Origin of the sequence: Rhodococcus aetherivorans, assembly GCF_025722975.1 — a bacterium.
Lineage (GTDB): Bacteria > Actinomycetota > Actinomycetes > Mycobacteriales > Mycobacteriaceae > Rhodococcus > Rhodococcus aetherivorans.
On sequence record NZ_CP106982.1, the window covers coordinates 1480292 to 1537962 of the forward strand.

General features: G+C 67.0%; 48 protein-coding genes and 1 pseudogene (2 of these 49 running past the window's edge). 31 read left to right on the forward strand and 18 right to left on the reverse strand.

The features are described from left to right. The 3 genes in view from OCS65_RS06960 to OCS65_RS06970 are tightly spaced (at most 55 nt apart) and all read right to left on the reverse strand, a layout consistent with a single transcriptional unit that may run on beyond the window. On the reverse strand, nt 1–231 hold the 5' portion of the coding sequence (locus OCS65_RS06960) for a 2Fe-2S iron-sulfur cluster-binding protein (RefSeq protein WP_006936691.1). 90 nt of this gene lie to the left of the window's left edge; only the first 231 of its 321 coding nucleotides appear in the window; it begins with the start codon at nt 229–231; the stop codon falls past the left edge of the window. Between the two features lie 55 nt (nt 232–286). Next, entirely contained in the window at nt 287–1525 is a 1239-nt protein-coding gene (locus OCS65_RS06965; RefSeq protein WP_029545771.1) for an NAD(P)/FAD-dependent oxidoreductase, read from the reverse strand. Next, nucleotides 1522–2853 (reverse strand): cytochrome P450, encoded by a 1332-nt coding sequence (locus OCS65_RS06970; RefSeq protein WP_006936686.1) that lies wholly within the window; start codon nt 2851–2853, stop codon nt 1522–1524. Before OCS65_RS06970 ends, OCS65_RS06965 begins: the two co-directional genes overlap by 4 nt. A gap of 458 nt (nt 2854–3311) precedes the next feature. Between OCS65_RS06970 and OCS65_RS06975 the strand changes: the two genes are divergently transcribed. Beyond that, complete coding sequence (locus OCS65_RS06975; protein WP_037201140.1) at nt 3312–4493, forward strand: LuxR C-terminal-related transcriptional regulator; 1182 nt, start codon at nt 3312–3314, stop codon at nt 4491–4493. Between the two features lie 522 nt (nt 4494–5015). Beyond that, the gene (locus tag OCS65_RS06980; protein ID WP_029545767.1) at nt 5016–8489 is read left to right on the forward strand and encodes a serine/threonine-protein kinase; all 3474 of its coding nucleotides are present in this window, start codon (nt 5016–5018) and stop codon (nt 8487–8489) included. A gap of 35 nt (nt 8490–8524) precedes the next feature. Here the strand turns inward: OCS65_RS06980 and OCS65_RS06985 are convergent, their stop codons facing one another. The 5 genes from OCS65_RS06985 to OCS65_RS07005 form a co-directional block, all read right to left on the reverse strand. Further along, nucleotides 8525–8776: a DUF3263 domain-containing protein gene (locus OCS65_RS06985; RefSeq protein WP_006934236.1), complete on the reverse strand. Its 252-nt coding sequence runs from the start codon at nt 8774–8776 to the stop codon at nt 8525–8527. 75 nt (nt 8777–8851) lie between these two features. Next, complete coding sequence (locus OCS65_RS06990) at nt 8852–10297, reverse strand: aldehyde dehydrogenase (RefSeq protein ID WP_029545765.1); 1446 nt, start codon at nt 10295–10297, stop codon at nt 8852–8854. 36 nt (nt 10298–10333) lie between these two features. After that, nucleotides 10334–11440: an NAD(P)-dependent alcohol dehydrogenase gene (locus OCS65_RS06995; RefSeq protein WP_029545763.1), complete on the reverse strand. Its 1107-nt coding sequence runs from the start codon at nt 11438–11440 to the stop codon at nt 10334–10336. Nucleotides 11441–11499: 59 nt separating this feature from the next. Next, entirely contained in the window at nt 11500–12729 is a 1230-nt protein-coding gene (locus OCS65_RS07000) for an NAD(P)/FAD-dependent oxidoreductase (protein WP_006934226.1), read from the reverse strand. A gap of 4 nt (nt 12730–12733) precedes the next feature. Next, on the reverse strand, nt 12734–14056 hold the full coding sequence (locus OCS65_RS07005) for a cytochrome P450 (protein ID WP_006934225.1): 1323 nt from the start codon (nt 14054–14056) through the stop codon (nt 12734–12736). A gap of 364 nt (nt 14057–14420) precedes the next feature. Between OCS65_RS07005 and OCS65_RS07010 the strand changes: the two genes are divergently transcribed. Beyond that, on the forward strand, nt 14421–14738 hold the full coding sequence (locus OCS65_RS07010; protein WP_006934224.1) for a 2Fe-2S iron-sulfur cluster-binding protein: 318 nt from the start codon (nt 14421–14423) through the stop codon (nt 14736–14738). A gap of 72 nt (nt 14739–14810) precedes the next feature. Here the strand turns inward: OCS65_RS07010 and OCS65_RS07015 are convergent, their stop codons facing one another. Beyond that, nucleotides 14811–15758: a helix-turn-helix transcriptional regulator gene (locus OCS65_RS07015; RefSeq protein ID WP_037201139.1), complete on the reverse strand. Its 948-nt coding sequence runs from the start codon at nt 15756–15758 to the stop codon at nt 14811–14813. 28 nt (nt 15759–15786) lie between these two features. Then, nucleotides 15787–16917, reverse strand: a complete 1131-nt coding sequence (locus OCS65_RS07020; protein ID WP_029545761.1) for a LuxR C-terminal-related transcriptional regulator — start codon at nt 16915–16917, stop codon at nt 15787–15789. A 249-nt stretch (nt 16918–17166) separates the two neighbouring features. Here OCS65_RS07020 and OCS65_RS07025 point away from each other — a divergent pair, with 249 nt between their 5' ends. Both OCS65_RS07025 and OCS65_RS07030 read left to right on the forward strand, forming a co-directional pair. Next, entirely contained in the window at nt 17167–17946 is a 780-nt protein-coding gene (locus tag OCS65_RS07025) for an enoyl-CoA hydratase/isomerase family protein (protein WP_006934220.1), read from the forward strand. A 231-nt stretch (nt 17947–18177) separates the two neighbouring features. Beyond that, nucleotides 18178–19863: an AMP-binding protein gene (locus OCS65_RS07030; RefSeq protein WP_029545758.1), complete on the forward strand. Its 1686-nt coding sequence runs from the start codon at nt 18178–18180 to the stop codon at nt 19861–19863. A gap of 225 nt (nt 19864–20088) precedes the next feature. Here OCS65_RS07030 and OCS65_RS07035 read toward each other — a convergent pair whose 3' ends face one another. After that, on the reverse strand, nt 20089–20508 hold the full coding sequence (locus OCS65_RS07035) for a MaoC family dehydratase (protein ID WP_263509249.1): 420 nt from the start codon (nt 20506–20508) through the stop codon (nt 20089–20091). Further along, nucleotides 20505–20957 carry a MaoC family dehydratase N-terminal domain-containing protein gene (locus OCS65_RS07040; protein WP_263509251.1) on the reverse strand — a complete coding sequence of 151 codons (453 nt, stop codon included), beginning with the start codon at nt 20955–20957 and terminating at the stop codon, nt 20505–20507. Before OCS65_RS07040 ends, OCS65_RS07035 begins: the two co-directional genes overlap by 4 nt. 65 nt (nt 20958–21022) lie before the next feature. On the opposite strand from OCS65_RS07040, the gene OCS65_RS07045 reads away from it, so the two are divergent. After that, nucleotides 21023–22198, forward strand: a complete 1176-nt coding sequence (locus OCS65_RS07045) for an acyl-CoA dehydrogenase family protein (RefSeq protein WP_263509253.1) — start codon at nt 21023–21025, stop codon at nt 22196–22198. A gap of 2 nt (nt 22199–22200) precedes the next feature. After that, nucleotides 22201–24159, forward strand: a complete 1959-nt coding sequence (locus tag OCS65_RS07050; protein WP_029545752.1) for an AMP-binding protein — start codon at nt 22201–22203, stop codon at nt 24157–24159. A gap of 91 nt (nt 24160–24250) precedes the next feature. On the opposite strand, the gene OCS65_RS07055 is transcribed toward OCS65_RS07050, so the two are convergent. Further along, nucleotides 24251–24970: a FadR/GntR family transcriptional regulator gene (locus tag OCS65_RS07055; protein WP_006934213.1), complete on the reverse strand. Its 720-nt coding sequence runs from the start codon at nt 24968–24970 to the stop codon at nt 24251–24253. Nucleotides 24971–25135: 165 nt separating this feature from the next. Here OCS65_RS07055 and OCS65_RS07060 point away from each other — a divergent pair, with 165 nt between their 5' ends. From OCS65_RS07060 to OCS65_RS07130, 15 genes are all read left to right on the forward strand, one after another. Further along, complete coding sequence (locus OCS65_RS07060; protein WP_263509257.1) at nt 25136–26212, forward strand: acyl-CoA dehydrogenase family protein; 1077 nt, start codon at nt 25136–25138, stop codon at nt 26210–26212. 72 nt (nt 26213–26284) lie between these two features. Next, nucleotides 26285–27451: an acyl-CoA dehydrogenase family protein gene (locus OCS65_RS07065; RefSeq protein ID WP_006934209.1), complete on the forward strand. Its 1167-nt coding sequence runs from the start codon at nt 26285–26287 to the stop codon at nt 27449–27451. Beyond that, a complete protein-coding gene (locus tag OCS65_RS07070) occupies nt 27451–28200 on the forward strand; it encodes an SDR family NAD(P)-dependent oxidoreductase (protein ID WP_006934208.1) in 750 nt (249 codons plus the stop codon). Before OCS65_RS07065 ends, OCS65_RS07070 begins: the two co-directional genes overlap by 1 nt. Next, nucleotides 28200–29393 (forward strand): thiolase family protein, encoded by a 1194-nt coding sequence (locus OCS65_RS07075; RefSeq protein WP_006934205.1) that lies wholly within the window; start codon nt 28200–28202, stop codon nt 29391–29393. The genes OCS65_RS07070 and OCS65_RS07075 overlap by 1 nt, the downstream gene beginning before the upstream one ends. Further along, entirely contained in the window at nt 29393–30631 is a 1239-nt protein-coding gene (locus tag OCS65_RS07080) for an acetyl-CoA hydrolase/transferase family protein (RefSeq protein ID WP_006934204.1), read from the forward strand. Before OCS65_RS07075 ends, OCS65_RS07080 begins: the two co-directional genes overlap by 1 nt. A 30-nt stretch (nt 30632–30661) precedes the next feature. Continuing rightward, a complete protein-coding gene (locus OCS65_RS07085) occupies nt 30662–31585 on the forward strand; it encodes a hydroxymethylglutaryl-CoA lyase (protein ID WP_006934203.1) in 924 nt (307 codons plus the stop codon). Between the two features lie 55 nt (nt 31586–31640). Then, on the forward strand, nt 31641–32399 hold the full coding sequence (locus tag OCS65_RS07090) for an SDR family NAD(P)-dependent oxidoreductase (RefSeq protein WP_006934189.1): 759 nt from the start codon (nt 31641–31643) through the stop codon (nt 32397–32399). A 95-nt stretch (nt 32400–32494) separates the two neighbouring features. Then, nucleotides 32495–34327 carry a PHA/PHB synthase family protein gene (locus OCS65_RS07095; RefSeq protein ID WP_263509260.1) on the forward strand — a complete coding sequence of 611 codons (1833 nt, stop codon included), beginning with the start codon at nt 32495–32497 and terminating at the stop codon, nt 34325–34327. A gap of 289 nt (nt 34328–34616) precedes the next feature. After that, nucleotides 34617–35474: a 1,4-dihydroxy-2-naphthoyl-CoA synthase gene (menB, locus tag OCS65_RS07100; protein ID WP_029545750.1), complete on the forward strand. Its 858-nt coding sequence runs from the start codon at nt 34617–34619 to the stop codon at nt 35472–35474. Between the two features lie 64 nt (nt 35475–35538). Continuing rightward, on the forward strand, nt 35539–36324 hold the full coding sequence (locus tag OCS65_RS07105) for an enoyl-CoA hydratase-related protein (protein ID WP_006934177.1): 786 nt from the start codon (nt 35539–35541) through the stop codon (nt 36322–36324). Between the two features lie 5 nt (nt 36325–36329). Next, nucleotides 36330–37280: an EamA family transporter gene (locus OCS65_RS07110; RefSeq protein ID WP_029545748.1), complete on the forward strand. Its 951-nt coding sequence runs from the start codon at nt 36330–36332 to the stop codon at nt 37278–37280. Between the two features lie 83 nt (nt 37281–37363). Further along, nucleotides 37364–38554, forward strand: coding sequence for a CaiB/BaiF CoA transferase family protein (locus tag OCS65_RS07115; RefSeq protein ID WP_006934175.1), 1191 nt, complete (start codon nt 37364–37366; stop codon nt 38552–38554). A gap of 60 nt (nt 38555–38614) precedes the next feature. Beyond that, complete coding sequence (locus OCS65_RS07120; protein ID WP_006934174.1) at nt 38615–39424, forward strand: enoyl-CoA hydratase/isomerase family protein; 810 nt, start codon at nt 38615–38617, stop codon at nt 39422–39424. A gap of 5 nt (nt 39425–39429) precedes the next feature. Beyond that, a complete protein-coding gene (locus OCS65_RS07125) occupies nt 39430–40281 on the forward strand; it encodes an enoyl-CoA hydratase/isomerase family protein (RefSeq protein ID WP_044475784.1) in 852 nt (283 codons plus the stop codon). A 76-nt stretch (nt 40282–40357) separates the two neighbouring features. Continuing rightward, on the forward strand, nt 40358–41392 hold the full coding sequence (locus OCS65_RS07130) for a phosphotransferase family protein (protein ID WP_006934172.1): 1035 nt from the start codon (nt 40358–40360) through the stop codon (nt 41390–41392). A 37-nt stretch (nt 41393–41429) separates the two neighbouring features. Here the strand turns inward: OCS65_RS07130 and OCS65_RS07135 are convergent, their stop codons facing one another. Together OCS65_RS07135 and OCS65_RS07140 are read right to left on the reverse strand one after the other, a co-directional pair. Then, the gene (locus OCS65_RS07135) at nt 41430–42275 is read right to left on the reverse strand and encodes a PaaX family transcriptional regulator (RefSeq protein ID WP_006934171.1); all 846 of its coding nucleotides are present in this window, start codon (nt 42273–42275) and stop codon (nt 41430–41432) included. Between the two features lie 81 nt (nt 42276–42356). Then, nucleotides 42357–43466 carry a CaiB/BaiF CoA transferase family protein gene (locus OCS65_RS07140; RefSeq protein WP_006934170.1) on the reverse strand — a complete coding sequence of 370 codons (1110 nt, stop codon included), beginning with the start codon at nt 43464–43466 and terminating at the stop codon, nt 42357–42359. Nucleotides 43467–43625: 159 nt separating this feature from the next. Between OCS65_RS07140 and OCS65_RS07145 the strand changes: the two genes are divergently transcribed. The 6 genes from OCS65_RS07145 (at nt 43626) to OCS65_RS07170 (ending at nt 51102) form a co-directional block, all read left to right on the forward strand. After that, nucleotides 43626–44774 carry a 2-hydroxyacyl-CoA dehydratase subunit D gene (locus OCS65_RS07145; RefSeq protein ID WP_180987086.1) on the forward strand — a complete coding sequence of 383 codons (1149 nt, stop codon included), beginning with the start codon at nt 43626–43628 and terminating at the stop codon, nt 44772–44774. A gap of 30 nt (nt 44775–44804) precedes the next feature. Beyond that, nucleotides 44805–46145 (forward strand): 2-hydroxyacyl-CoA dehydratase subunit D, encoded by a 1341-nt coding sequence (locus tag OCS65_RS07150; RefSeq protein ID WP_029545743.1) that lies wholly within the window; start codon nt 44805–44807, stop codon nt 46143–46145. Between the two features lie 31 nt (nt 46146–46176). Then, nucleotides 46177–47130, forward strand: coding sequence for an acyl-CoA dehydratase activase (locus OCS65_RS07155; RefSeq protein WP_006934162.1), 954 nt, complete (start codon nt 46177–46179; stop codon nt 47128–47130). Beyond that, entirely contained in the window at nt 47130–47930 is an 801-nt protein-coding gene (locus tag OCS65_RS07160) for an SDR family NAD(P)-dependent oxidoreductase (protein ID WP_006934160.1), read from the forward strand. Before OCS65_RS07155 ends, OCS65_RS07160 begins: the two co-directional genes overlap by 1 nt. Nucleotides 47931–48167: 237 nt before the next feature. Continuing rightward, entirely contained in the window at nt 48168–49826 is a 1659-nt protein-coding gene (locus OCS65_RS07165) for an AMP-binding protein (protein WP_006934159.1), read from the forward strand. Nucleotides 49827–49878: 52 nt separating this feature from the next. Next, nucleotides 49879–51102 (forward strand): acyl-CoA dehydrogenase family protein, encoded by a 1224-nt coding sequence (locus OCS65_RS07170; protein ID WP_006934158.1) that lies wholly within the window; start codon nt 49879–49881, stop codon nt 51100–51102. A 162-nt stretch (nt 51103–51264) separates the two neighbouring features. On the opposite strand, the gene OCS65_RS07175 is transcribed toward OCS65_RS07170, so the two are convergent. Continuing rightward, nucleotides 51265–52278: an Rv3169 family protein gene (locus tag OCS65_RS07175; RefSeq protein ID WP_029545736.1), complete on the reverse strand. Its 1014-nt coding sequence runs from the start codon at nt 52276–52278 to the stop codon at nt 51265–51267. A 115-nt stretch (nt 52279–52393) separates the two neighbouring features. Here OCS65_RS07175 and OCS65_RS07180 point away from each other — a divergent pair. After that, nucleotides 52394–53260, forward strand: a pseudogene (locus OCS65_RS07180) (RNA-guided endonuclease InsQ/TnpB family protein); the annotation flags it as partial. A gap of 67 nt (nt 53261–53327) precedes the next feature. Here OCS65_RS07180 and OCS65_RS07185 read toward each other — a convergent pair. Further along, entirely contained in the window at nt 53328–54629 is a 1302-nt protein-coding gene (locus tag OCS65_RS07185; RefSeq protein WP_029545732.1) for an MFS transporter, read from the reverse strand. 319 nt (nt 54630–54948) lie between these two features. Here OCS65_RS07185 and OCS65_RS07190 point away from each other — a divergent pair, with 319 nt between their 5' ends. Further along, a complete protein-coding gene (locus OCS65_RS07190; RefSeq protein ID WP_006941822.1) occupies nt 54949–56121 on the forward strand; it encodes a LuxR C-terminal-related transcriptional regulator in 1173 nt (390 codons plus the stop codon). Nucleotides 56122–56270: 149 nt separating this feature from the next. Continuing rightward, nucleotides 56271–57266: a LuxR family transcriptional regulator gene (locus OCS65_RS07195; RefSeq protein WP_231385945.1), complete on the forward strand. Its 996-nt coding sequence runs from the start codon at nt 56271–56273 to the stop codon at nt 57264–57266. Nucleotides 57267–57391: 125 nt separating this feature from the next. Here the strand turns inward: OCS65_RS07195 and OCS65_RS07200 are convergent, their stop codons facing one another. Further along, nucleotides 57392–57671, reverse strand: partial view of an AMP-binding protein gene (locus OCS65_RS07200; RefSeq protein WP_006941818.1) — the end only. 1388 nt of this gene lie beyond the right edge of the window; the window shows 280 of its 1668 coding nt (coding positions 1389–1668); its start codon lies off the right edge, out of view; the stop codon is at nt 57392–57394.

The window sequence follows — 57671 nt, forward strand, 5'->3', positions numbered from 1 at the left end:
ATCCTCGGCGTACTCGAGCAGGTCGCGTTCTTCGTCGGTGGCCGCGTCGAACAGCTCGGCGTACTCGGGGTCGACGTGTACGTGGCAGGTCGCGCAGGAGCAGCTGCCGCCGCACTCGGCGACGATGCCGGGCAGGTTGTTGCGAACCGACCCGTCCATGATGCTCTGTCCCACTGGGACATCGACGATGTGGGCGGTTCCGTCGGGGACGAGATAGGTGATCTTGGGCATGGTATTCCTCGGATCGTGCAGGTGGGGTGGTACGTCGCAGGCCGGCGCGATGGCGTCAGTGGACGGCGTCGCGCAGGGCGACACCGGGATCGGCCAGTCGGCCGGGATCGACAGGTGTGCCGGCGCCGATCCACTTCTTTCCGGCCATGAATTCCGGTGCGGCATTGGCGGACTCGACCGCGAGGGGGATTCCGTCGCGTAGGTGGAAGAGAGCGAAGCGCCCCGACTCGGGGTTCCCGCGGCAGACGATGTCGGCCCCAGGTCGCACGACGCCGGCGATCTTCAGCTTCAGGTCGAACTGGTCGGACCAGAACCACGGCGTCTCGGGCTGCGGCGACGGTGTGCCGAGGATCGCGGCTACCGCCTGCCGGGATTGTTCGGTCGCGCTCGGGATGCTCTCGAGTCGCCCGATGCTGTCGAGTCCGGGCACACGCCGGCAGGTCACGTCGCCGATGGCGAGGATCGCGGGATCGCTTGTGCGAGCGAACTCGTCGACGACGATGCCACCGGCCGGGCCGCGCTCCAGGTCGCAGGCTGCGGCCAACTCGTCGCACGGCAGGGCGCCGATCCCGATCAGCGCTGCGGTGCAGTCGATCGTCTCCCCGTCGTCGAGGACGACGCGTTGCACCTGCCCCTCGGTGCCCTCGAGCCCGACGACCCCGACACCGGTCCGCACGACCGTGCCCTGTGCGGTGTGCCGCGCGGTGAGGATCGTCGACAGTTCGGGGCTCGCGACCCGGGCCAGGACCCGGTCCTCGCGTTCGAGGATCACCGCGTCTGCGCCGGCGGAGCGAACGACTGCCGCCACTTCGAGGCCGATGTAGCCGCCGCCGATGATGGCGAGGGTGCGGCCTTCCGTGACCCACTTGCGCAGGGCTCGGGCGTCGCCGAGGGTGCGAAGCGCGCCGACCCCGGCCAGCTCCGCTCCCGCGACCGGCAGGGGGCGGGGGCGGGAGCCAGTGGCGAGGACCAGCACGTCGTACCCGATCCGCTCGCCGGAGGCCGTGACGACCCGGCCGGACCCGCGGTCGATTTCGGTGACCTGTTCACCGAGACGCACCGTGACCTCCTGCTCGCGGTAGAACTCCGGGGGGCGCAGCCACTGCTCGAGGTCACCCTCGGCGAACTTCTTCGACAGCGGCGGCCGGTGGTACGGGTAGTCGAGTTCCTCACCGAGCATCGTGATCTTGCCGGTGTGCCCCTCCTGCCGGAGCAGGCCCACGAGTGAGGCCGCGGCATGCCCGGCACCGACGACCACCACACCCCGGGCGGCGCCGGGGGGAGCGGTGGTCACGCGAGCTCCAACCGGACCGGCAGGCTCTTCAGCCCGCCGACAAAGTTGGTCTGGGTCACCTTGCGTTCCCCGGTGATCTCGATCGAGCGGATGCGCGGCAGCAACTCCTCGAACATGATCCGCAACTCCTGCTTGGCCAGGTGCTGACCGGTGCACATGTGCGGGCCGTATCCGAAGGCCATGTGCCGGTTGGGCTTGCGGGTGATGCGGAATTCGTCCGGGGCGTCGAAGACGTCGGTGTCGCGGTTGCCGGACTGGTAGAGCAGCATCAGCCGGTCACCGGCTTTGATGTGTCGACCGCGCAGCTCGTAGTCCTCGGTGGCCTGGCGCATGAAGTGCTTCACCGGGGAGCACCAGCGCAGGCCCTCGTTGATCAGGTCTCCGATGAGGGTGGGATCCTGCTGGACCGCGGCGAGCTGATCGGGGTGGTGGGCGAGTGCTTCGAGGGTGCCGGCCAGGGTGGAGGTGGTCGTGTCGTGCCCGGCGGTCGCGATCGTCACGAACCAGCTGTAGGCGAACTGCTTGGGCCAGTACTCGCCGTCGGCCTGTCGCGCGTTGGCGATGATCGAGGCGAGGTCCTCGCGCGGGTTGGCGCGGCGATCCTCCACCAGTACGTCGAAGTACGCGAAGAAGTCGGCAATGGCGGCGGCCCACTGCTTGGCCGCGGCCTCCGGGCTGAGGGGTTCGACGTCGGCGCGGACCTCGTCCGGATCGGCCGTGCCGAAGAACTCCTGGGTCAGAGCCATCATGCGCGGCTCGTCCTCTTCGGGAACGCCGAAGAGGGTCATGACGACGTGCAGCGGATAGAAGATCGCGAAATCCTTGACGAGATCGAGTTCGTTCCCCCCGGGGCGCAGCCTCCGTGCGATTGCCTCCGTGGCCAGCGCCCGGATGCGATCCTCCCAACGCTTGAGGTTGGCGGGCCGGAACCAGTCGCTAGCGACGTCCTTGACCGCGGTGTGCTCCGGCGGATCGAGATAGGGCAGGGCGTCGAGGATGCGCAGGCTCCCGCCGGTGAGGCTCTTGGTGAACGCGTCGCCGGCCTGGTTGGTCAGGATGGGGTTGTGGGTGCCGGGGTCGGACCCTCCGCCGTTGCAGAAGAGTTCCGGCTGGCGCTCGATCTCCAGGATGTCGGCGTGTTTGGTCACCAGCCACAGCGGGTCGTAGCCTTCGACGTGTACCTGGGCGAGCGGGTTGTTCTCCCGCAGCCACTTGTAGGCCGCGAACAGGGCCGTCTCGTCTCGGTGGCCCTCGGGGAGAACTATCCGGCGGGCGATTTCGTCCGGTACGGGTCGGGTGGGACCCGTAATGGCCTCGATGGTGGTCACAGTTTTCCTCCGATGGGTGGCAGCAATGTCGCGGAGACGTCGCGGTCCGGCCGTCCGTCGCGTGACGCCGATCACTCGAGTCCCGATAATCTTCGATCCCGGGCGGGGTGATGCACATCACTCCCTGGGCGCACGTTTCTCATCCCAACGGCTGACTCGGCCTCGGCGACCACCTGCGCCGAAAGAGGAAGAGCGCCTCGCCACGCCTATCGTTGGACGGACAGGAGGAAGATTCAGAATCATGCATCCATGTCTCGCCCCGTGGTCGAGCGCATCGGCGGACGGACTCCTGCGCGCGGTCGGCACGGGCGAGCGAGAAACGCCACCAGCCCGGGCCTGACCGAACTACGCCGATCGGATTCCTTCAGAAAATCCGGGGTATTGAGACATGCATGCATGAATTGCTAACATTTCCCTTATCTGCTCTGGCAATGAGGCCGGGAAGGAGCACCGAATACGTGGTACCGACGATGCCCTTTCGGTCGGCCGCGGCCGACCGCGCTTCTTCGCCTGCGCTACGCCCCGTCGGGAGTGTCGGTGAGGAGTTGGATCGGGCCCGGGGTGTGCTGGCACTTGCCCATGAGCTCCTGGGGCGGAACGCCCCGGCCGATTCGCGCACTCCGGCCGACCTCGACGAGGCAGATTTCGCCCTCGAGGTCGTCGAGGAGGCCCTCACGCGCAGGCTCGGTGAAACAGTGCCCGGCGCGGAGATCGCTCGTCTGCTCGGGTTGTCCCAGCAGGTCGGTCACGCGCGGGTGATGCTGCGCCAAGCCGAGTTGGCACAGCGATCGGAGGCGATCGCCGGAGTCGGGCGGGCGCTCGATGCGCTGCGGACCGTCGGGTCGGTAGCCGAGCTTGTCCGGCTCGCCCCGACCCATGTCGGCGAGTTGGGTTATCGGCGGTGCATGTTGTCCCGGGTCGAGGGCAACCGCTGGGTGGCGAAGTCGTGCTACGTGCGGAACGATTCGGCGCTCGCTGCCGAGATCCTGGCGGTCGGCAGTCGGAGCCGGACGCTGGGCCACCGGCTCATCGAAAGCGAGATCGTGCGGCGCCGTTCGCCGGTGCTGGTTCCCCGGGCGCAGGCAGACGACCGCGTGGACCCGGGCTTCAAGCAGGTCACGAGCACTTCCTCCTACGTCGCCGCTCCCATCATGGTCGGCTCCGGAGTGTTCGGCTTCGTCCACGCCGACAGCCCGAGCGACGGCCGGGAGGTCGGCGAGTTCGATCGGACGCTTGTCCGCACGTTCTCGGAATGTCTCGGCTATGCCCTGGAACGTCTCTACTATCAGGAACGCCTCCGGACGATCCGGCAGCAGGTCACCGCCGTCATGGATGCCTCGCCGGACATGCTGGACGAAATGATCGCTTCCAACGAAGAGTCGGCGAACGATTCGGTCGTTGCGCTTCCGGGATATCGCCACCCGATGCAGTCCGGCCACCCTGTGGGGAATGTGGACCTGCTGACCCGGCGGGAGCTCGAGGTCCTTGCGCACATGGCCGAGGGTGACTCGAATGCCCGCATCGCGAACCGGCTGTTCATCTCGGAGGCCACAGTCAAGGCCCATGTGAGGCACATTCTGCGCAAACTCGGTGCCGCCAACCGAGCCGAAGCGGTCTCCCGCTATCTTCGGGCGGGGTAACTCCTTCCGGCATCGAGGAATCCGACGCGAGTGCCAGGGCGGGGATGCCGCGCGGTCCCGGCTCCCGCTCCAGGAACAAGGGATTACCGATTTCGGTCTTCCGCTGCTCGGGGCCCTCGGTGACCGGACTCGTGCCGGGCGGCATGTATTCACCGATGGTTCTGCGGCACAACGAAATCGAGGTGCCCGTGCTGGAATCCGACAACCGCGCGATCGCCGCGCTCAGCGTCACAGGTCCCGTCAACCGATTCCGGCCCGAACTCCACCCCGCCTCGGTCCGGGCGGCAGTAGCCGGTGTGGCTATTGCCCTCGCGCGCCGGACGCACATGCTCGAAACACGTGAAATGTGGCGCCGTGAGTGCGGGACCGGCCTGCTCCGAAGCCCGCACTCATGGCGGTCTCGACTCCCGCCTGAGTCTGTGCCGGTAAGGCTAGAATGAGGAACCAAACCCAGGTAGAGCCATGTGCAACCATGATCCGACCGGAGACAGTCAGTGGCGTAACAGTCGGTGAGGACCAACCGTGTCGGACGAAGCCGTCGAGCATCCCTCGAACCAGTTCGAGAGAGAGATAGCCAACGAGCTGGCTGCTGTCGGTTTCGACGAGCCTCGGGTGCTGGGCCGGGGCGGTTTCGGCATCATCTACCGTTGCCGTCAACCTGTCCTGGACCGGGTAGTGGCGATCAAGGTCTTGAGCTCGAACCCCGATGAGGCCGATCGCATTCGCTTCCTGCGTGAGCAGCAGGCGATGGGCCGGCTGTCGGGGCATCCGAACATCGTGCACGTGCTCGAGGCCGGCGTCACTCATACCGGACGTCCCTACATCGTGATGCCGTTCCACCGCCGCGACTCGCTCGACGCGTGGATCACCCGGCGCGGGGCGCGCACGGTTCCCGAGGTGCTCGACATCGGGATCAAGATGGCCGGAGCTTTGGAGACGGCGCATCGGGCCGGGGTGCTGCACCGGGACATCAAACCGGCGAACATCTTGCTCTCCGAGTACGGCGAACCGCAACTCGCCGATTTCGGGATCGCCCGACTGGCGGACCGGCAGGACACCACCCGAGGCTTGGTGGTGGGTTCCCCCGCCTACACCGCGCCGGAGGTGTTGCACGGACGCTCACCCTCGGTCGCCTCGGACGTCTACGGACTCGGCGCCACCTTGTTCACCGCGCTGGCCGGCCGCCCCGCCTTCGCTCGGCGCCGCGGGGAGGAACTGGTGGAGCAGTTGTTGCGGATCAGCACCGAACCGATCCCCGATCTGCGCGCACACGAGGTCCCGGAGGGCGTCCGGGTGGTGATCGAGCAGGCGATGGCCCGCGACCCCGCCGACCGCTTCGGCACGGCGGCGGCGCTGGGGGAGGCGCTGCGCCGGGCCGGGACGGATCTGGGATACCACGTTGCCGACCTGCCGCTGCCGCTGGCGGGGGACGAGGAGAGCCCACCACAGCGGGAAAACCGTGACCCTGCGGGGACCGCGGCGTACCTGCGCCTCGAGCCGTCGGCCGGGGCGTCCGGGCCCGTCCCTCCGCCCGCCGTGACCACCAAGTACCGCCCCCCGGTCACGGCTCACGCGATGGTGCCGCGCACCCGGCTGCTCGGCAGGCTCGGGACCGCGACCCGACCCCGGTTGATCTTGATTCATGGTCCGGCCGGATACGGAAAGACCACCCTGGCCACCCAGTACGTGCAGATGCTCGAGCGCACCGGCGGCACGACCGCCTGGCTGACCATCGACGAGGACGACAACACCCCGGCGTGGTTTCTCGCGCATCTCGTCGATGCGATCACGGTGACCCTGCCCGGGTTGGGCACCGAGTTGACCCGGGCGCTGGAAGGACACGGGGGCGGCGCCGAGCGGTTCGTGCTGACCACCCTGATCAACCGGACGCATGCGGGTGGGCAGCACATCGCGGTGGTCCTCGACGACTGGCACCGGGTGACCAACCCGGCCAGCCGGTCCATCGCCCGGTTCCTGCTCGAACACGGCTGCCACCACCTGCAGCTGGTCGTCACCAGCCGGACCCGGCAGGGTCTGCCGTTGAGCGGCCTGCGCGTGCGCAACGAACTGATCGAAATCGACTCGGCCGCATTACGCTTCGACCTCGACGAGTCCCGGGAACTGCTCACCGGCGCCACGGATGTGCAGCTCGACGAGGAGGAGGTCGTCGATCTGGAGGAATCGACCGACGGGTGGGTGGCGGCGCTGCAATTGGCCTCCCTGACCCTGCGCGAACACCACGATCCGCGCACGGCGATCCGTCATCTGTCCGGCCGGCACCGGGTTCTCGGCGAGTACCTCGCCGAGAACGTCCTCGATACCCTGGAGCCGGATCTGCTCGACTTCCTGCTCGCCACGTCGATCACCGAGCGCACGTGCGCTGCTCTCGCCACCGCCCTGACCGGCCGTGGGCATACCCAGGCGGTGCTCGAAGACATCGAGGCGCGGAACCTGTTCCTCACGCGTCTCGACGAGGAGGGACAGTGGTTCCGCTACCACCACCTGTTCGCCGAGTTCCTGCGCCGCCGGCTCGAGCGTGACGATCCGGAACGCCTGATCGAGTTGCATCACACCGCCGCCGAGTGGTTTCTCGAACAGCACCTACTCAGCCCGGCTGTGGATCACTTCCTCGTCGCCGGCAGCGACGACGACGCGATCGATGCCGTCGAACACGAGGCGATACCACTGCTCGAGCACTCACAGATGAGCACCCTGCTCGGCCTGGCCGCGAAGCTCCCCGGCACGTCCAGCGCGCGCCGGCTGCGCCTACAGACCACGCTGGCCTGGGCGCATGCCATCCTGCATCATCGCGTTGCCGCCGCCGAGGCGCTCGGCAACATCGCGGCAGCTCTGCCGTCGGCAACCGCAGACGAAGCTGACATCCGAGCCGAAGCAGCGCTCATCCGGGCCACGGTCAACGCCTTCGACGACCGGCTCGACGGGATGGATGCGGCGGTCGAGGCCTGCACCGCCCGTGCCGACCGGCTCCGCCCCTGGGTCCTGTGCGGCACCGCTGACGTCGCGTCGTTTCGATCGATCCATCGGTTCGACTTTGCCGAGGCCCGGCGCTGGCAGCAATGGGTACGTCCATACCATCGGCGATCTTCCGGGCCCTTCAGCGTCATCTACGGGTACTGCCTCGACGGGCTGGCCGCACGAGAACAACTCGATCTCGGCGATGCCGAGGCCAGTTTCCGTCATGCCATGCAGCTGGCAACCGAGCGGGGAGTGGAACTGTCCTACGGCTCCCGGCTCACCGGGGCCCTGCTCGGAGACCTGCTGTACGAGCAGGGGAACCTTGCCGAGGCCGAGCGATTCCTCGACCAGAGCCACAGTCTCGGGGCCGAAGGCGGAACGGTCGATTTCATGCTGTCCACCTACGTCGTCGGTGCGCGCCTGAAGCACCGGCTCGGCCGGTACGACGCTGCTGCCGAGCGATTGAACGAAGGCGAACAGCTGGCACGTACATTGCAACTTCCGCGCCTGTCGGCGCACCTCGTGAACGAGCGCATTCGCCTGGGAATCGGATCCGGGCATTTCAGCCCGGACAGCTTTCCTCGGCAGCTCCCGCAAGAACCGCTGGACGGTATCAGTCGGGTTACCACTGAGATCACAGAGGAATCGGTCATCCGGCTCCTTGTTGCCGGCTCGGCCAGCGCCCGGACGCAGGCCTGTGACAGAGCTCGAGTGCTTGCAGAGTCGATCGACGCCACCTGGCGGCCGAGAGCATCCCTCTATGCGCGCGTGTTGCTGACCGAGTGCCTCGCCACTGCCGGGTCGGACCGTGAGGCGGAGCGCGTGGTTCTTCCGGTGCTCGAGCAATGCGCCGGGGTCAGTATCGTCCAGCCCTTACTGGATGCGGGGTCCGCTGTAAGCGTCCTTCTGCACCGCATCGCGCAGGAGCGCAGCGCCCACGGTCTCAGTCCCGCAACGGCTCTCTACCTGGACCGATTGCTGGAGAGCCCGAACCCGTCCACGACTCCGGACGATGCGTGAACCCGGGAACGCGGCATCCGCCACGACCGCGTATTTCACCGTCCTCGGTTGGGCGACGTCGACTTCTGCTGGACGACCGTGGGATAGCCGAGTTTGCGTGTGCAAAGGCTCTTCAGACGGCGCCGCGTCCCGGCGTCGATCTTCGGTTGCGCGTCGAGGAGACACCGCAATCGGTGGTAGAAGTCGGTGGGGACGAGTCCGAACTCGGGAAGGATGTGCTCGTCGCCGCCGTCGTAGGGTGCCCACTGTACCGCGAAGTCGAGCAGCGCGACTTCATCTTTCGTCATTGTGTCTCCTTTCCTGGCACCTACCGCCGCGGGCGCGGCTGCATGCTTGTGCATGCGGCCGCGCCCACGCCGGGGTCATCGCACGTCGAGGTAGATGCTCTTGAGTTGTTGGTAGCTTGCCAGTCCTTCGGGTCCGAGTTCCCGTCCGAGTCCGCTGTTCTTGATGCCGCCGAAGGGGGCGGTCGGATCGTTGGCGTAGCCGTTGATACCGACCGTGCCGCTGGCGATGTTGCGGGCGAAGCGTGCACCGCGTTCGGGGTCTGCGGTCCAGACCGAACCCCCGAGGCCGTAGTCCGAGTGGTTGGCGATGGCCACGGCCTCGGCCTCGTCGGTGTAGGGGATGACCGACAGCACCGGGCCGAAGATCTCCTCCTGCGCGATGGTGTGCCCGGTCTGGACGTCGGCGAAGATGGTGGGCTCGACGAACCAGCCGTGATCTGCCCCGGCGGGACGCTTGCCGCCGGTGGTGATCCGCCCGCCGTCCGACTTGCCCTTCTCGATGTAGCCTTCGACGCGGTCGCGTTGACGGGCCGAGACCAGCGGTCCCATCTGGGTGGTGTCGGAGAGCGGGTCTCCGACCGACAGGCCCTTCGCGAGATCGGTGATGGTGTCGACGATCTCGTCGTAGCGTGAACGCGGCGCCAGGACGCGGGTGCCGAGCCAGCAGATCTGGCCGTTGTTGAGCAGAGTCGCCGCATAGAAGGATTCGATGTTCGCGGCGAGGTCGGCGTCGTCGAGGACCACGGCGGCGGACTTGCCGCCGAGCTCGAGAGTGACGGGGCGGAGCAGTTCACCGCACGTGCGACCGATTGCCCGGCCGGCGGCGGTGGATCCGGTGAACGAGACCTTGTCGATGCCCGGGTGGGCCACCAGGTAGGCGCCGAGTTCACGTCCACCCGGGACGATGTTGAGCACACCTGCGGGAAGGCCCGCCGCGATCGCCGCTTCGGCCATCAGGAAGGCATCGAGCACGGTCTCCGGAGACGGCTTGAGGACCACGGTGCAGCCGGCGGCGAGCGCCGGAGCGAGCTTGAGGAACGTGATGGCCTGGGGGACGTTCCACGGCACGATCGCGCCCACCACGCCGATGGGGGAGCGAGTGACGAGGGCCGATCCGCCGAGCATGCCGGGACGAATCTCGTCCTCCTGTTTCGCCGCCATCTCGGAGTAGTAGCGGAGCAGGATAGGCGGGAAGCCGCCCTCGAACTGCCGGGCCAGGCTGATGGGCATGCCGTTCTGGCTGCTCACCCGGGTCGCAGTGTCCTCGGCGCGGGATTCGAGTTCGTCGGCGAAGCGGCCCAGCACCTCGGCGCGCCGGGCGGCGCTCCACGACGCCCAGCCGTCCGGGCCGGTGAACGCCGCGCGGGCGGCCTCGACCGCATCGTCGATGTCGGACTCGGTGCCGTCCGGCACCGAGCCGATCCGCTGTTCGGTGCTCGGCGAGATGACCGAGATCGTCGCATCGCCGGACGGCCGTACCCATCCGCCGCGGATGTAGAGATCGGTGTAGTCGATCGTCATCGGGGTGTCCTTCTCGAAAGTGTGTCGGTGGGGTGGTCAGTCCTGCACGAGCACGGGCTTGAGCACCTCGCCCCGGTGCTGGGCCTCGATCGCGTCGTTGATCTTCGCGAAGGGGAAGGTGGTGACGAGCTTGTCGAGCGGGAACCTGCCCGCCTTGTAGAGCTCGACCAGTTCGGGGATGAACTCGTCGGGGACACTGTCGCCCTCGATGATCCCCGTGATCGTGAGTCCCATGGCGAGGGAGTTGATGATGTTCAGCGGCACGGAGGCCGCCGGGTCGGCGGGTACGCCGATGAGGCCGATCTTGCCGTGGAAGGTCATGGCTCCGACGAGCGACTCGATCACGGCCGGGACGCCGGAGGTGTCGATCGCGTAGTCGACACCGGCCGGGACGATGGCCCGGACCTGCTCGACGAGTGGGCCGGCGGCAGGATCGACGACGTGGGTGGCGCCCAGTTCGAGGGCGAGTTCACGCCGGGATCGATGGGGTTCGACGGCAATGATGGTGGTGCAGCCCTGCACGACGGCACCCATGACGGCGGCCAGGCCGACGGAGCCGGCGCCGGCGACGAGTACCGCAGATCCGGGCCGGCAGTTCAGGGAACGCATCACCGCGCCCGCCCCGGTCTGGATGCCGCAGCCGAGGGGAGCGAGGAGTTCGGCCGGGACGTCGTCGGGAACCTTCACGACGTTGCGTTCGAAGGCGAGGCTGTAGGTGGCGAAGGAGGACTGCCCGAAGAACAGACCGGTGAGGCGCTCACCGTCGGTGGTGGACAGCGGTCCCGTGCCGTCCTCGCGCACCCCGTCGTAGGCGAGGTGCATGAACTGGTGGCAGTACGAGGGTGCCCCCGTGGTGCACGACGGGCAGGTCCCACAGCTGTTGAAGGTGATGCCCACGCGGTCCCCGGGGGCGACCTTGGTGACGCCGGGGCCGACTTCCCGTACGACGCCGCATCCTTCGTGGCCGAAGACGGCGGGCAGCGCGGTCGGGAGGGCGCCGTCGCGGGCGGCGAGGTCGGTGTGGCAGATGCCGACCGCTTCGATCTCGACGAGGACCTCGCCGGCCCTCGGTCCCTCGATAGTGATCGGCTCGAGGGTGAATTCGGCGTGCGGCTCTCTCGCGACTGCTGCGAGTGCTTCCATCATCACGTACTCCATGTCTTGAGGGCCGGCCCGGTAGGGCCGGCGAAAGTCGAAATGCTCTACAGAACGGCTTCCCGCAGCGAGGTCGCGGGATCGGCGAGTGCGGTGGGGTCGAGCTTGGTGCGGTTGCCGATGAAGCGCTTTCCGGCCATGAAGTCGGCTGCGGCGTTCACGGTCTCGACGGCAACCGGAACACCGTCGCTGTCGAGGTGGAACAGGGCGAAGGAGGACTCGGACGGATCCCCGCGCAGGACTGCCCGGGTGGCGGAATCGACCATCCCGGCCATCTTCATTTTCAGATCGAACTGATCCGACCAGAACCACGGCACCTCGTGGGGTGGCAGGGGCGCGCCCGTGATGACGGCTGCCGCCTGCTTCGCCTGCTCTACCGCGCTGGGAATGCTCTCCAGACGCACCATCTTGCCCAGTGTGTCGTGCAGGCGGTAGGTCACGTCCCCGATGGCGAGGACATGCGGATCGCTGGTGCGCGCAGACCCGTCCACCACGATCCCCGTGAGGCAGTCGATGCCGGCTTCCCGGGCCAGTGCGTCGTTGGGGATCGCGCCGACGCCCACCAGCACCAGGTCACAGGCGATATCGGTGCCGTCGGCGAGGGTGACTCCACCGACGCGACCGGCTGTCCCGGTGATCTCCCGGACCTCGGCCCCCGTCAGGATGTGAGTGCCGCGGTCGCGGTGGAACTCGGTGAGGGCGGCCGAGAGTTCCGGACTGGCGACCCGTGCCAGTACCCGATCCTCACGCTCGATGACCGTGACCTCGCACCCGCGGGCGCGGGCCGACGCTGCGACCTCGAGTCCGACGTACCCACCGCCGACGATCGCCAGTGAGGACCCGGTGTGGACCGCCTCGCGCAGTTGTGTGGCGTCGCCGAGGGTGCGCAGGCTCAGGACACCGTCGAGGTCGCTGCCGGGGAGCGTCAGGGTCCGCGGTGCGGCGCCGGTGGCGAGGACGAGCGTCGTGTACTCGAGGGTCGCACCGGATGCCGTCGTCGCGGTCCGGGCATCCCGGTCGATGTGTACGACCGGATCACCCAGGCGGGTTTCGATGGCGTTGTCGGCGTAGAAGGATTCCGGCTTGAGCCATTGCACGAACTCGTCGTCGGTGTACTTCTTCGACAGCGGCGGACGGTGATACGGCGGATGCGTTTCCTCCCCGCACAGGACGATGCGGCCGTCGAACTTCTGTTGCCGCAGCATGCCGGCGAGTGTGCCGCCGGCATGCCCGGCCCCGACGATCACCACGGTGGGTGAGGGGTGTGACGTGAGCATCGTGTTACCCGGTGAACTCGATCTTGACGGGCATGTTCTTGAGTCCACCGACGAAGTTGGTCTGGATCATCTTGGTCTCGTCCACCAGCGCGAGGGACTCGATGTGGGGGAGCAGTTCCTCGAACATGATCCGCAGTTCCAGCTTCGCCAGGTGCTGGCCGATGCACATGTGCGGGCCGTAGCCGAAGGCGATGTGCTTGTTGGGCCGGCGGGTGATGTCGAAGCGATCGGGGTCGGGGATGACCTCGGCGTCGCGGTTGCCCGACTGGTACAGCAGCATGAAGCGGTCGCCCTTCTTGATGTCGCGGCCGCGCAGCGTGTAATCCTGCGTCGCCTGACGCATGAAGTGCTTCACCGGCGAGGCCCAGCGCAGCGACTCGTTCACGAGGTGCGGAGCGAGTGCCAGGTCGGCCTTCACCTTGGCGAGCTGGTCCGGGTTGCGGCCGAGCTCGAGGATGCCGCCCGCGAGGGTGCTCGAGGTGGTGTCGTGGCCCGCCGTCGCGATGGCGATGAACCAACCGTAGGCCATCTCGTTCGGGTAGTACCTACCGTCCTTGTCGCGGGCGAGGGAGATGATCGTCGCGAGGTCGTCTTTGGGGTTGGCGCGGCGATCCTGGAGCAGCTGTTCGAAGTATGCGTAGAAGTCCTGGATCGTGGCCACCCACTGCTTGGCGGCGGCATCCGGAGTCAGCGGTTCGACATCCTCACGGACGGCGTCGGGGTCGGCCGTCCCGAAGAATTCCTGTGTCAGGGCCATCATGCGGGGCTCGTCCTCCTCGGGCACCCCGAACAGGCTCATGATGACGTGCAGCGGGTAGTGCAGGGCGAAGTCCTTGACGAAGTCGATCCGGCCGTCCGTCTCGAGGAGCCGGGCGACGGACGCCTTGGCAAGGTCACGGATGGTGGCTTCCCACTTCGCGAGGTTGGTGGGCCGGAACCAGTCGATCGCGATGTCCTTGATCTCGGTGTGCTCCGGCGGATCGAGGTAGGTGAGGGTCTCCAGGATGCGGAGACTGCCGTTGTTGATGCTCTTGGTGAACTCGTCGCCGGCCTGGTTCGCCAGAATCGGGTTGACGGAACCCTTGTCCTCGCCGCCCGCGCTCGTGAAGATGTCGGGCTGGCGCTCGATCTCCATGATGTCGGCATGCTTGCTCACCAGCCACAGCGGGTCGTACCCCTCCACCACGGCGCGGCCGAGCGGGTTGTTCTCGCGCAGCCAACGGTAGGCCTCGAACAACGCGTCGTTGTCCCGGTGCCCTTCGGGCAGCACGATCCGACGGGCGACGGTGTCCGGAATCAGCTCCGTGACCTGCTCTGTAGTGCTCATCGATTCCCCTTCGTGGTGCAGTGAGATCTGCGTGGTGCAGTGAGATGTGGCGCCATAGGTTCGACGCTCACGCCGACTGACGTGACTCGAGCCTGTCAGCCCAGAGAGTGAGAGGCATCACACCAGCGAACGAATGTTGTCCACCTAACGGGGGATGTGTGCCCGGTCACCCCGCGGCACTGTGCTGGTCCCGTCGCAACTTCACCCTCAGGGAGGGGGGTAATCGGTCGATGTGGTGATGCGGGCATCCAGTGATCCTCGACACAATTGTGGGCACGGAGAACGGCCGCACCTTCCGGGTACGGCACCCGGCCCCGCGAGGCGGCCGCGCAGATGTTCATCGGTCAACCTGGAGGAGATCGCCATGCCCACTGTCGTGTACCAGCTCCCGGACGGCTCGACGTCGTCCGTCGACGTCCCGGCCGGCCAGAGCGTGATGGACGGATCGGTACGCAACAACCTTCCCGGCATCGTCGCCGAATGCGGTGGCAGCTGCTCGTGCGCCACCTGCCACGTGTACGTGGACGACTCCGCCGCGGTGTTCGGGGAGCCGACGGCAGAGGAGCAGGATCTTCTCGAGTTTCTCGACGGCGTCCAGCCGTGCTCTCGCCTCGCCTGCCAGCTCGTGCTGACGCCGGAGGTGGACACCATCACGGTGACCGTGCCGCCTTCCGACGCCTGACGACGTCGTCCGGTGGGCCTGCATCGCCAGGCCCGCCAGGTCAGGGCGAGTCACGGTGCCGGGGCCGCCGCGTCACCGAGGGGTGGACTGATACTTCGCGATCAGTTCGGCGCGGTTGGTAGCGCCCAGTTTTCGGAGGATGCGTTTCACATGCGACTTGACCGTGTCGACGGTGATGACCAGTTCGGCGGCGATCGCGGCGTTCGACGCACCGGTGAGAATCAGCCGAACGACGTCCGCTTCGCGGTCGGTGAGCGGATCGAGCAGGCGCTGGTCCGCGTCGTCGTGTTCCGTGGGGGACGGCGCGCTGTCGGTCGCGCCGCGTGGAGGCAGCGCGTCGAAGTCGGTGTCGCTGCTCCACCGTCGGGCGCTCTCGCGGAGGAGAAGGTCCTGACGTTCGCGACGCGATTCGAGACCGACCCGTTCGAAGCAGCCGCCGAGCATTTCCGCGAACACGCTCAGGGCGTGGCGCCGTGGACCGTCCAGTGCTGTGTCGACGTGCAGGAGCGCGGTCGCGTTCCCGTCGACGAGGACCGGAACGGTGGCGAAACCGCTGTTACCCAGAATTTCTCGCATCGACTCGGGAACCACTTCATCGACCGTGACCGTGCTCGTCGCGAGCGCATGTGCTTCGGGGGAGCCCGCCACGAGGTCGAACCCGAGGGGCAGCGACGGCGTCGTACCGGGGTCGGTGCTGAAGGAGGTCACGGGAACGATTCGATCCCCCTCGAGCCGAGACAGAAGGACCTTCCGGGCAGAGCAGAGTTCGGCGACACGCTCGCACGCGCGTCGCATGAGTTCCGCACTCGAGGCGGCGTCGTCCAAGGCGTGGACGGCACGATCGATGCCTGACGCCAGTGCGCCGACCTCGGCGGTCCGCTTCTCCGCGAGGGCCTTTCGCCGATCGAGGAGATCTACGAGGCGCCGGCCGAGTTCGGCTGCGCGCTCGGGGGTGGCAGTGCGCATGTCGGTGAGGAGGTCCGCGATGGCGCGTTCGAGATCGGCGTCCCCGGTGTTCATGTCCGGCTGCGCATCCGCTTCGGGTACGTCAGGCACCACCAGTCACCGTCTTGGCATTGGCGTACAGCGCTGCCACCTCGGCGCGCGTCGATACCCCGAGCTTCTTGAAGATCCGTTGGACATGGCTCTTGACGGTGCCGTCGGAAATACAGAGCCGCCGGGAGATCGCCGCATTGGTCGCCCCGGTCGCCATGAGTGTGAGCACTTCGCGCTCGCGAGTGGTCAGCGACTGCGCGCGCGGAATGGCCGGGTCCTGCGACCCACCGTCCAGCGTCGCCACGTCGGAGCGGGACAGTTCACGGGTACCGAGTTCCGGCATCGTCACGGGCGCCTGTGCGAGGTGCCGCAGTGCCCGGGTGAGACGTTGGACCTCGGCGTCGATGTGCTCGTTGCGCGCATAGATCTGCTGCCGCAGATCGGCGCGTTCCTTCGACGAGGCGCACACCGCGGCGAGCGCGCCGACGATGTGGACGTCGGTGTCGGAGAGTCCGTCGCTCTGCCGGTCGACGTGGATCATCGCCACTGCGCGGGAGCCGACGACGATGGGAACGGCGATATATCCCGCCGGGCGCGACAGGTCGATGAGAGGACGGTACGTGTGCCGGTAGGTGTCGGAGGCATCCACTGCGTACGGCCGGCGACGCCGAACCAGTTCGGCTTCCCGCGGGGCTTCCCGCAGCGAGATCTCTCGACCGTCGATGGCCTTGATGAGTGGGTGGAAATCCCCGGTCAATTCGGGGTGGACGGCGAGCGCGATGGGTGACCAAGTGGAACCGCGGACCACGGAGAACATGGCCTTGGCGTACCCGAGGTTCGTGCACAGTTCCTGCGTCACGGTCTGCGCGATCCGGTCGGCTCCGGTGTCGATGGCGCGCACGACGTGTTGGAGCGCCTCGAACTGCTCGCTGTGCATGCGCAGTCGGCGCGAAATGTCGTCGCGGTCGGCGGCGTCGAGCCGCATCACGAGGTCGGCGAGCCGTACCGCTTGCTCCGGAGAGTCGGCGCCCTCCCGGAGTTTGCGGGCTGCGAACGCGCGGATCACTGCCGGATCCGGCTCGCCACCCGCCAGGCGAACCAGGCTCGGCTCGCTGCCGAGGAGTTCCTGCAGTTCTGCAATTGCCTGCTCGGCAAGCTCGAACGAACTCGTCGAAATGACCACTCACTACTCCTCGCGCCACGGCGGCCACACGGACGGCGGCGACGCCGTCGCGCCTTCCTGTGACACACCACACAGTATAGAGAGTTGCATCGCCAGGGCGTCCGGTCGCCGTCTGCGGCTTACCTCCAATGTATATGGTCAGTCCAATCTCGTCACGCTCTCGGCGGAAATTGCTTCGATCGGCTCTTGTCTCCACCTGTTCGCGAGGTTAGGGTCGAATGGTAGGACCAAAATGGAAGGATGGCCAGTATGGCTTCCCCTGTGCGCTACGACGTCGACGAGCACGTCGCCGTCCTCACTCTCGACCGCCCGGAAACCCGCAACGCCCTGTCCGACGACCTGCTGGACGAACTCCTGGCCGCGCTCGAGCGCGCGCGGGGGGACGACGACGTGCGGGTTGTCGTGCTGGCCTCGTCGCACGAGAAGATCTTCTCGGCGGGCGGTGACCTCAAAGCATTCGCGAGCGACACCCCGACGATCGTCAAGTATGCGGGCCTGGACCGCTTCCCGCGGCTGTACCGACTCATCGGCGGTCTCGGCAAGCCGGTGATCTGTGCGGCCGGTGGCGACGTGCTCGCGGGCGCGTTCGGGCTCGCGCTCGCCTGTGACTTCGTGCTGGCCAAGGAGTCTGCCCACTTCGGATGCCCGGAGATCAACGTCGGCGTCTTCCCGTTCATGATCTCTGCGCTCATCTACCGGAACGTCGGGCGGCTCAAGGCCAATGAGCTGATGATGTATGGAGAGAAACTCACCGCCGCAGAAGCTCACGAACTGGGACTGGTGAATCGCGTGTTTCCGGACAGCGACTTCGATGCGGAGGTGTGCGCGTGGGCGCGCCGACTGGCGAGAAAGTCACCGCTGCTGATGCGCCTGGGCAAGGATGCCATCAACAACACTCGTGACATGTCGCTGCCGGACGCACTTGCGACGCTGCAGTCTCAACTGGCCCTTGCCTTCACCACGGAGGATGTTGTCGAAGGTGTCACGGCCTTCCGTGAGAAGCGTGCGCCGGTGTGGAAAATGCGATGAGGAGCCACGGCGGGCTCCTCGGGGTCCGTCGTCGACAGCTACCGGGCTACATGGCTCAGCCGGTGCCGGGCTCGCAGCCGACGGTGAATTTTTGTGGGCCCCTTCGCTTGCCGGTCGACCAGCGGGTGCAATGAGCGCTCGCGGATGTTGTCGTAGGTGGTTGCCACTTCGGTCTAACCATTCTAATCTTTACGTAAACGTGTGGCAGCTCAAGAAGGACGGAATCCTCCCATGACGCGCGATCGAAACCTCGGCCGATACACCCCCCGGCAGGTAGAAGAGTTCTATGCCAGTGGCCAATGGGCCGACGAGAACTTCACCGACCTTCTGCGGGCACGTGCCGAGGGCAGCCCCGACAAGATCTTCGTCACCGACGGCGTGCAGGAGCTGACCTTCTCGCAGCTCTACGACAGGTCGCAGCGGCTGGCGCTCGGCCTCCACCGGAGAGGGCTCCGGGCCGGCGACCGTGTCGCCGTTCAACTGCCCAACTGGGGGGAGTTCGTCGTCGTCGCAGCTGCGCTCGCTCGGATCGGCGTGGTGACGGTGCCGATCATGCCGATCTACCGGACGGATGAGGTGTCACACGTTGTCGCCGACGCCTCGATCCGGATGGCGATCGCACCGGCACAGTTCAAGGGCTTCGACCATGCGTCGATGTTCGATGGTATCCGGCGGTCGTCGCGGACGCTGGAGACGATCATCGCGGTCCGCGCTTCGGAGGAGAGCCGTCAGGCACTCGCCGAGCGGGGCATCGAGGTTCTCGAGAGCCTGGTCGTGGACGCGGACCCGGACGTCATCGACACGGAACTCGGCTTCCGTGCCCACCCCGACGATCCGTTCGTCATCGTGTACACGTCCGGAACTACGTCGCGTCCCAAGGGCTGCCTGCACACCTTCAACACCTACGCTTCGGGCGCACGTGCGCTGAAGACGGCCTTCGGGCATACCGAGGCGGATGTCCAGTTCGGGCCGTCCCCGATCACGCACACCACAGGACTCGTCACCAGTGTGCTCGTACCTCTGCTCAGCGGCGCGGCGACCCACATCATGGCGGAGTGGGCCCCTGAGCGCGGGCTCGCCGAGATCAAGAAGTTCGGATGTACGGCCGCGGTCACGGCCACCACGTTCCTGCAGACGTTGTTGGCTGCGGCCGACGAGGATCCGGACGCTGATCTATCCTCCCTCCGGGTCTGGGTGTGCGCCGGCTCCCCCATCCCGGCGGCCGTGGTGGAGAAGGCGAAGTCCGACCTGCCCACCACCACCATCCTGTCGCTGTACGGGAGGAGTGAGAATCTCACCACGACGACCTGCACCGTCGAGGACGACCCGAGCCGGGCGGTCACGTCCGACGGCGCCGCGCTGCCGGGGGCAGAGGTCAAGGTTGTGGGGGACGACGGCCTCGAGGTGGCACGGGGGAGTGAGGGCGACATCGCCTATCGCGGGCCCTCGCATATGATCGAGTATCTGAACCGGCCCGAGGACACGGCGGAACTCTTTACTCCCGAAGGTTTCTCGAGATCAGGAGATCTCGGAGTCATGGATGCCGATGGGTTCGTCCGGGTCACCGGCAGAACCAAAGACATCGTGATCCGCGGCGGCATGAACATCAGTGTGCGCGAGGTCGAGGACAAGTTGGCCGATCATCCCGGAATCCTCGCTCTCGCCGTGGTGGGAATGCCCGACGAGCGACTCGGGGAGAGGGTGTGTTGCTACGTGGTGCCCAAGGAGGAGCAGAATGCTCCCACCCTGGAGCATCTCCGCAACTATCTGCTCGATCGGGGAGTTGCCATTCAGAAGACACCTGAACGCGTCGAGGTGGTCGCCGAGTTGCCCATGACCGCCACCGGGAAGATTCAGAAGCACCTCCTCCGCAAGCGCATCGCGGCAGAGTTGACTGCCGGTGCCCAACGCCCATAAAGGTTGAGAGGCAGGTGAACTCCTGGTTGACCGATGAGTGGCTCACGTCACTACGCGACCAGGAGTTCACCTGCGCTTGCCGCGCCGTGCCCGTCCTGCCGCGACCCCGACCCCGTCGCCCGGCCGCCGGGACTTCCCCGCCGGCGCTGCAGGTGTATGCGATCTTTGCCTGCTGCGTGCGGGCCGGGGCGCGGCAGCGGATCACCCCCTCCGGAATCCGGGGGCTTATCTGACCTCGGCGACGACGACCGTCGCCGAACCGGTGACGACGGGCCCCTTCGTTCCGGAGACGACGAGATCGAGATCGGCCCGCGCCTCCCCGTCGGTCTCGGTGATCGCCGTGATTGTCCCACCGACAGTCAGGGTGTCGCCGAGGAAGACCGGGGCGACGAAGCGGACGCCGAAGGAACGGACGTGCTCGACGCCGAATGTGTCGGAGAGCCAGCCGGCCAGGATCCCGGCCTGCATCTGGCCCATCGCGATGATGCCCGGGAACCCGGACGTCGCGACGAACTCCGGATCATGGTGCAGGGGGTTGAAGTCGCCTCCGGCGCCGGCGAATCGCACGATGTCCGTCTGGGTGATCGGGCCGACGACACGCGTGTCGACGACCGCGCCGATGTGGGCCTTCACGGGTGCTCTCATCGTTGTTCTCCTCGCTCGATCAGCACTTCCTCCAGTCGCACCACCGGATCACCGGCGGCGTCGACGTATTCGGTCTCCAGCGTTACGACGCGCATCGATCCGCCGCGCTTGCCCTCGCGCTGCACGTCGTCGACGATGCGCCGGGTGCCGACGACGTGGTCGCCTGCAATCAGGGGTCGAAGGTATGTCCACTTCACCGAGCCGACCACCACTCGTTCGAGTGCCAGCCCGAGCGTCTCGACGAACTTGCGCTGGTCGCGCTGGTGCCCGGCGACGACCGTGTGGGTGAGGGTCGCGGGAACATCGGCGAATCCGGCTGTATGCGCCACGGACCGGTCCGTGTGGACGGGATCGGTGGTGAACGTCGCGCGGGCGAACTCGCGGATCTTGCCGCGTTCGATGTCGTACTCGACCCGGTCCACCTCGCCGGAGTGGAGTGGATCTGTCATGACGGCCCTCCTTTTTTGGACTGACCTATAGTATCATTCGTCCTAAATACGTGAGGAGGGGTGCAATGGAACTCGCTGATTCCCCGGACGAAGCCCGTTTCCGCAGAGAAGTCCGCGAATGGGCCGAGAAGACAGTCACGACGCTGCCCTGGCCGGAACCGGTGGATCTGGTCGACAAGGTCCCGTTCTGGCGACGATGGCAGCGGCTGCTGTTCGACGCCGGCTACGGAGGAATGTCGTGGCCGAATGAGTACGGCGGGCAGGCCGCCGACCCCATCCGCAAAGCCATCTTCACCGAAGAGATGGATCGCGTGGGCGCGCCGGAGCGACTCAACACGATCGGTGAGGACTTCGCCGGCCCCACCATCATCGACTTCGGCACACCGGCCCAGAAGGAACGTTTTCTGCGTCCGATCCTCACCGGAGACGAAATCTGGTGCCAGTTGTTCTCCGAACCGGAGGCCGGGTCCGATCTCGCGTCACTGCGCACCAAGGCCACGAAGGTCGACGGCGGATGGAAGATCAACGGGCAGAAGATCTGGACCAGCCGAGCGCACATCGCAGCTCATGCCATCCTGCTCGCCCGCACGGGTGGGGGGCCACGCCACAAGGGCATCACCTTCTTCCTCCTTCCCATGGACAGCGAGGGAATCACGGTTCGCCCGCTCGCCCACATGCTCGGTGAGGCCGAATTCAACGAGGTCTTCCTCGACGACGTGTTCATCCCCGACGATCTCGTCGTCGGCGACGTCGACGGCGGGTGGAAGGTGGCCATGGGCACGCTCGCCTACGAGCGAGTGGCGATCGCCACCGGCCGGGTCAACACCAAGCGGGCCGTGGACGACATCGTCGGCGACATCGCAGAGATGACCGACGAGTCGGGCCGCCCGCTCGGTGCGGATCCGCTGATCCGGCAGAAGGTCGCAGACCTCTACGGCCGCGCGCTCGTGCACTACCTCATCGGCCAGCGCGTGATCACCCTGGCGGCGAACGACGGCCCACCCGGTCCGGTGACGTCGATCGGCAAGCTGTTCTTCTGCCCGCTCGTCGAAGAACTGGCGGATTTCCGGCTGTCCCTCGAGCCCGCCGGCGGCCAGTTCGCACTCGACGACGAGCAGCAGCGAACGTCACGCTGGCTCCGGCTCGCGTATCAGGCCCGCGGCACCGCCATCGCCGGTGGTTCCACCTTCATCCAGCGCAACATCGTCGCCGAGCGCATGCTCGAGATGCCGAGGAGCTGACAATGTCCGACTACACCTGGATCCCCACCGCCGACTACGTCGACAACGCCAACGTCACCCGGCTCGCCCGCGCGCACGGCCTCGGCGGCCTGGACGAGTTGCGTGCCCGCTCCGTCGCCGACGTGCGGTGGTACTGGGATGCGGTGGTCCGTGATCTCGAGCTGCCGTTCCAGGTGCCGTATCGCGAAGTTCTCGACACCTCGCGCGGCATCGAGCATTCCGACTGGTTCGTCGGCGGTAGGACGAACATCGTCGACGCCTGCCTGCGGCGCTGGGTCGCCGATCCGGTGGCCGCCGAGCGGCTCGCCGTCGTGCACGAGGCGGAGGACGGAACTGTCCGCACGCTGACGTATCGCGAGCTGGGGGCGGAGGTCGAGCGTGCCGCCGCCGGACTGCGGGAGCTGGGAGTGGGCCGGGGCGACGCGGTCGCCCTGTTCCTGCCGATGATTCCCGAGGCCGTCGTGTCGATGTACGCCATCGCCCGGCTCGGTGCGGTTCTCGTGCCGCTGTTCTCGGGGTTCGCGCCCAGCGCGATCGCGTCCCGCATTCAGGATGCGGACGCGAAAGTGGTGGTCGTCGCGGACGGCACCATCCGCCGGGGCAAGTCGGTCCCGATGAAGCCGGCCCTCGACGAGGCCCTGAAGACCTGCCCCACGGTGGAGTCGGTCGTCGTGGTCGACAACCTCGACGCCGGAGCAGGATCGGGTGAGCGCGAGATGTCCTGGACCGGACTGCTCGCGAGCCGTGATGCGGTCCCGATCGAGGCCATGGACGCCTCCGAGCCGTTCGCGCTGGCCTACACGTCCGGCACGACCGGCAAGCCGAAGGGCGCCGTACACACCCACGCCGGGTTCCTGGTGAAGACGGCGAGCGAAGTGGCGTACTCGTTCGATCTGAAACCGGGCGGGGTGTTCTGCTGGATCACCGACATGGGCTGGATCATGGGTCCGTTGTCGATCGTCGGCACGCATGCCAATGGTGGGACGCTGTTGCTGTACGAGGGCTCACCGGACGTACCGGACCGGGACCGGCTGTGGCAGCTGACCGAACGGCATCGGGTGACGATGCTCGGAGTTTCTCCGACGCTCATCCGGACGCTGCGCGGGCAGGGAAGCGATGTCGCCGCCCGGTACGACCTGTCCTCGGTGCACACGATCGGCTCGACCGGGGAGCCGTGGGACCCGGACTCGTACGAGTGGCTCGCACGCGAGGTGTTCGGTGGCCGCGTCCCGATCATCAACTTCTCCGGCGGTACCGAGGTCGGCGGGTCGTTCCTCGCACCGTATCCGGTGCAGCCGATCCGCAGCTGCTCGCTGGGCGGTCCGTCGCTGGGCATGGACGTCGACGTCGTCGACGATGCTGGCCGTCCGCTGCGCGGTGAACAGGGCGAGCTGGTGTGCCGGCAGCCGTGGCCGTCTATGACCCGCGGGGTGTGGAAGGACGAGGAGCGGTACCTCGAGGCGTACTGGTCGACGTTCCCCGGTATGTGGCGGCACGGAGACTATGCGCTTGTCGACAGCGACGGGCAGTGGTACATCCGGGGCCGGTCCGACGACGTCATGAACGTGGCCGGCAAGCGCCTGGCCCCGGCGGAGGTCGAGGCGGTCCTGACCGCGCACCCGGCCGTGTCGGAGGCCGCGGCGGTCGGTGTCCCGGATCCGAAGAAGGGGGAAACGGTGTGGGCGTTCTGGGTGCCCAGCGCGGATGCGGACGGGACGGACATCTCGGGGGAGCTGGCCGCCAGTGTGGCCGCAGAACTGGGTAAGCCGTTCGCGCCCAGCGTGGTTCACCGGGTGTCGCGTCTGCCGAAGACACGGTCGGCGAAAATCCTGCGCCGCGCGGTGCGGGCGGCGGCGCTGGGCACCGATCCGGGAGACCTGTCCGGTGCCGAGAACCCGGAGGCGGTGGAGGAGATCCGCGCCGTGGTGACCGGTGCCGAGCTGGGCGCCGTAGGGACGTAGGCGACGCGATGGCCCCCATACCGAAGTGGTATGGGGGCCATCGCGTCCCTCGGGGTAGGGGGACTCCTGCGAGCCTGGACGGGGGCGTCGCTCAGGACTCCTGGTCCAGTGGAATGTCGGTGCGCTCTTCGAACTCCCGGATCGACTCGGCGTACGAGTGAACGTGGCGGCTCATGCGACGGACCGCAGCATCGGGGTCGCGGTCTCGGATCGCTCTGGTGACCGAGCGATGCGCCTTCACGGTGATCTCGCGGACCTTCTCGTCGATGAAGCCCTCGTTCTCGGTGGCGGCGTAGATGGCACGGGACAGCGAGATCATCAGACCCGACAGCAGTTCGTTGTGGCTCGCGCTGGCGACGGCGATGTGCCAGTCGACGTTGGCCTGGAGGAACGCGTCGAGCTTGTCGCCGGCGGCCGCGATGTCCTCGTTCGCGGCGTCGAGCCGCGCGAGATCCTCGTCGGTCCGATGACGGGCGGCCAGTTGCGCGCAGAACGGTTCGATCGCCTCGCGCGTTTCGAGCAGCGCGCCCAGGCGGATCTGGCGTCCTCGAATGAGCAGCGCCACGGTGTCGGCCATCGACTGCTCGCCGGGTCGCTGGACGAAGGCACCCCCGGCGCGTCCCGCCTTGATTCGTACCAGGCCCTGTACCTCGAGGATGCGCAGAGCCTCGCGCACCGTGGTCCGGCTCATCTTCGTCTGGACGACGAGTTCGCGTTCCGGGGGAAGCGGGGTCCCTTCGGTGTATTCGCCGCTGAGGATGCGTTCGCGCAGCTCGTTGGCAAGAACATCCGACGCCTTGGGAACCTCCATCGGAGTCAGCTGGATGGAGGAACGTCCGGTCCGGGTCGTGCTCGGTGCGGCTGGTGACATGACTCCCCGCCCTCTCTGGTCTAACGGTCAGACCTAATATACCATCGAATCGTCGCTGCATTCATCTTGCAGGGTATTCCCCGACTCATCGAGAGGACCAGTTCCATGCGTTGGGAGCTGTCAGAAGAGCAGGAAATGTTCACCGAAGCCCTCGGCGGCTGGCTCGAGCGGTTCGCGGCACCCGCGAACGTCCGGAAGTGGGGCGAATCGGGTGAACCTGCCGAGTTCGAGCGCAGATTCGTGGAGGAGGGGTGGTTCTCGGCCGGCCTGCCGGAGGATGTGGGCGGACAGGGGGGCGGTCTGCTCGAACTCGCGCTGACCGCCGAGGCACTGGGCCGGTGTGCCTCCCCGGCGAGCGCGTGGACCGCGTCGGTGCTCGCGGCCCCTCTGTTGCCGCCTGACGTCGCCGACGCGGTGCTCACCGGTGGCGAATTCGCGGCCCTGGCACTCGATTCCAGCCGTCCCCTCGGACTCCGCGACGCCGTGCGCGTCGACGAGCGAGGGGTGCTGACCGGTCGCGTGTCCGCGGTGCTCGGCGCCGAACGGGCCGCTCGGCTCGTCGTCCCCGCCGAGGGTGGCGACGGAGCGGCCCTCTATCTCGTTCGGGTCGGAGACCCGGGCGTCACGGTCACGCCGCGGCGTTTCCTCGATCCGTCCCGGGGCGCGGCCGACGTACGGTTCGAGAACGTCGTCGCGCAGCGCCTCGACGTCGATGTGCCGGCCGCGCTGGCCGACGCGGGGTTGCGCGCCGCCGTGCTCGTCTCCGCGGACGCGCTCGGGGCGATGGAGCGGATGCTGCAATTGGCGGTGGATTACAGCCGAACACGCCACCAGTTCGGTGTGCCGATCGGTTCCTTCCAGGCGATGAAGCACGCTGCCGCAACGATTCTCGTGTCCGTGGAGGCGGCTCGGTCCATCGCCTACTATGCCGCGGCCTCGGTGGATCTCGGCCTCGAGGAGCGCGCGATGCATGCGGCGATCGCGAAGGCGCAGGTGACCCGGAGTGCGGTCCAGGCCGCCGACAGTGCGCTCGTGATGCACGGCGCCATCGGCTACACGTGGGAGCACGACCTGCAGCTGTTCTACAAGCGCACCAAGCTCGACGAGAAGCTGTTCGGAAGCCCGGAGGTGTGGAACGAGCGTCTCGCTCGGGATCTGCCTCTTCTGCCGGCGGCCGGCTGACCACCGTTGACTAAATGGTCTGTCCTTTAGTAACTTAATGCCAAACGGTAGCGACGACGACGGGACTGTGTTGTGGACTTCGATCTGACCGAGGATCAGGCAACGATCCGAGATGCGGTACGAGAACTCGCCGGCAAGTTCGACGAGCAGTACTGGGTGGAGAAGGACGCCGCCCACGAATTCCCCACGGAGTTCTACGACGCGTTCGCCAAGGGCGGCTGGCTGGGCATCACCACCCCCGAGGAGTACGGAGGACACGGCCTGGGCATCACCGAGGCCTCGATCCTGCTGCAGGAGGTCGCCGCGTCCGGCGCCGGCATGAACGGCGCCAGCTCGATGCACCTGTCGATCTTCGGCATGCACCCGGTGATCGTGCACGGCTCCGAGGAACTCAAGCAGCGCACCCTGCCGCGAATCGTCAACGGAGACCTGCACGTGTGCTTCGGGGTCACCGAACCCGGCGCGGGCCTGGACACCACCAAGATCACCACCTTCGCGCGGCGCGACGGCGACAAGTACATCGTCAACGGACGCAAGGTGTGGATCTCGAAGGCGATGGAGTCGGAGAAGATCCTCCTGCTCACCCGCACCACCAAGTTCGAGGACGTGACCAAGAAGACCGACGGTCTCACGCTCTTCCTCACCGACCTGGACCGCTCGAAGGTCGAGATCCGCCCCATCAAGAAGATGGGCCGCAATGCCGTCACCTCCAACGAGTTGTTCATCGACGGACTCGAGATCCCCGTCGAGGATCGGGTCGGCGAGGAGGGCAAGGGCTTCAAGTACATCCTCGACGGGCTCAACCCGGAACGGATGCTCGTCGCCTCCGAGGCCCTCGGCATCGGCCGCGCCGCCCTGCACCGCGCCACCCAGTACGCCACCGAGCGTGAGGTGTTCGGCCGCCCGATCGGCATGAACCAGGGCATCCAGTTCCCCCTCGCGGACTCCCTCGCCCACCTCGACGCCGCCGAGCTCGTCCTGCGCAAGGCGACCTGGCTCTACGACAACGGCCGCCCCTGCGCCCGCGAGGCCAACATGGCCAAGTACCTGTGCGCCGACGCCGGCTTCCAGGCCGCCGACCGCGCCCTGCAGACCCACGGCGGCATGGGCTACTCGGAGGAGTACCACGTCGCGCGCTACTTCCGTGAGGCGCGCCTGACGCGCATCGCACCACTGAGCCAGGAAATGGTTCTCAACTACCTCGGCGAGCACGTGCTCGGCCTCCCCAGGAGCTACTGATGTTCGAACTCACCGGAAGATCCGCCCTCGTGACCGGCGCGGGCAGCGGCATCGGCGCCTCCGTCGCGCACGCGTACGCCGCCGCCGGCGCTGCCGTCCTCGTCACCGATGTCGACGAGGACGCGGCCGCCGCCGTCGCCGCGGAGATCACCGCCACCGGCGGTACCGCCAAGTCCGCCGTGCTCGACGTCCGCAACGCCGCCCAGGCCGCGGCCGCGGCGGAGCAGGCCGCCGCCCTCGGGGGCGGCGTCGTCAACATCCTGGTCAACAACGCCGGGGCCATCGCACCCGCGATGTTCCCGAATCTCGAGGAGGACGACTTCCGCCGCATCGTCGACATCCACCTCGTCGGCAGCTACGTGTGCAGCAAAGCCGTGCTGCCCTATCTGCCGGAGGACGGCACCGGGCGCGTCATCAACGTCACCTCCGCCGCCGGCCTGCAAGGTACCATCGGCCAGGCCAATTACGGGGCGGCCAAGGCGGGCATCATCGGCCTGACCAAGTCGCTGGCCCGCGAGCTCGCCCGCAAACAGATCACCGTCAATGCCATTGCGCCCCTTGCAGCCACGCCGATGACCGAGAACATCCGCAGCAACGACAAGCTCGCGGCCAAGACCCTCGAGCGTGTCGCGCTGAGGCGCTGGGCCGAGCCGAACGAGATCTCGGCCAGCTTCGTGTTCTTCGCCTCCGACGGCGCCTCGTACATCACGGGCCAGGTGCTGCCCGTCGACGGTGGAACGGTGATCTGATGACCAACGCAACCAACCCGTTCCAGCGCTCCGCGCGCGAGGTGATCATCGCCGAAGCGGCTCGCACCCCCATGGGCCGATCCCACGCCGAACGCGGATGGTTCCGTGATACGCATCCGAACGAGATGCTCGGCGCGGTCTACACGGATCTGATCCGCCGCAGCGGTCTGGCCCCGGCGGCAGTGGAGGACCTCATCGTCGGTTGCACCGCGCCCTTCGGTGAGCAGTCCCGCAACATCGGCCGCAACGCATGGCTGCAGGCCGGATACCCGCCCGAGGTGCCGGCCGTCGTCCTCGACCGCCGTTGCGGCTCCGCGCAGACCGCGGTCGAGATGGGTACCGCCCTCGTCGGGTCCGGCACGCACGACCTCGTCATCGCCAGCGGTGTCGAGCACATGGGCCACGTGCCGATCAACTCCCCGGCCAAGATCTCCGAGTTCTACGGCGATCCGTGGCCGGCCGAGTTGCGGGAGAAGTACGACTTCGTGCACCAGGGCGAGAGCGCCGAGCTCATCGCCGACCGGTGGGGCATCGCCCGGCAGGAGATGGACGAATTCGCCGTGCGATCCCATCGTCTGGCGACCGAGGCCATCGAGGCCGGGCGGTTCGACGAAGAGATGATCCCCCTCGAGCTCGACGGCGAGTTCCGCAGGACCGACCAGACCGTCCGGCCCGGCACGAGCCTGGATACCCTGGCCGGCCTGAGGACCGCGTTCCGGGAGAACGGCCGGATCACCGCCGGCAGTTCGTCGCCGATCTCGGACGGCGCGGCCGGTGTCCTGCTCGCCTCGCGGGACGCGGTCGAGACCCACGGTCTGCGCGCCCGCGCCCGGATCCTCGACCAGACCACGGTCGGAGTCGACCCGATCATCATGCTCACCGGTCCGATTCCGGCAACACAGAAGCTGCTCGACCGCAACGGGATGACGATCGACGACATCGACCTCTTCGAGATCAACGAGGCGTTCAGTTCCGTGGTCCTGGCCTGGGAACGCGAACTCAAGCCCGACATGGACCGGGTCAACGTCAACGGCGGCGCGATCGCGCTCGGGCACCCGGTCGGCGCCACCGGCGCCCGTCTCATCGCGACGATCGTCGCCGAACTCGAACGTCGCGACGCCGAAATCGGACTGGTCACCATGTGCTGCGGTGGCGGACTCGGAACCGCCACCCTGATCCAACGGATCGACTGATGATCGACCTCACGCCCCACGTCCGGGCCGGCGACGGAATCTGGTGGAGCCAGACGAGCGCGGAACCCACCCCGCTCGTCCACGCCCTGCTCGACCAGCTCCCGTCGATCGGCCCGGTCCGGGCGTTCGTGGGACTGACCTGGGACCGCCGACTCACCGAGCAGACCCCGGACGAGTTGTCCGTCGTCTCCTACGGCGGGCTCGGTGAACTGCGCCGGCTCAGCCAACGGGACCGGCTCGAGGTCGTGCCCTGCCACTACGGGGCATTGCCCCGGCTGTTCGCCGAGCACCGCCTGCCGTGCGACGTCGGGTTCGTGCAGGTCGCTCCTCCCGACGCCGACGGCAACTGCTCGCTCGGCGTCGGCGTCGACTACGTCGCCGACGCACTCGAGCACACCCCCGTCCTGATCGCCGAGATCAATCAGCGCATGCCGACCACCCACGGTGCACCCAGGATCCCGCTGTCGCGGTTCGCGGCGGTCGTCGAGACCGACCGGCCGCTGCTCGAAGCGCCCGACCGTGAGCCCGCCGCCGTCGAGACGGCGATCGCCCGGCACGTCGCCGGCCTCGTCGAGGACGGCGACACCATCCAGGTCGGTGTGGGCACGCTGCCCTCGGCGGTGCTGGCGGCCCTGGAAGGACATCGGGACCTCGGCCTGCACTCCGGCATGATCTCCGATGCGGTGCTGCGGCTGATCGACAAGGGCGTGCTGACCGGTGCGCGCAAACAGATCGACATCGGACGCCACGTCACCGGGGCGGCGCTGGGCACGGCCACCCTGTACGAGCGCCTGCCGCACCTGCCGGTGGAATTCCGTCCCGCCAGCTATACCCATGCGCCGCAAGTGCTCTCGCAGCTGACCGCGCTCGTGTCGATCAACTCAGCCATCGAGGTCGACCTCACCGGGCAGGTGGGGGCGGAACAGGCCGGAGCCACCTACGTCGGCGCGGTCGGCGGACAGGTGGACTTCTCCCGGGCCGCGGCCCTGACCGGTGGCCGCTCGGTCATCGCGCTGCGGTCCACCGCGCGGGGCCGCTCGTCGATCAAGCCGGCCCTCCAGTTCGGATCCGTCACCACGGCCCGCGCCGACGTGGACTACGTCGTCACCGAGCACGGCGTCGCCGAACTGCGGGGCTGTTCGCTCGCGGAACGGGCCCGACGAATGATCGCCGTGGCAGCCCCGGAACATCGCGAGCAGCTGGACATCGCACTGACCGAGCACGACCTTGCTTCGTAGCGGAGCGAGCGGAAACGAGGAGTGAACGCCATGACGCGTCCCCAACGGGTACAGATCCGAGAAGTCGGTCCGCGCGACGGCTTCCAGAACGAGCCGGAGACCATCCCGACCGACGACAAGGTGCGGCTGATCAACGCCCTCGGGCGCGCCGGCCTGAAGCGTATCGAGGTCGCCAGTTTCGTGCGGCCCGACGTCATCCCGCAGCTTTCGGACGGGGTGGAGGTGCTCAGCCGCATCGACGTGCCCGACGACGTGAGGCTGATGGTCCTCGTGCCGAACAGCAAGGGACTGGACAACGCGCTGAAGGTTCGCGACACCTTCCACGAGGTCGCGATCTTCGTCAGCGCATCCGAAACCCACAACAAGAAGAACGTCAACCGCACCGTCGACGAAACCATGGCGGACAACGACATCATGGCTCGCCGGATCGTCGCCGAGGACCTGCACTGCGCTGCGGTCATCGCGACGTCGTTCGGATGCCCCTTCGAGGGCAAGGTGGAGTTGAAGCGGGTGTTGGACCTGGCGGAGAGATTCGCCGAATCCGGAGCCACGGAGATCGGCTTCGGTGACACCACCGGCATGTGCAATCCGGCCTACGCCTCGGAGTTCTTCGCCGCGGCCATCGAACGTCTGCCCGGCGTCGAGGTCACCGCGCACTTCCACAACACCCGCGGCCAGGGCCTCGCGAACGCGTTCGCCGCGCTCGAGGCGGGGTGCGCGAGCTTCGAGTCGAGCTTCGGTGAACTGGGCGGCTGCCCCGTCCCGGTGGGTTCGACCGGCAACATCGCCACCGAGGACCTGGTGAGCATGTTCCACGAAATGGGCGTGGAGACCGGCCTCGACCTCGACTTGGTCATCGACGCCGCTCGCGAAGCTCAGCAGGTGCTGGGCCGCAAGCTCACCAGCCACTCGATCGTGGCCGGCCCGATCCAGTGGGCCGCGGGCGTGCGCTGACGCCCTCGTCCCCGGTACGACTTCGACATCAGAACCAACAACACGGAGTGAAATCATGAGCAATCGAGTCGCATTCGTCACCGGCGGCGCGCAGGGCATCGGCAAGGGAATCTCCGATGCGCTGGGTGCCGCGGGCTTCCGCGTCGCGGTCGCCGACCTCAACCTCGAGGCCGCCGAGGAGACCGCGGCCGCCATCCGCGAGGCCGGAGGCCAGGCAATCGCCGTCCCGGTCGACGTGACGGACACCGAGTCCGTGCAGGCGGCGGTCAAGCAGGTCGCCGAGCAGTTCGGTCCCGTCGAGATCGTCGTCAACAACGCCGGATGGGACGACTTCATGCCGTTTCTGAAGACCGACGAGGCGTTCTGGGACCGGATTCTCGAGATCAACTTCAAGGGCCAGCTGCGGGTCGTCCAGGCGACCCTGCCGGGCATGGTCGAGCGTGGCTGGGGGCGCGTCATCAACATCGGTTCGGACGCCGGACGCGTCGGCTCGTCGCTCGAAGCGGTGTACTCGGGTGCCAAGGGCGGCATCATCGCGTTCACCAAGACCCTCGCTCGTGAGGTCGCCACGAAGGGCGTCACCGCCAACACGGTGTGCCCCGGACCGACGGACACCCCGGCCCTGCGCAAGTTCGCCGACAACTCCGGTCAGGAAGCCGACAAGGTGATCGCCGGCATGACCCGCGCGGTGCCGATGAAGCGGCTCGGCAAGGCCACCGACATCGGCGCCGCCGTGGCGTTCTTCGCCTCCGACGAGGCGGAGTTCGTCACCGGCCAGACCCTGTCCGTCAGTGGTGGCCTGACGATGGCCTGAGCGCCACTGCCTGTCCCACACACCGGCCGGCAGTCGATCGGCTGCCGGCCGGCGTGTCCGTCCGTCGTGTCCGTCCGTCGTGTCCGGAGCTCGGCGTGCCGCGTGCGATCGGGTCGATCCGAGACCGAGCGGCCCACCCACCTGCGGCAGGTCCCCTCGAATTACTCGAACAATTTGACCATGAACGTAATTCAAATTCGTGTGAATCTCGAACGGGCGCGGGGGTAAGGCGACTCGGCTCTCGCGGTTCGGGCAGGAACGCGATAGTGCGGCACCCGAAGGAGCCACCAACCATGAAGATTCCCCTACCGGGCAGCGGCCTGTATCGACGGATGGGCCGGTGGGCCGGCGTCGTGAGCGGAGCCGCCGAGGGTGTCCGCGCGGTTGCCGCCGGCTCGGCCCGATTCGGCGGTGAACTATCTCGGATCGCCCTCGGCGCTTCCGAGGTCGCACCCCCGAAGGGGGATCGTCGATTCGTCGATCCCGCGTGGACCTCGAACCCGATGTACCGGCGCATCGGTCAGGCCTATCTGCTGTCCGCTCGGGAGATCGAGGACGCGGTCGACCGTATCGGCCGAATCGCCGATCCGGTTCGGGCACAACAACTCGCCTTCGCAGCACGGATCGTCGTGAGCGGACTCGCCCCGACGAACTACCTCATGACGAACCCCACGGTCCTCAAGGAGACGTTCGACACGGCCGGCCTGAACCTGGTGCGCGGACTCCGGAACTACGTCACCGACGTGCGGCGAAACGGTGGCATGCCCGCCATGGTCCCGCACGGTGCCTTCGAGGTCGGCCGCGATCTCGCCGTCACACCCGGTGCCGTGGTGGCCCGGGACGAGGTCGCGGAGGTGCTCCGCTATGTGCCCACCACCGACACCGTGCACGCCCGTCCGGTACTGGTGGTGCCGCCCCCGATCGGCCGCTTCTACTTCCTGGACCTCCAGCCGGGACGCAGTTTCGTCGAACACTCCGTGTCCCGCGGTCTGCAAACCTTCATGCTCTCCTGGCGTAACCCCAACCAGGACCAGGGCGGATGGGATCTCGACACCTACGCTCGGCGAGTCTCCGAGGCGATCGACACGGTTCGAGCAGAAACCGGCAGCGACGACGTGAATCTCATCGGATTCTGCGCGGGTGGCATCATCTCGACCGGGCTGCTCAATCATATGGCGGCCACCGGCGACACGCGGGTGCACTCGATGTCCTATGCGGTCACCATGCTCGACTTCGAGAACAAGGAACTGCTCGATGCGTTCGCCGGGCAAAAGCTGGTGTCTTTCGCGCGGGGCCGCTCATTGAGGAACGGCATCATCAGCGCCCGCGACATGGGCAACGCCTTCCTGTGGATGCGCCCGGACGACCTCGTGTTCAACTACGTCGTCAACAATTATCTGATGGGCAGGACCCCGCCTGCATTCGACATACTTGCGTGGAACGCCGACGGCACGAATCTGCCCGGCTCCCTACATGCTCAGTTCCTCGACATCTTCCGCGACAACATGCTGGCGAAGCCGGGCTCGATGACGGTGCTCGGCACGCCCGTCGACCCGGGGACCGTCACAGTCCCGACCTTCGTCTCCGGTGCGATCGACGACCATCTCACCGCCTGGAAGGGGTGTTACCGGACCACACAGCTCCTCGGAGGTGATTGCACGTTCGTTCTCAGCTACTCCGGGCACATCGCGAGCCTCGTCAATCCGCCCGGCAATCCGAAGTCCCATTACTGGACCGGCGGCGCCCCCGGTGCGGACCCGCACCAGTGGCTCGACCAGGCCACCCGCGTGACGGGCAGTTGGTGGGAGCCGTGGGCCGACTGGGTAAGTGAGAGGTCAGGAGACCGCATGTCGTCGCCGGTCCTGCACGAAGCCGAGTATCCGCTCGGCCCCGCTCCGGGACGCTATGTCGGGGAGCCCTCGAACTGACAGCTTCGCCGGCCGAGGAGGCACGCATGGATCTCGAAATCGCCGACTCCGTCGCTCCCGACGGCGGGACGGCGAGACCGTCCTTGTGCGTCTCCGTGACGGTCGGCTGCACCACAGTGACACCGGGTCGACGGACGTGACGGAAAGGTCTGCATCCACGCGCACGCAGTGCAAAGTCCATACAGTGCGGGGCTGGAAGTGATTGGTGGACAAGGAGCGGCGGACGATCGGGAGTGTGAACACGGCTGGAACGTTAACGATCGTTTGCAGGTGCGCCTATGATCGCGACATGACGACGAACAACGAAGCAGGCGCAACCGTGGCCTGGACTCCGGTGGGAGAGTACGAGGACATCCGGTACGAGCACAGCGGTGACGGGATCGCAAAGATCACGATCTGCCGTCCCGAGGTGCGCAATGCGTTCCGGCCGCAGACGTTGATGGAGATCTCCGACGCGTTGGTCGATGCCCGGGAGGATTCCTCGATCGGTGTCATCGTGCTGACAGGGGAGGGGCCCGACGCGTTCTGCTCGGGAGGTGACCAGCGGGTGCGCGGAGACACCGGCTACCTCACCGAGCCGGGTAAGGCGGGCGGCGTGGGACGCTTCCACGTCACCGACCTGCAGATCCAGATTCGCCGACTGCCGAAGCCGGTGGTGGCCATGGTCGCCGGGTATGCGATCGGCGGCGGGCACATCCTGCATCTGGTGTGCGATCTGACAATCGCGGCGGACAACGCCCGCTTCGGCCAGGTCGGTCCCAAGGTCGGTTCCTTCGACGGCGGATACGGCGCGGGTCTGCTCGCGGAGTTGGTCGGGGTGAAGAAGGCCAAGGAGATCTGGTTCCTGTGCCGCCAGTACGACGCACGGCAGGCCCTGGAGATGGGGCTGGTCAACACCGTGGTGCCACTGGCCGACCTCGAGCGCGAAACCGTCCAGTGGTGCCGCGAGATGCTCGAGCTCTCCCCCTTCGCGCTGCGCCTCATGAAGGCCAGTTTCAATGCGTCGGAGGACGGCATGGCCGGCATCCAGCAGCTCGCCCACGATGCGAATCTGCTGTTCTACTCCACGGAAGAAGCCAGGGAGGGGCGCGAGGCGTTCAAGGCGAAGCGCCGTCCGGAGTTCGATAAGTTCCCGCGCCGGCCCTGACCTTCCATTTCGGTCCAACAATTAGTATGGTTGGGTCATTGCTGGTTCGAACAGGATGGTGTGCATGTCGGAAACCGCTACGCCCGCAGTCACATGGAGTGACGCCGCTGCCGGCGTCATGACGATCACGCTCCAGCGTAGGCCCGCGAACGCCCTGGGCCTGCCGATCATCGACGGCCTGAACGCGGCGCTGGACGCCGCCGATGCCGACGGTTCGGTGAAGGTGATCGTCGTCCGATCGGATATCCCCGGCTTCTTCGCTGCAGGGGCGGACATCAAGCACATGTCGTCGGTGGATGCAGAGTCATTTACCGCCTACGGCGATCGGCTCCGCGGGGCGCTCGACCGGCTCGCGTCGGCCGACCGGATCACGATCGCCGCGGTGGACGGTCTCGCGCTCGGGGGTGGCCTCGAGCTCGCGATGGCCTGCACCCTGCGGGTCGGCGGGGCGGACGCGAAGTTCGGGCTTCCCGAGGTCAAGCTCGGTCTCATCCCGGGAGCCGGTGGTACCCAACGTCTCCCGCGTCTTGTGGGCCGTGGTCGTGCGCTCGACATCATGCTGACCGCCCGCCAGGTCCGCGCCGACGAGGCACACGCGATCGGGCTGATCGACCGGCTCGTCGCGGCCGGCGGCGCGACGGAGGCGGCGCTCGCCCTCGCGGCCGAGCTGTGCACGATGTCGCTGCCCGCGCAGCGCGCCGTCATCCGGACGGTCGACGCCGCGTTCGACACGCCGCTCGACGAGGGCTTCCGCTTCGAGGTCGCCCAGGAGCAGGACCTGTTCGAGAGCGGGGAGGCGAAGGAGGGCATCACCGCGTTCCTCGAGAAGCGCGCCCCGCGCTTCTCCTGAGCGCCGTGTCGTCCGGATCCGCCGGGCGGGGAGCGGTCGCGCTCGCCCTGTCGCTGGTCTACCTGATCTGGGGATCGATCTACCTCGCGATCCGCCTGGTCATCGAGGAGGTGCCGCCCCTCGGCTCGATGGGTGCGCGATTCCTTCTTGCCGCCCTGCTGATGGCCGTATTTCTCGCCGTGCGCCGCGGCTGGAGGCGGCTGCTCGTCACCCGGCGTGAGGCCGGCGGTGCCGCGTTCCTCGGGGTCCTGCTCCTCGCGTGTGGAAACGGCCTGACGTCGGTCGGCCAGTTGCACGGCGTGCCCTCCGGAGTGACGGCGCTTCTCGTCGCGATGGTGCCCGTGTGGATCTGCATCTACCGTGCCGTGTCCGGCGACCGCCCGCGAGCGCTCGAGCTGGCCGGGGTGGGGGTGGGCCTCATCGGCCTGGCCGTGCTGGTGCTGCCGACCGGCGGTGACCGTTCGAGCCTCCCGCTGGTCGGCGCGGCGGTCATCGTGCTGTCGAGCCTGTCGTGGTCGTTCGGCTCCTGGATCAAGCCGAGGCTCTGGCTGCCGCAGGACGTGTACGTGGGCGCGACGTATCAACTCCTGGCGGCCGGTGCGGCGATGATGCTGGCGTCGGTGGTCACCCGCGAGCGTTTCGGGGGCGAGATCGGACTGCGGGCCTGGGGCGCGTTCGGCTATCTCGTGATCTTCGGCTCGGTCGTCGGATTCACTGCATACGCGTGGTTGCTGCACCATGCACCGCTGTCGCTGGTGGCGACCCACACGTACGTGAACCCCGTGGTGGCCGTCGCTCTCGGGTCCGTCGTCCTGTCCGAGCCGGTCACTCCTGCGCTGGTCGTCGGTGGCGTCGTGGTCCTGATGTCCGTCGTGTTGGTGGTGAGTGCGCAGGCTCGGCTTCGACGTGGGCGCGCTGCCGACCGCTCGGGGGAGACGAGCATGGTCCGCGACTGAACCGGAGCATTCCTGTGTTCTGGGAGCCTTCCCTGAACCACAAGAAGGTATTATTATCAGACCAAATTCGGGAAGGTGCAGCAATGACGCAGAACGACACGAAACGCTCGTTCACGGGTCCGCTGTCGGGTCTGAAGGTGGTCGAAATCGGTTCGATCGGCCCGGGGCCGTTCTGTGCCATGCTGCTGGCCGATCTCGGTGCGGACGTGGTGCGGGTCGACCGTGCCACCGGCGCAGGGTTGGTCGGGCCGAATGCAGATTTCCGCACCGAACTGCTGCACCGGGGACGCCGTTCGCTTGCCGTCGATCTCAAGCACCCGGACGGAGCGGAGGTGGTGCTGTCGCTCGTGGCGGACGCCGACGTCCTGATCGAGGGCTTCCGCCCCGGCGTCACCGAGCGGCTCGGGGTCGGACCGGACGACTGTGCCCAGCGCAATCCGCGGTTGATCTACGGTCGCATGACGGGCTTCGGGCAGGACGGCCCTCTCGCGCAGCACGTCGGTCACGACATCAACTACGTGGCACTCAGTGGTGTCCTGTCGCTGATCGGACGCCACGGTCAGCCGCCCACCCCGCCGCTCAGCCTGGTCGGTGATTTCGGTGGTGGCGGAATGCTTCTCGCCTTGGGAGTGCTGTCTGCGCTCTTCGAGAGGCAGCGCTCAGGCATCGGGCAGGTGATCGACGCCTCGATGGTGGAAGGGGCCGCCCTCCTTGCGACGCCGTTCTTCGGCTTCGCGCAGAGCGGGTCGTGGAACCGTGAACGCGGCACGAACCTCGTCGACAGCGGCGCACCCTTCTACGACGCCTACGAGACCGCCGACGGCAAATGGCTCTCGGTCGGCGCGCTCGAACCGCACTTCTACGCCGACCTCGTAGCCCTGCTGGGCCTGCCCGACGATCTGCCGGATCAGAACGACCGCGCGCAATGGCCGCAGATGAAGAAGGTGTTCGCCGACGCCGTACGGGGCCGCACCCTCGCGGAGTGGCTCGACGCGGCCGAAGGGCACACGCCGTGCATCGCCCCGGTTCTCGACGTCGACGAGGCGCCGTCGCATCCCCACCATGTCGCCCGCGGGACCTTCGTCGAGGTCGACGGACTCGTCCAGCCGGCCCCCGCTCCCCGGTTCAGCCGCTCGGCGGCGGCGGTGGACCGCCGTCCGCCGAGTCCGGGGGAGCACACCACCGAGATTCTGACCGACTGGGGAATCGACTCCGACCGCACCGACCAATGGCTGCGTTCGGGCGCGGTACGACAAACCCCCGCCGAAGCCTGACCGATCACACGAACTCACGGCGCCCACCTGGAACCGCCGGACCGAAGAAGGAGTGAACCCGTGACCGAGCCCACGACATGGGAAACGTTCACGCTCGAGCGACCCGAACCCGGGATCGCCGTCGTGACGTTGAACCGTCCCGAACGAATGAACTCGATGACGAACACGATGTTCGTCGAACTCGAGAAAGTGGCGTTGCAACTCGATCGCGAGGACGACCTGCGTGTGGTGATCCTCACCGGCGCCGGCAAGGCGTTCTGCGGCGGGTTCGATCTCGACGACGCCGAAGGGCTGTCGTCGTTGACGCCGATGGGGATGCTCGATCAGCAGGAGCTGGCGGCGCGGGCGCTCTCGGCGATCCGGAGCATCCGCGTTCCGGTGATCGCGGCGGTCAACGGCGCGGCGGCCGGTGGAGGACTGTCCCTGTCCCTGGCTGCCGACATCCGGATCGGCTCGCCGGCCGCGCGGTTCAACGCGGCGTTCGTGCGAATCGGCCTCTCGGCCGGGGACCTGGGCGCCTCCTGGCACCTCACCCGGTTGATCGGCCCGGCGCGGGCCGCGGAGTTCGCGTACACGGGCCGATTCATCGAGGCCGTCGAAGCGGAGTCGCTCGGGCTGCTGAACGCGGTGGTGCCCGCCGAGTCGCTGCTCACCGAGGCGCTCGCGATGGCGCGCCTCATCTGCGCGAACTCGCCTGCCGGCGTGCAGCTGTCGAAACGCGCACTGCACGCGAACATGGAGGTGTCGTCCTACGCCGCGGCGCTCGAACTGGAGAACCGCGGCCAGGCGCTGCTCACCCGCGGTGAGGACATGCCCGAAGCGCTGGCCGCGTTCAAGGACAAGCGCACCCCGAAGTTCACGGGCCGGTGATCGACATGACGCAGATGGACACGCGAGAAAATACGTCCGTGCTGAGCAACTACGAGCCACCCCGGCTCGAGACCCTCACCCTCGAGGCGCTCGAGGACAAGATCGCCGTTCTCACGATCAACCGGCCCGACCGGATGAACTCGATGGTCGTGAAGATGTTCGAAGAGTTCAACACCGCCGCATACGCATTGCGCGACACCGACGCGCGGGCGCTGATCATCCGCGGTGCGGGAGATCGGGTGTTCTGCGCCGGGTTCGACCTCGACGAGATCAGTGTGATCACCGAAATGGGCGTGCGCGAATTCCTGAAGTTCCAGGAGACCGCGACCGGGGGCCTTGCTGCGCTGCGGCATCTGCCGTTCCCGGTGATCGCGGCGATCCACGGTGCTGCCTCCGGCGGCGGTATGTCGCTCGCCCTCGCCGCCGACATCCGGCTGGTCGCCCCGACCGCGAAGTTCAACGCGGCCTTCGTCAAGGTGGGGTTGTCCGTCGGGGAACTCGGCACCTCCTGGCAACTGACCCGCCTCGTCGGGCCGGGCCGGGCGGCCGAGATCGCGTACACGGCACGCTTCGTCGGCGCCGAGGAGGCGGTCCGGATCGGGCTGGCGAACCGGGTGGTGCCGAGCGAGAACCTCTTCGACGAGGCCGTCGCACTGGCCGAGACGATCGCGACGAATTCCCCCGGCGGGATCCGGATGTCGAAGCGCGCGTTGCAGCGGAACCAGGAAGTGACGTCGTACGCGGCGGCGCTCGAGTTGGAGAACCGGGGACAGGCGCTACTGACCCGATGCGCCGACATGCCGGAAGCGCTGGCCGCATTCAAGCAGAAGCGAGCTCCGCGTTTCACCGGGGCGTAGACGTCGACGAACGACTGCGTGCAGGATCGGGGCCGGGCGGCGCGCGCCGGCGGCACAATCTGATGGAGGCGAGCATATGACCTGGGAATGGACTCCCGACACCCTCGGCGCGCTGGAACGATTTCTGCGTGAGCGGGGCATCACCGATGGGCCGCTGACAACGTCGCGTATCGGTGACGGGCATTCCAATCTGACGTACCTGGTGTCCGACGGGGTACGTCGGGTGATTGTTCGTCGACCGCCGCCGCCGCCCGTCCCGCCGGGTGCCCACGACATGCTGCGGGAGGCTCGGCTCGTCGGTGCACTCGCCGGCAGTGGCGTGCCGGTGGCGGCCGTGCTTGCCGTCGGGCAGACCGGCGACGTGCTCGACGTCCCGTTCTACGTGATGGACTACGTCGCCGGCCCGGTGGTCACCACCGAGACTCCGGCGGCACTGAGTGCGCCGGCCGACCGTCGCCGGATCGGTGAGGCGCTGATCGACACCCTCGCGGCACTACACGCGGTGGACTGGCGGGCCGCCGGCCTCGGTGACCTCGGCCGGCCGGACGGTTTCAACGAGCGTCACCTGCGCCGCATGGGCCGGTTGGTGGCGGCCGAGGACGGGACGCCGCCGCCGGAGTTCGCGGAGATCGATGCGTGGCTCGCCGCCCACGTTCCCGCCGAGTCCGGTGCGGCGATCATCCACAACGACTACCGCATCGGCAACGTCATCCTTGCTCCTGAACCGCCGGGACATATTGCGGCGGTGCTGGACTGGGAGCTTGCGACGATCGGCGACCCGCTGTTCGATCTGGGGTACTTCCTCGCGTCGTATCCCGTCGAAGGACAGGACCGCACGCCGACCGAAGATCTCGGTGTGGCGGTCCTCGAGGACGGCTACCCGACGCGCGACGAACTCGCCCAGCGGTATGCGGCTGCCACCGGCGCGGACCTGTCGAACCTCGACTGGTACACGGCACTGGCCCTGTGGAAGCTGGCGGTGCTGTACGAGTACGGGCGGCGGCGGGCCGTCGCCGGCGTCGGGGATCAGTACTACCGCGACGGTGCCTTGGTGCGTGCCTTTCTCGACGCCGCCCGCCGGGCGGCGGGCCTGACAGCAGCCGGCGTCTGATCGGTCCGGCACCGGCCGGGCGCCGACCCGATGGTCCCTACTCGACGCCCGCAATCTCACGCCAGCGAGCGTGTGCTGCCGGTGTCCACTCGGTACGCAGGTCGCGTAGTCGCTTCGCCGTCCGCAGTCCGGCCCAGTCCGGCAGCAGGACCTCGGGCAGTCGTGGGTCCAGATAGGGCATCCGGCGCAGGGAATCGGCCAACTGCAGGTGGGTGAGGAGCAACTCGTCGTCCGAGGCGAATCCGCGCACGTCGAACCGGGCGAGCAACTCGTCGTAGACCTTCTCGGCTTCGTCGAGATCCCAGGACCGCCGGACGAGTTCGGCCTCGGTGATGCCCGGTTGGCCGATCGGGCCGACGAAGGTGACAGTGTTGTCGGCCAACCCCAGGGACTCGATCGTCCTGGCCGCCTCCGCGGCGCGATCGACGTGGGGGGTCACCCAGACGCCGGGGGTCGGGTTTCCGAAGCCGGCCCACCGCAATGCCGCATACAGTTTCTTCCGGCTCGAGCGGTGCGATTCGGGAACCGGGACGTTGATCACCAGCCAACGGCCGTCCCACTGGGTGACGTCGACATCGGGGGGAAAGACACGCATGTCGCCTTCGGCGAACAGTCGGTGCGCTTCGTCGGTCAGGTGCCACAGGGTCTCCCGACCGACCCGTTCGGCGGCGATCAACCCGGTCGATCCCGTGCGGGCCAGAGCCTGCCGTGCCGCGGGCTCACCGAACCCGAGTCCCTTCAGGACGTAGAGCAGTGCCGCGGTACGAACCGGTCGGCCGTATGGTTCGACCAACTCACCGAGCACCGTCACCAGCACGGATCGGGCGCTGCGGGCGGGGGTTGCGTCCTTGTCGGATACGGACCCGATGTCGGGATCAGTCATGGGTCCATCGTCGCGCAGGCGGTCGCAGCCACGCCACACCCCCCGGGCGCCGGCGGTGCGGGGGCGGTGGGCTGGCGCTCGTCAGTGCGCACCGCGGACGACACCCCAGTCGCGCAGGACGGCGTCGGTGTCGGCGCCGGGCACGCGAGGCGCCGAGTACGTGGCCGGCGCCGCGTTCGCGAAGCGTGGCGATGCCGCCGGCTGGCGCTGCCCGAACGATTCGACGACTGTCCCGCGTGCGGCGATGTGCGGGTGCGCCGCGACCTCGTCGAGGGCGAGCACCGGCGTGAAGCACGCGTCGAGGGGGGCGAAGTGTTCCACCCATCGGTCGCGATCGCGGCCGCGGAAGATCTCGGCGAACCGGGTGCGCACACTGGGCCAGGCCGCTCGATCGTATTGATCCGGAAGGTCCGCCGGGTCGAGTCCGAGGCCCGTGAGTAGTTGCGCGTAGAACGCCGGCTCGACCGCGCCGACTGCGACGTACCGTCCGTCGGCGCATTCGTAGGTGTCGTAGAACGGGGCCGCGCCGTCGACGACGTTGGTTCCCCGGTCGGCGGACCATAGGCCGTTTTCGGTCAGCGTCCAGTACATCGTCATCAGCGTGCTGACGCCGTCGACCATCGCGACGTCGACGACGTCACCCTGCCCGGACCGCTCCCGCGCATAGAGCGCGCCGAGGATGCCGGTGATCGCCAGCATCGAGCCTCCCCCCAGGTCGGCGACCAGGTTGAGCGGCGCCAGCGGGCGTTCGCCTTTCCGTCCGATCGCGTTCAACGCTCCGGTGAGGGCGAGGTAGTTGATGTCGTGCCCCGCGTAGGGAGCCAGTGGACCGTCCTGTCCCCATCCGGTGATCCGGGCGTAGACGAGTCGGGGATTGCGTGCCCGGCACACGTCGGGGCCGATGCCGAGGCGTTCCGCCGCGCCGGGTCGGTAGCCCTCGACGAGCACATCCGCATTGTCGACGAGACTCAGCACGCGCTGCAGATCGTCGGGATCTTTCAGATCGGCGCGGACCGAGCGGCGGTTGCGCAGCCCGGCGTCCTGCTCCACGGGCAGGAGCTGGCTCACCCCGCCCGGACGTTCGATCCGCACGACGTCCGCCCCGAGATCGGCCAGCAGCATCGCGGCATGGGGGGACGGGCCGATCCCGGCCAGCTCGACCACCCGCAGCCCGTCGAGTACACGCGTCATCTTCTACCTCCGAACGGCACCAATGTTTGACAACTCTGGATACTAACTATCAAACTAAGTATTATCTAGTTCGACGCCGCAGCGAAACACCGACTTGTCGCTGCCGGCATCCATCGACGAATCCGAGGGCGAAACGTGAACAGACTCAGTCCAGAACTGATGGCGACGCTGCGCACCGCGGCCGACGATCCCGTCGCCTACGCGCAGAGATGGAAGGCGACCCATGGCCGCCGCGTGATCGGATCTTTCCCGATGAACTTTCCGTCCGAACTCGTGCACGCCGCAGGCGCCCTTCCGGTGCTCATCCAGGAGAACCGCACCCCGGTCACCGAAGGCCGCAACCTGCTCGCCGAGTTCTACTGCGGCTACACCCGCAGTGTTGCCGACCAGGCGGCGCTCGGTCAGCTCGACCTCTTCGACGCCTTCGTGGCGGCGGACCACTGCGTGCAATTGCTCGGCGCGGTGGACGTGATCCGATGGGCGCGACCCGAGAAGCCTGTGCATTTCGCCCAGCTCACCAGCGCCATGGACGATGCGTGGACCGGGCCGCGGGTGGCGGGTCGCATCAGCGACCTCGCGACCGAGATCGAAACGGTCCTGGGGGTTTCAATTACGTCCGACACCTTGACGGCCAGCATTCGGATGTTCAACGCGAACCGGCGTCTGCTGCGCGAGTTCTACGAGCTGCGTCGCTCGGGCCGACTCCGCATCACTGCGAGCGAAATGCAAGTGCTGGTGAAGTCGAGCATGGTGATGGACATCGCCGAACACACCGCTGCCCTCGAGCGTCTTCTCGACGGGATCGACCCGGCTGCCGAAGCGCAGGACGACGTGGTCAGGCTCTACCTGTCCGGCCACTTCTGCCACGCCCCGCGGCCCGAACTCCTGGACGTGATCGAGGAGGCGGGGGTGATCGTGGTCGACGACGACCTGTACACCGGATACCGCTACATCTCCACCGATGTGCCCGAGAACGGAGATCCGTTCCAGGCGCTGTCGAGCTGGTATCTGGAGCGAAATCTCAACGCCCCATGCCCCACCCGAGTGACCACCCAGGTCGACTGGGATCGATATCTGATCGACGAACTCGCCCGTAGCAACGCGAACGGCGTGGTCGTGATGATGGCGAAGTTCTGTGAACCTCACATGCTCTACTACCCGGAGCTTCGGAAAGCGCTGGAGGGTAACCGAACACCCGTGCTCCTCATCGAAACCGAACACGAGGGCAATCCTGTGGAAACGCTCCGGACCAGGGTCGAGACCTTCGTGGAGCGAATCCGCCGGCAGCACGTGCCGGTGCCGTCCTGAAACCTGCTCGACCACCCGAGGGAGATCGTGATGACCATTGCACAACCGCGCAAGGAAAAAGCCCACCGCCTGTCCAGTACCCGCGCCGGCGGGAAGCTGGTCGCCGACTACTGGGAGAACATCTTCACCGCAAAGGAGCGCGGTAAGCACGTCGTCTGGTACAACGGCGCCGCGTTGAACCCGCTCTTTCAGGCGGCCGGCCTCGAATGGTGCCACGGTGAGGCCTTCGCTGCACGACTGGCCGCCCAGCATCTCGAGGGTCCGGCCCAGGCTGCCGGGGCCGAATACGGCTACATCAACGAGCTGTGCTCGTACGCCCGGACGCACCTCGGATGCGCCGTGCTGACGCACCAGAACACCAACCGGAACGAGACCGGCGTCGTGGGCCTGACCGACCAGCAGGAGCTCGCGAGCAAGCTGCCGGCACCGGACTTCTTCGTGAACGGATATGCTGGCTGCAGCACCGGACAGCAGTGGGACGCCATGACGTACCGGGTGTTCGATCGCAAGTTGCCCTTGTTCAACGTCTCGATTCCGATGCTGTGGGGCAACAAGCCCGACGCGGGATACATGCGGGGGGAGGAGTGGGTCGAGGTCGGCAAGTACGTCGAGGGTCAACTCCGTGAGCTGGTCGACTTCCTGGAGTACCAGACCGGCCGGCCGTTCGACTGGGATGCGCTCAGCGAGAGCATGTCGTACATCAAGCGGGCTTCGGAATTGCGCCTCGAAGGGATGGAACTTTGCCGGCAGGCGCCGACCCCGGCGACCTACTGGGACTGGGTGGCGAGCATCGCGCCGATCAACTTCCTGCCCGGCAACCAGGATCTCGTGGACTACTTCGCCGGGGTGAAGGCCGAGATCGAACAGCGGATCGCCGACGGTGTCAGCGCCGTCGAGAACGAGCGCTACCGGGTCTACTTCGACGGAATCATGAACTGGAACAAACTCGGGTTCCTGACCCGGAAGTTCGCCGAGTACGACGTGGCCGTGGTGGCCGGCCGGTACACCCACGAATCCTTTTGGCAGGAACCACAACTCATCGACGTCGACAATCCGCTGCTCGGTATGGCGCAACACTACCTGCTCTGTCCGCTCAACCATGGGCTGAAGAACCTGCAGGAACTGTTGCTGCGTCGTCTCGACGAATATGCGATCGACGGCATCGCCTTCCACTCCACCCGGACCTGCCGGGCGATGACCAACCCGCAGTCCATGCTCGCCCGGGCTGCCGAGGCCGAGCGTGGAGTCAAGTCGTTCGTCTTCGAAGGGGACGTTGCCGACGCATCGTTCTACAACGACGAGTTGTTCGACAGCCGACTCGAAGCGATGCTGGAGGCGATCGATGTGCAGCGGATGAGGTCCGCGGTCTAGCGCGACACCGTACCGGGAAGAGACGAGTGCGATGAGTACCGACAAGTGGTTCGTTATGGGCGTCGATCTGGGATCGACGACAGCGAAGGCTGCCGTCGTCGATCAGGACGGTGCGTTGTGCGGGACGGATGTCGTGCAGATGGGCGCTGTGAGCCGTGAAGCAGTCGCCCGTGCGATCGAGGGCGCCTCGGTCGCGGCGGGAGTGCCACGCGAGGTCATTCGGCGGACCGTGAGCACCGGGTACGGCCGCCGGTTGGTTCCGGGCGCCGACCGCACCTTCACCGAGATCACCTGCCATGCGCGCGGCGCGGCGGCCCTGCGTCCGGGGGTTCGGCTCGTCATCGACATCGGCGGCCAGGACAGCAAGGCGATCATCGTCGACGACGACGGACTGGTGGAACGTTTCGCCATGAACGACCGTTGCGCGAGCGGAACGGGTCGGTTCTTCGATGTCCTGGCCCGCGCGCTCGAGGTCGACATCGATGCGGTAGGGGATCTCGCGCTCGCCGGTGCGCACGGCCTCGAGGTCAGCAGTATGTGTGCCACCTTCGCCGAAACCGAGGTGATTTCCCTGCTCGCCCAGGGGCAGGACAAGGCCGACATCGCCGCGTCCGTGCACCGTGCCGTCGCGGCGCGCACCCTGGGTCTGGTCGGCCAGGTCGGCAGGGCGACACCTGCGGTGATGACCGGCGGGGTGGCCAAGAACCCGGCTGCGATCCGCTATGTATCGCAGGCGTTGAGACATCCGATCGAGGTGCTCGACCAGCCACAGATCGCCGGGGCCTACGGCGCGGGGCTGCTTGCGCGCGACGAGTATCGCGGTGCCCGAAAGGTTCTGTCCGCGCGTGATGCCGCGACGGAGACGAACATGGCATCGCGGAGCTCGGGCGGTGGTCGGCACTGTGCGAGCTGCGACGGTGTCCTGGACGGTAATCATGCGCATGCCGGCGGACCGGTGATGCTCGAGCTGCGGAGGAACGAGTGATGATGAGAGAACCGAGTGAGTTCCGGGTGCCGGTACCGGCCGAGTCGACGATCTACATCGTCGGGGGGACGAGTGGTGTCGGGCTCGAGGTGGCGCGCCGGTTCGTGCGTGCGGGCGCCCAGCGGATCGGTCTGGTCGGGCGCAACGTCGAACGTGGCGAGAAAGCGGCACAGCACATTCGGACCCTCGCGCCTGGCGTGTGGTGTCTGTTCGCTGCGGCCGACGTGAATGTTCCGGGGGAGGCCGTGCGGGTTGTGGCGGAACTTGCGGATTCGCTGGGTGCCGCCGACATCCTCGTCAACAGCACGACAGGGTCGTTCAATCCGCGACTGTTCCACGAGATGGACCCCGAGGACATCCCGGGGGTGCTGTTGAACCAGGCTCTCGGCCCGATCAACATGTGTCGAGCCGTCCTGCCCGCGATGCGACAGCAGCGCGGCGGGGTGATTGTGAACATCGCCTCCGATGCGGCGAAGCACCCGACGCCGGGCGAGAGCGTGATCGGTGCGGCCATGGCAGCAATCGTCATGTTCTCCAAAACCCTTGCAATGGAGGCCAAGAGGGACGGCATCCGAGTCAATTCCGTGACACCGTCGCTCATCCGCGATACCGGCGGCTTCGATCGCGTCATGTCCGAGCCCTTCAGTGCGAAGCTGTTCGAGAAGGCGAGTCGGCTGGCGTCGTTGGGGGTGGCGGAGCCGGGCGATGTCGCCGACCTCGTGCTGTTCCTCTGCGGTACGCAGGCGCGGCGGATCACCGGGCAGGTGGTCAGCCCGAACGGGGGGATTTCCGCGGGATAGCTGCCGCAGCGAGAAGCCGGTCGAGGTGGGGACCTTGGCCGGCTTCACGTGTCTCGGGGGCGAAATCGGATGAGGCTCTGACCCAAAATATTTGACAGATATGTAGCGGAAGGCATCTGATCGGTACTATGTTGGGTGTGACCGCGACAACATCTCGGGAGGCCCGGTCCAGGGCGCCGATCGGTCCCTGCAGCCTTCCCTTCCTTCATCCCGCACAGCCGAAAGCAGGAACACGCCATGTCGCTACAGATGTCCTACTGGCCGGCGTCCACGAGCTCGGGCATTCGAGACATCACGTTCAGTGATCTTCTTCGGGAGGTAGCCGCGACCACTCCCGACCGCGTCGCGCTCGTCGACGGCGTTGCCGACCCGGCGGACCGGAGAAAATGGACCTACCGCCAGTTGCTCGCCGACACCGAATCGACCGCCCGCGCGTTGCTCACGCACTTCTCCCCGGGCGATCGGATCGCGGTGTGGGCGCCCAACAGTGCCGACTGGGTGATCCTGCACCAGGCGATCGCGATGGCAGGCATGGTGCTGGTCGGCATCAATCCGGCGTATCGCGCACATGAGCTCGAATACATCCTGCGGCAGTCCAAGGCAGCCGGTCTGTTCTTCCGCGAGTCCTATCGCGGGGCGGATCTGTCCGCGATTCTGGACCAGGTCCGGCCCACTGTTCCGGGACTGCACACCGTGGTGTCCGGCAGCGAGTGGGCCGAGTTCGTGCGTACTGGCGATCCGAACGCGCAGTTCCCGGCCGTCTCGCCGACGGACGCAGTGCAACTACAGTACACCTCGGGCACCACCGGCTTCCCGAAAGGCGCACTGCTGCACCACAAAGGCCTTGTCAACGAGGCTGCGTTCGTATTCGAGCGGGCCGGCCGGACGGACCCGCTGGTCTGTGTCAACGCCATGCCGATGTACCACATCGGGGGCGGTGGCGTCACCGAGCTCGGCACGTTCGCCGTCCACGGAACCTACGTGATCTTGCCGGCCTTCGAGCCGGCCGCGATGCTCGAAATGATCGAGACCTACCGGGGCACCCACTCGTTGATGGTGCCCACGATGCTCATCGCCCTGCTCGACCATCCGGACCGGCACACGCGTGACCTGTCGAGCATCCACACCGTCATGTCCGGCGCGGCGGCAGTACCCGAGGCGCTCGTCGAACGGGTGACCCAGGACCTCCACTGCAACTTCACGATCCTGTTCGGCCAGAGCGAGATGCACGGGGTGATCAGCCAGACGCGGATCACGGACGATGTCGTCGACCAGGCGACCACGGTGGGACAGCCGCTGCCGGAGCTCGAGGTCAAGATCGTCGATCCGTTCTCCGACGAGATCGTTCCCGCCGGTGAGCAGGGCGAGGTCTGCTGTCGCGGCTACCAGGTGATGCTCGGGTACTCGGACATGCCCGACGAGACCGCCGCCACCATCGATGCGGACGGATGGCTGCGCATGGGCGATCTGGGTGTGATGGACAGCCGCGGCTTCCTCCAGATCACCGGTCGTCTCAAGGAGATGATCATCCGGGGCGGCCTCAACATCTATCCCCGCGAGATCGAGGAACTGCTCTACCGGCATCCCGACGTCGCCGAGGTAGCGATCATCGGTGTGCCGGACGAGAAATGGGGCGAACAGATCGGCGCCGTCGTGCGGGTGAAGGACCCCGACTCGCCCCCCAGCGCGGCCGAGCTGAAGTCCTGGGTCCGCGAACGACTCGCCGCACACAAGACACCCGCCCTGTGGTACTTCACCCGGTCCCTTCCCATGACCCCGTCGGGCAAGATCCAGAAGTTCCGTGTGCAGGAACAGATCGCCGCCGGGACGCTGATCGCGGCACCGATGACCGACGGCGACGCGGCCGAGCAGTCCTCGGCCGATCTGGTGTCGTGACGACGTCCGCCGCGGCCGAGGACCGAACCGTGACCGGCGGAAGGACCACCCGTTGACCCAGTTGCTGAACTCCGATGCGCGCGGGATCCGTGACGCGGTGCGGGATTACGCGGCGAAACGCCTGGCACCCGGGTATCTCGAGCGCGCGAAGTCCTCCACGTTCCCGTGGGATCTGCATCGCGAGATCGCCGGCCTGGGGCTCTACGGCCTGCTCGCAGGGGAGGGATACAACCCTCTCGAGCGGGAGGACTTCGTTGCGGCCGGCGTCGCCGTCGAGGAACTCGCCTACGCGGACTTCAACGTCGCCAACATCACGATTCCCGTCATGCTGATGAGCACGTTGATCCGGGACCACGCATCCGAGACGATCGTCGAGAGGTGGCTGCCGCGCCTGGTGGCGGGTGAAACGTACGTCGCGTTCGGCTTGACGGAACCCGAGACCGGATCCGACGCCGCCAACATCAAGACCGTCGCGCGAGCTACCGCAGATGGGTACACCATTTCCGGCGAGAAGACGTCGGTGACCATGCTCGCCGACGCGGAAGCGATCATCCTCGCCGCACGGACGATCCGGGACGGCAAGGATGCCGGCGTGTCGACGTTCCTGGTGCCGCTCGATGCGCGTGGCATTGCCACGTCGACGGTTCCGGATACGGGATGGGGCATCCTCGGTCGCGGGGTGCTGCATCTGGACGGTGTCGAGGTGCCACCGGAGAACCTGATCGGCCTCGAAGGGCGTGCCTTCTCCCGCGTGCTGAACGGGTTCGACTTCACTCGGCCGCTGCTCGCACTGACCGGACTCGGCGCGGCCCGGGCGTCCCTCGACGAGACAGCCGAGTACGTGCGCCGGCGTACGGCGTTCGGTGCTCCGCTGGCGAAGTTCGAGGGCGTGTCGTTTCCCATGGCCGAACACCTCACCAAGGTCGAGGCGGCGCGGATGATCTGCTACGCGGCGCTCGAGAAACGCACTCTCGGTCTGCCGCACACCATCGAGGCGGCGATGGCGAAGTGGTACGGCCCGCTCGTCGCGAGCGCAGCGGTCAAGGAATGTCTCCTCCTGCACGGCAACTACGGTTACTCGCAGGAACTTCCGTTCGAGCAACGCCTGCGTGATGTGATGTCCGTCGAGATCGCCGACGGTACGGCACAGATCCAGAAGATCATCATCATGCGGGAGAAGTATGGGACCGACTTCGTTCCCTACGAGAGGCGCGGCAGCGACGCGGCCTCGTCGTGGCAGAGAGGAGCGGCACGCCCCGCGCCCGCGACACAGTGAGTTCGTCGAGTGTCCATCACCTACCGACAGGCGAAGGGAGACCCGAATGGCCGGGCCTGCCGATCTCATAGTGCGGATGCGAGATCGAGTCTGAACGTGATTCGGCCCTGGGCTACCCCTGCACCCTCAGATAGGCGCAGGGGTAGTCACGGGCTCGGCGTGTTACGCCAAGGAGGGGCGGTAGGCGTACGACGACGACCGAGACAGGGCGAATTCGAAAATGCCGTATCCGGTCTGCCCGTTCCACTCGAACGTGCAGCATCGGTCCGTCAGGGCGGAGTCGAGAGTCGTCGGTCCCGCCGTCCCGTCGAGGGGATAGACGTCGAACTCTTCGAAGTCGCGACCGCGAACCTTTCCGTGGTGTCCGCCGTAACCGCCACCGGCCATGTATCCACCGCCGGCCGAGGCGTCGGCGTCGACGCGGTAGGTCGCGCCGGCGGCGGTCACGATCTCCACGGTGCCGCTGGTCAGGTCGTTGCCTGCCGTGAACGCCAGGTGGTGCCGGACGTCGGTGATGTCGTCGAGTCGGCCGTCGTCGTGCATGACGGCGCCCTCCAGCAGGATCCGTCCGCCGTTTCGATCCTCGACGAGGAGGAATCCGAACGTGCGGTCCGGGAACTGGGCCTGGTACCAGATGTGCAGGCCCTGGCCTCCGGACATGGTGCGTACTCCGCGGGAGCGGTCCCGCAGTCCGTACCAACCGGTGACGTCGGTCGTGGTGCCGTCCAACGTGAGCGTGCCTTCGTAGCGGCCGGGCTGGAAGAGGTGGTCGAACGAGGTGACGTTTCCGTCGGTGTTTGCCACCTCCACCGATCCGAGCCAGTAGGGTGCCCGGGCGTGCCAGAGGAGGTCTAGTTCGAGTCCGGTCTTGTTCTCGTCGAGATGGATTCGCCAGGTCGTGTTGTCCTCGACGGTCTCCCACCGCAGGGGTCCGACGGACGCGGCGTCGGTGGTGTTGTGCTCGGTGGAGAAGCGGAGGTTGCGTTGTTCGGCCGTCGTGGTCAGCACCACGAAACCGTCCACGACGTTCCGCGGCGGATAGACCCCGGCGCCGAGGACGACCGAGGGTGCGGTGCTGCCGTCCGGGTGGAGGTTGAACATGAACCGGTCGAAGAATTTCTCCGGCATGTCCGGGGTGGCCCGGGTTACCAGGGCGTCGTGGAATCCGTCGGTCATCTGATGTGCGGCGCGGATACTCCCTCGTTCACGAGGGAGAGGAAGCGCCGTCCTCCTTTCGGGAGAGTGGTGGTGTCGGGCACACCTGTCGGTGGGGTCGGTTGGCGTGCCGGGCATGGGGGTCGAGGTGGTGCGCTGCAACTACCGGTTGCGGCCGGGCACCACCGCCGCCGCTGCCCTGATCGAGGAGTGGCGTCGCTGCCGGTTCCTGTGGAACGAAGCCGTCCACCAGTTCACGACGGGCCGCAAGCCGGGTTTCGGGACACTTTGCAGGCAGTTGACCGAAGCCCGAGCCCGCTCGTCGTGGTTGCGGGACGGTTCCCAGGTCGCCCAGCAGCAGATGCTGCGCACCTACGCGCAGGCGTTGGACGCCTCGTGCACGGTCAAGGGCCGGGGCCGGCCGCGCTTCAAGGCGCGGAAGAAGACCCTGCCGTCGCTCGAGTACACCCGCCGCGGGTTCCGGATCCGGGACGGCCGGTTGGTGTTGCCCAAAGGCGTGCGTGTTCCGGTGGTGTGGTCGCGGGCACTGCCGTCGGAGCCGTCGAGTGTGCGCATCACCCGCGATTGCCTCGGGCACTGGTATGCCTCGTTCGTGGTGACCCGCGAGGCAGGGCCGATCCGGGTGGTCGAGGAGAACAGTGGTGTCGGGATCGACTGGGGAGTGGCCCGCACCGCGACGGCCACCGAGGAGCGGTTCGATCTGCCGCATCACGGGCACCGGAAACGGTGTGCGGCGGTGGTGTTGGTGCGGCCCGCGTACACGACCATGACGTGTGCGAGGTGTTTCGCGAGAGCCGAGCAACCCCTCGGACTCGAGGAACGAATTTTCCGATGCCGAGCATGCGGGCACACCGCGTGCCGGGACCGGAACGCTGCCAGGGTGGTTCTGGTTGTGGCGGAGCGTGGCCACACCGGTGTCGACGACGTGAGTCAAACGGATCACCTCCCTCCGGGTGGTGGTGGTGGTGGTGCGGTTGCGGTCCGAGTCGGGAATCTCCTGCCTTCGGGAAGGAGGGGCGTTAATCGTGCTCCTTCGGGTCGGCGGGGTATCAGGTGGAAACCGGCGATGTCATCGTCTCCCGGGCTTCTTCAACAGCATCGACCTGTTTGTGGTCGAGGGTGAAGCGGTAGGAGCCCATCATGAGCAGGCAGGCGATCCCGATACCGACCAGCACGATGATCGGTACGGCACCGGCGCGATACGACCCGGTGGCTCCGTAGATCTGTCCGAGCAGGAAGATGCCGAATGCCGCACCCTGGGCGTAGAGGAAGTAGATGAATCCCAGCACCCGACCGTACGAGTGCTTGGGGAAGTATCGGCTCACCATGTAGGCGGCGAGGTCGCCCTCGGATCCCAAACCCAGGCCGATCAACGCGGAACCCACGAAGAGCAGGCCGATCTCCGACGAGGTGATCATGAGGAAGACTCCGACTGCGCACAAAGCGAAGATGATCGAGCCGATGACTGGAGCGTAGAACCGGTCGAGCAGGTAGCCGACGAGCAGACGAGCGGAGATCGACGCCAGGCTGAGTACGGACAGGATGGAAACGGCAGCCCCCTGGCTGATGCCCTTGTCGGTGGTCATCGGCACGACCTGTGACATCAGACCGAAGGTGGCCGAGGACACCACGAAGATCGCGACGGAGAGCAGCCAGAACTGTCGGTATTTCCGCGCCACGGTGAGGAGGGACTCCCCGGCCATCCGGCCCTGCAGACGTGCGGCTGCGCGCTCGGCATCGTGTTCGGCGGGCATCCGGGTGACGAATGCGTAGACCGACGCCGGGATGACGGTGCACACGGCGCCGATGACGAGGAAGGCGAGGCGCCAGCCACCCATGCCCAGCACCCAGTTCGCGAGATAGGGCATCAGTACCCCGCAGGCGCCGAGACCGGCCATGAGGACGCCCAGCGCCATGCCACGGCGATCCTGGAACCACGCGCTGACCACGGTGGAGTGCGCCACCGGATTCACGGCGCCCGCGCCGGCACCGATCACGATGCAGAGGGCAAAGAAGAGCATTTCGTTGTTCGGAAGTGCGGACATCAGCATGAGGCCGATTCCGAACGCCAAGGCCATCGGTACCGAGGGCATCCTCGGACCGTAGCGGTCGATGAGGAAGCCGAGGATGACGATGCTGACTCCGACCATCACCGTCTCGATGGACAGGCCGTTGGCGATGACGCTGCGGTCCCATCCGAACTCCTCGGTCATGGGCTTGCCGAGGACGTTGAACAGAACGTTGACCGTGCTGGTGCCGAACAACAGGGTGACAAAGCCGGTGATGACGTACCACCAGCGATTCAAGTGCCGCGTGGGCGCCTGCAACCCAGTCGTGCCGACTGCGCTCATGGAAGCTCCTGTGATTGATATCGGTGGTCGGGGCGGCGATGCTGCGCACGGAACCACGAGGAGTGGTCTCCGTCACACGATGAGAACATAAGGACAGTCCAATGTAAAGGACAGTCCAAAGCGTTCGGATGACGTGGGACAGGAGGCAACATCGTGCTGCACATGCGGCGCAGCGTGCTCCTGTGGGCGGAGCCCGGGTGGGCCGCTGATCCAGCGGAAGTCCTCCGGAGTTCCTTCGATAGGTCATACCATTGGACTGTAGGGCCTCGGTCTAGGTACAATCGATCGGTGATTTCAATCACAAAGAGGTGGGAGTGCCGTGGACAACGAGGTCGGGATGCGATGCGAAGGTGAGTCGGATGACTTCACGTATCTCGTAGAGCGAGCCGCCGAGTGCCTCTGTACGGCCGGCAAACTGCTGGGCGACCAATCCTGCGACATGCGCTCTTCCGCCCTGTCCTCTTCCGCCCTGTCGGTGTCGCTGGCCATGGCACGGCGTCGACTCGCCAGGGCGCTGACCGAGGGACGGGTGACCGGAACGGACATCGAGGACGCGTGTCGAGTTCTCGTCCGCATCGAACACCTCGAGGAGGAGTTCGCCAAGGTCGAGGCGATTCGTCCTGTCGCCGAAGTGGTCGAGGTGCACGACGCGGCACTCCAACTTCGGGAGCTTCCGCCGCGCGAGATCATCGAGTCGGCTCCAGAGGCCGTCTGCACCGCGTTGCCGTTCGCACGCTCGTTGATTTCCGCGGTGTCGGGCACTCGGTGGCAGCCGCGCCGCCTCTATCTGCGGCCCGAACTCGACGGCTCCCCACTGGACTTCTCCGACTACGTAGACTCCGCCGAACTCTCGTTGGTGGAGGCACCTCTGGAAACCGAGCTGGTACGTCGACGGGTTCCGGCGCTGGTTGCGGCCCCGGCCGATGACAACCGCACACACAAGGAGATGGTCAGTGCGTCCCGGACGTCGGCGTACGTTGCTGCGCCGGTCATGTCCGGGGGAAAGGTCATCGGGCTGCTCCATGCCGATCGTCCTGGGTCGACCGATGCGCTCGACCCGGGTGATCGAGACCGATTGGACACGTTCGCAACCATCCTGGCGATCATTTACGAACAGGCCGTTCTCAAGCATCGATTACAACTACAGCGTGCACGGATCGAGAAGTCGTTCGACGCAACTCAGGCCATGCTCGATCGGATCTCGAAGGCCGACGCGATTCTCTCCCGCCGTGCCGAAGGTCCGGCGGACGGTGCCGATGGCAAGCCCGACGACCACCATGTGGTCGAACTGGCTTCGGTACTGACCTTCCGGGAACGCGAGATCCTCTCCCATCTCGCCACCGGAGCAACGAACAGCCAGATCGCCCGAGCGCTGGTCATTTCCGAGGGCACCGTGAAATCGCACGTGAAAGCGGTACTCAAGAAGCTGCACGCACCTACGCGCGCTGCCGCGGCTGCTCTCTACTCGGGCCAGGCTCGACGACAGCGATGAAGGAGAAATCTCAGGGGCAAAGAGCCGCCCGGGCCGCCGTCGACCGCGAATTGTCACACGCCGTCATCGCCCTCCTCGACCAGCTCCGGAACACCTACGGCGTCGGCCCGCGTACCTGCAAGACTCGGTCGGAATCTCTCGACACTCGAGTGACACTGCTGGACGAAGCCACCGAATCTGCGTTCACCGTGCTTACCGAACTCGACCCCGAGCGGCAACGGGCACTCGGTCGACTCATCGTCGATCTCCAGGACTTGCGCCGGCGAATCCGCGCGGAGCATTCCGGACCGGAACATGTGTTCTCTCCCCACGACTTCGCCGGCGCGATCCGTCGTCTTCGCGGAGCCGAGTCGGTCGCCGGTCTCCGCAAACTCATCTGCCGAGAAGTGGCGCACACCGCCCACCTCGACCGAATACTGTTGTCCGAGGTACACAACGGAACGTGGACAGCGCTCGAACTCTACAGCGTGGCAAGGACGGAAGAGGTACTCCAGTTGCCGCACGCCCTACCCCTCACCTCCGAATCGGCCGAGGGCAGGGCCTGGGAGACACGGTCGGCGGTACTCGCCGGATCGGACGCCGACATCGGACCGAGCCCGGAGGTTGCGCAGATGCTCGCCTCGAGCTCGTACGTGGTGGCTCCGATCACCGTGTCGACGGGTGTGATCGGGCTCGTGCACGGAAGTCGCACCACCGGTGAAGCGTTGGATGCGGTGGTACGAGATGTGGTTGGCGCATTCGCGCGAAGTTCCGGAACGCTGTTCGAACGGGTGATGCTCGCCGATTGCCTCAGCGAACAGAAGAATCTGATAGTCCAACGATTGCAGCAGGAGGCCAGGGAAGCCGAGCTTCTCGAGCATGCCGATGTGCATTTCGTCGACGAGAACTCCACTCGGTGGGCCGTCGCGCCGGCGGGGGGCTTGAACGAAGACCTGGGTACCCCGGTGCTCGGCTCTCTGACTGCTCGTGAACGCGAGGTCTTCGCACTGGTTGTCCGGGGCGCCTCCAACGCCGACATCGCCGAGGAGTTGGTGATCAGCATCTTCACGGTGAAGACACACGTCAAGAAGATTCTCCGAAAACTGGGCGCGATGAATCGGTCCGAAGCCATCTACCGCTACCTCGAGATGACAGGCTCGCGGTAGGCAGCTCGAGTCCTTTCGCTGACGGGCAGATACGCGGCGGCCAGCGATCTCGAAGTGCACGACTCCTTCGTGGCCTGCCGTCCGAGGTCGGCTCCCGATGAGCCGCCCCGGGCGGCGGTAGCCGATCAGGCGTCGGCAACCGATTCGGCTGCCTGTTTGCGGAGGAGGAACTTCTGGATCTTTCCGGTCGCGGTGGTAGGGAGTTGATCCACAACCACGAGCTTTTCCGGAATCTTCTGCATCATGGCCTTGCGTTCGTTCCGGAGGAAGTCGGCCACCTCCTCCAGAGTCGGCGCGGAGCCGTTGACGACGATGAAGGCGCACACCTTCTCGCCGAGGCGGGCGTCAGGCATCGACACCGCCGCTGCCGCAATGATCCGCGGATGTGCCAAGAGGTGCTCCTCC

Bases quoted from the DNA above. Each gene is read 5' to 3' on its own strand.
- OCS65_RS06985 (WP_006934236.1), bottom strand. From the start codon at position 8,776: ATGACGAAAGATGAAGTCGCGCTGCTCGACTTCGCGGTACAGTGGGCA.
- OCS65_RS06990 (WP_029545765.1), bottom strand. From the start codon at position 10,297: ATGACGATCGACTACACCGATCTCTACATCCGCGGCGGATGGGTACGG.
- OCS65_RS06995 (WP_029545763.1), bottom strand. From the start codon at position 11,440: ATGGAAGCACTCGCAGCAGTCGCGAGAGAGCCGCACGCCGAATTCACC.
- OCS65_RS07000 (WP_006934226.1), bottom strand. From the start codon at position 12,729: ATGCTCACGTCACACCCCTCACCCACCGTGGTGATCGTCGGGGCCGGG.
- OCS65_RS07005 (WP_006934225.1), bottom strand. From the start codon at position 14,056: ATGAGCACTACAGAGCAGGTCACGGAGCTGATTCCGGACACCGTCGCC.
- OCS65_RS07010 (WP_006934224.1), top strand. From the start codon at position 14,421: ATGCCCACTGTCGTGTACCAGCTCCCGGACGGCTCGACGTCGTCCGTC.
- OCS65_RS07015 (WP_037201139.1), bottom strand. From the start codon at position 15,758: ATGAACACCGGGGACGCCGATCTCGAACGCGCCATCGCGGACCTCCTC.
- OCS65_RS07025 (WP_006934220.1), top strand. From the start codon at position 17,167: ATGGCTTCCCCTGTGCGCTACGACGTCGACGAGCACGTCGCCGTCCTC.
- OCS65_RS07030 (WP_029545758.1), top strand. From the start codon at position 18,178: ATGACGCGCGATCGAAACCTCGGCCGATACACCCCCCGGCAGGTAGAA.
- OCS65_RS07035 (WP_263509249.1), bottom strand. From the start codon at position 20,508: ATGAGAGCACCCGTGAAGGCCCACATCGGCGCGGTCGTCGACACGCGT.
- OCS65_RS07040 (WP_263509251.1), bottom strand. From the start codon at position 20,957: ATGACAGATCCACTCCACTCCGGCGAGGTGGACCGGGTCGAGTACGAC.
- OCS65_RS07045 (WP_263509253.1), top strand. From the start codon at position 21,023: ATGGAACTCGCTGATTCCCCGGACGAAGCCCGTTTCCGCAGAGAAGTC.
- OCS65_RS07050 (WP_029545752.1), top strand. From the start codon at position 22,201: ATGTCCGACTACACCTGGATCCCCACCGCCGACTACGTCGACAACGCC.
- OCS65_RS07055 (WP_006934213.1), bottom strand. From the start codon at position 24,970: ATGGAGGTTCCCAAGGCGTCGGATGTTCTTGCCAACGAGCTGCGCGAA.
- OCS65_RS07060 (WP_263509257.1), top strand. From the start codon at position 25,136: ATGCGTTGGGAGCTGTCAGAAGAGCAGGAAATGTTCACCGAAGCCCTC.
- OCS65_RS07070 (WP_006934208.1), top strand. From the start codon at position 27,451: ATGTTCGAACTCACCGGAAGATCCGCCCTCGTGACCGGCGCGGGCAGC.
- OCS65_RS07075 (WP_006934205.1), top strand. From the start codon at position 28,200: ATGACCAACGCAACCAACCCGTTCCAGCGCTCCGCGCGCGAGGTGATC.
- OCS65_RS07080 (WP_006934204.1), top strand. From the start codon at position 29,393: ATGATCGACCTCACGCCCCACGTCCGGGCCGGCGACGGAATCTGGTGG.
- OCS65_RS07085 (WP_006934203.1), top strand. From the start codon at position 30,662: ATGACGCGTCCCCAACGGGTACAGATCCGAGAAGTCGGTCCGCGCGAC.
- OCS65_RS07090 (WP_006934189.1), top strand. From the start codon at position 31,641: ATGAGCAATCGAGTCGCATTCGTCACCGGCGGCGCGCAGGGCATCGGC.
- menB (WP_029545750.1), top strand. From the start codon at position 34,617: ATGACGACGAACAACGAAGCAGGCGCAACCGTGGCCTGGACTCCGGTG.
- OCS65_RS07105 (WP_006934177.1), top strand. From the start codon at position 35,539: ATGTCGGAAACCGCTACGCCCGCAGTCACATGGAGTGACGCCGCTGCC.
- OCS65_RS07115 (WP_006934175.1), top strand. From the start codon at position 37,364: ATGACGCAGAACGACACGAAACGCTCGTTCACGGGTCCGCTGTCGGGT.
- OCS65_RS07125 (WP_044475784.1), top strand. From the start codon at position 39,430: ATGACGCAGATGGACACGCGAGAAAATACGTCCGTGCTGAGCAACTAC.
- OCS65_RS07130 (WP_006934172.1), top strand. From the start codon at position 40,358: ATGACCTGGGAATGGACTCCCGACACCCTCGGCGCGCTGGAACGATTT.
- OCS65_RS07135 (WP_006934171.1), bottom strand. From the start codon at position 42,275: ATGACTGATCCCGACATCGGGTCCGTATCCGACAAGGACGCAACCCCC.
- OCS65_RS07140 (WP_006934170.1), bottom strand. From the start codon at position 43,466: ATGACGCGTGTACTCGACGGGCTGCGGGTGGTCGAGCTGGCCGGGATC.
- OCS65_RS07145 (WP_180987086.1), top strand. From the start codon at position 43,626: ATGGCGACGCTGCGCACCGCGGCCGACGATCCCGTCGCCTACGCGCAG.
- OCS65_RS07150 (WP_029545743.1), top strand. From the start codon at position 44,805: ATGACCATTGCACAACCGCGCAAGGAAAAAGCCCACCGCCTGTCCAGT.
- OCS65_RS07155 (WP_006934162.1), top strand. From the start codon at position 46,177: ATGAGTACCGACAAGTGGTTCGTTATGGGCGTCGATCTGGGATCGACG.
- OCS65_RS07160 (WP_006934160.1), top strand. From the start codon at position 47,130: ATGATGAGAGAACCGAGTGAGTTCCGGGTGCCGGTACCGGCCGAGTCG.
- OCS65_RS07165 (WP_006934159.1), top strand. From the start codon at position 48,168: ATGTCGCTACAGATGTCCTACTGGCCGGCGTCCACGAGCTCGGGCATT.
- OCS65_RS07175 (WP_029545736.1), bottom strand. From the start codon at position 52,278: ATGACCGACGGATTCCACGACGCCCTGGTAACCCGGGCCACCCCGGAC.
- OCS65_RS07185 (WP_029545732.1), bottom strand. From the start codon at position 54,629: ATGAGCGCAGTCGGCACGACTGGGTTGCAGGCGCCCACGCGGCACTTG.